The organism is Micromonospora sicca (assembly GCF_003172935.1).
GTDB classification, from domain to species: Bacteria; Actinomycetota; Actinomycetes; order Mycobacteriales; family Micromonosporaceae; genus Micromonospora; species Micromonospora sicca.
This window is the reverse complement of the sequence record NZ_QGKS01000254.1, coordinates 1-56077: the sequence shown is the minus strand read 5'-3', so window position 1 is coordinate 56077 and position 56077 is coordinate 1. Positions and strand designations below refer to the sequence as shown.

At 71.0% G+C, this 56077-nt stretch carries 53 protein-coding genes, 7 tRNA genes and 3 pseudogenes (1 of these 63 cut by a window edge); 33 read left to right on the top strand and 30 right to left on the bottom strand.

Annotation, left to right across the window (positions count from 1 at the left end; translation table 11 throughout):
- Positions 1–239, top strand: the final stretch of a protein-coding gene (locus DKT69_RS19300) for a M56 family metallopeptidase (protein WP_109802915.1). 679 nt of this gene lie to the left of the window's left edge; only the last 239 of its 918 coding nucleotides appear in the window; its start codon lies off the left edge, out of view; the stop codon is at positions 237–239.
- Here DKT69_RS19300 and DKT69_RS41130 read toward each other — a convergent pair.
- Positions 221–571 (bottom strand): DUF6058 family natural product biosynthesis protein, encoded by a 351-nt coding sequence (locus tag DKT69_RS41130; RefSeq protein WP_109802914.1) that lies wholly within the window; start codon positions 569–571, stop codon positions 221–223. The genes DKT69_RS19300 and DKT69_RS41130 overlap by 19 nt on opposite strands.
- On the opposite strand from DKT69_RS41130, the gene DKT69_RS38405 reads away from it, so the two are divergent.
- The 11 genes from DKT69_RS38405 (at position 454) to DKT69_RS19245 (ending at position 5439) form a co-directional block, all read left to right on the top strand.
- Positions 454–915, top strand: a complete 462-nt coding sequence (locus DKT69_RS38405) for a hypothetical protein (RefSeq protein ID WP_201749738.1) — start codon at positions 454–456, stop codon at positions 913–915. The two genes, DKT69_RS41130 and DKT69_RS38405, sit on opposite strands and share 118 nt — an antisense overlap.
- Positions 828–1865, top strand: coding sequence for a zinc ribbon domain-containing protein (locus DKT69_RS19290; RefSeq protein WP_161557888.1), 1038 nt, complete (start codon positions 828–830; stop codon positions 1863–1865). Before DKT69_RS38405 ends, DKT69_RS19290 begins: the two co-directional genes overlap by 88 nt.
- A 335-nt stretch (positions 1866–2200) precedes the next feature.
- Positions 2201–2277 (top strand) — tRNA-OTHER (locus tag DKT69_RS19285).
- Positions 2278–2412: 135 nt separating this feature from the next.
- A tRNA-Glu gene (locus DKT69_RS19280) sits at positions 2413–2485 on the top strand.
- A 25-nt stretch (positions 2486–2510) separates the two neighbouring features.
- Positions 2511–2584 (top strand) — tRNA-Gly (locus tag DKT69_RS19275).
- 29 nt (positions 2585–2613) lie between these two features.
- Positions 2614–3813 carry an RtcB family protein gene (locus DKT69_RS19270; RefSeq protein ID WP_109802929.1) on the top strand — a complete coding sequence of 400 codons (1200 nt, stop codon included), beginning with the start codon at positions 2614–2616 and terminating at the stop codon, positions 3811–3813.
- Between the two features lie 34 nt (positions 3814–3847).
- Positions 3848–3920: transfer RNA gene (locus DKT69_RS19265), tRNA-Arg, on the top strand.
- 33 nt (positions 3921–3953) lie between these two features.
- A tRNA-Gln gene (locus DKT69_RS19260) sits at positions 3954–4025 on the top strand.
- 5 nt (positions 4026–4030) lie between these two features.
- Positions 4031–4104 (top strand) — tRNA-Leu (locus DKT69_RS19255).
- A 14-nt stretch (positions 4105–4118) separates the two neighbouring features.
- Positions 4119–4193, top strand: a tRNA-Leu gene (locus DKT69_RS19250).
- A gap of 463 nt (positions 4194–4656) precedes the next feature.
- Positions 4657–5439 carry a glycoside hydrolase family 16 protein gene (locus DKT69_RS19245; RefSeq protein ID WP_161557887.1) on the top strand — a complete coding sequence of 261 codons (783 nt, stop codon included), beginning with the start codon at positions 4657–4659 and terminating at the stop codon, positions 5437–5439.
- Positions 5440–5484: 45 nt separating this feature from the next.
- Here DKT69_RS19245 and DKT69_RS19240 read toward each other — a convergent pair whose 3' ends face one another.
- The 11 genes from DKT69_RS19240 to DKT69_RS19190 are packed head-to-tail and all read right to left on the bottom strand — an operon-like array spanning position 5485 to position 19244.
- Positions 5485–5817, bottom strand: a complete 333-nt coding sequence (locus tag DKT69_RS19240; protein ID WP_109802911.1) for a hypothetical protein — start codon at positions 5815–5817, stop codon at positions 5485–5487.
- Between the two features lie 23 nt (positions 5818–5840).
- Entirely contained in the window at positions 5841–7673 is a 1833-nt protein-coding gene (locus DKT69_RS19235) for a hypothetical protein (RefSeq protein ID WP_109802910.1), read from the bottom strand.
- Between the two features lie 17 nt (positions 7674–7690).
- A complete protein-coding gene (locus DKT69_RS19230; protein ID WP_109802909.1) occupies positions 7691–9091 on the bottom strand; it encodes a lipopolysaccharide biosynthesis protein in 1401 nt (466 codons plus the stop codon).
- Entirely contained in the window at positions 9088–9951 is an 864-nt protein-coding gene (locus DKT69_RS19225) for a polysaccharide deacetylase family protein (protein WP_109802908.1), read from the bottom strand. The genes DKT69_RS19230 and DKT69_RS19225 overlap by 4 nt, the downstream gene beginning before the upstream one ends.
- Complete coding sequence (locus DKT69_RS19220) at positions 9948–12323, bottom strand: glycosyltransferase (protein WP_109802907.1); 2376 nt, start codon at positions 12321–12323, stop codon at positions 9948–9950. Before DKT69_RS19220 ends, DKT69_RS19225 begins: the two co-directional genes overlap by 4 nt.
- Positions 12268–13311 (bottom strand): aminoglycoside phosphotransferase family protein, encoded by a 1044-nt coding sequence (locus DKT69_RS19215; protein WP_109802906.1) that lies wholly within the window; start codon positions 13309–13311, stop codon positions 12268–12270. Before DKT69_RS19215 ends, DKT69_RS19220 begins: the two co-directional genes overlap by 56 nt.
- Complete coding sequence (locus DKT69_RS19210) at positions 13308–14609, bottom strand: nucleotidyltransferase family protein (protein WP_109802905.1); 1302 nt, start codon at positions 14607–14609, stop codon at positions 13308–13310. The genes DKT69_RS19215 and DKT69_RS19210 overlap by 4 nt, the downstream gene beginning before the upstream one ends.
- Positions 14606–15889: a GH39 family glycosyl hydrolase gene (locus DKT69_RS37825; protein ID WP_146231139.1), complete on the bottom strand. Its 1284-nt coding sequence runs from the start codon at positions 15887–15889 to the stop codon at positions 14606–14608. The genes DKT69_RS19210 and DKT69_RS37825 overlap by 4 nt, the downstream gene beginning before the upstream one ends.
- A gap of 3 nt (positions 15890–15892) precedes the next feature.
- Entirely contained in the window at positions 15893–17002 is a 1110-nt protein-coding gene (locus tag DKT69_RS19200; RefSeq protein ID WP_109802904.1) for a GNAT family N-acetyltransferase, read from the bottom strand.
- On the bottom strand, positions 16999–18318 hold the full coding sequence (locus DKT69_RS19195; RefSeq protein WP_146231138.1) for a hypothetical protein: 1320 nt from the start codon (positions 18316–18318) through the stop codon (positions 16999–17001). Before DKT69_RS19195 ends, DKT69_RS19200 begins: the two co-directional genes overlap by 4 nt.
- Entirely contained in the window at positions 18315–19244 is a 930-nt protein-coding gene (locus DKT69_RS19190; protein WP_201749737.1) for a glycosyltransferase family 2 protein, read from the bottom strand. Before DKT69_RS19190 ends, DKT69_RS19195 begins: the two co-directional genes overlap by 4 nt.
- Positions 19245–20010: 766 nt before the next feature.
- Between DKT69_RS19190 and DKT69_RS19185 the strand changes: the two genes are divergently transcribed.
- Both DKT69_RS19185 and DKT69_RS19180 read left to right on the top strand, forming a co-directional pair.
- A complete protein-coding gene (locus DKT69_RS19185) occupies positions 20011–20229 on the top strand; it encodes a DUF8847 domain-containing protein (protein ID WP_109802902.1) in 219 nt (72 codons plus the stop codon).
- A 15-nt stretch (positions 20230–20244) separates the two neighbouring features.
- A complete protein-coding gene (locus DKT69_RS19180; protein ID WP_109802901.1) occupies positions 20245–20994 on the top strand; it encodes a hypothetical protein in 750 nt (249 codons plus the stop codon).
- A gap of 16 nt (positions 20995–21010) precedes the next feature.
- Here the strand turns inward: DKT69_RS19180 and DKT69_RS19175 are convergent, their stop codons facing one another.
- The 4 genes from DKT69_RS19175 to DKT69_RS19160 form a co-directional block, all read right to left on the bottom strand.
- On the bottom strand, positions 21011–21910 hold the full coding sequence (locus DKT69_RS19175; RefSeq protein ID WP_236648058.1) for a Gmad2 immunoglobulin-like domain-containing protein: 900 nt from the start codon (positions 21908–21910) through the stop codon (positions 21011–21013).
- Positions 21907–23295, bottom strand: coding sequence for an ATP-binding protein (locus DKT69_RS40855; RefSeq protein ID WP_304598692.1), 1389 nt, complete (start codon positions 23293–23295; stop codon positions 21907–21909). Before DKT69_RS40855 ends, DKT69_RS19175 begins: the two co-directional genes overlap by 4 nt.
- Positions 23296–23299: 4 nt before the next feature.
- A complete protein-coding gene (locus DKT69_RS19165) occupies positions 23300–23980 on the bottom strand; it encodes a response regulator (protein ID WP_109802900.1) in 681 nt (226 codons plus the stop codon).
- A gap of 90 nt (positions 23981–24070) precedes the next feature.
- Positions 24071–24628 (bottom strand): AMIN-like domain-containing (lipo)protein, encoded by a 558-nt coding sequence (locus DKT69_RS19160; protein ID WP_109802899.1) that lies wholly within the window; start codon positions 24626–24628, stop codon positions 24071–24073.
- Positions 24629–24758: 130 nt separating this feature from the next.
- On the opposite strand from DKT69_RS19160, the gene DKT69_RS19155 reads away from it, so the two are divergent.
- Positions 24759–25187 carry an NUDIX domain-containing protein gene (locus DKT69_RS19155; RefSeq protein WP_109802898.1) on the top strand — a complete coding sequence of 143 codons (429 nt, stop codon included), beginning with the start codon at positions 24759–24761 and terminating at the stop codon, positions 25185–25187.
- A gap of 102 nt (positions 25188–25289) precedes the next feature.
- Here the strand turns inward: DKT69_RS19155 and DKT69_RS19150 are convergent, their stop codons facing one another.
- The gene (locus DKT69_RS19150; RefSeq protein WP_109802897.1) at positions 25290–26264 is read right to left on the bottom strand and encodes an AfsR/SARP family transcriptional regulator; all 975 of its coding nucleotides are present in this window, start codon (positions 26262–26264) and stop codon (positions 25290–25292) included.
- 226 nt (positions 26265–26490) lie between these two features.
- A pseudogene (locus DKT69_RS41125) lies at positions 26491–27021 on the bottom strand (thioesterase II family protein); the annotation flags it as partial.
- A gap of 336 nt (positions 27022–27357) precedes the next feature.
- On the opposite strand from DKT69_RS41125, the gene DKT69_RS19140 reads away from it, so the two are divergent.
- The 3 genes from DKT69_RS19140 (at position 27358) to DKT69_RS19130 (ending at position 31061) form a co-directional block, all read left to right on the top strand.
- Positions 27358–28260: a transposase gene (locus DKT69_RS19140; protein WP_109802896.1), complete on the top strand. Its 903-nt coding sequence runs from the start codon at positions 27358–27360 to the stop codon at positions 28258–28260.
- A gap of 638 nt (positions 28261–28898) precedes the next feature.
- The gene (ddaH, locus tag DKT69_RS19135; RefSeq protein WP_109802895.1) at positions 28899–29669 is read left to right on the top strand and encodes a dimethylargininase; all 771 of its coding nucleotides are present in this window, start codon (positions 28899–28901) and stop codon (positions 29667–29669) included.
- A 255-nt stretch (positions 29670–29924) separates the two neighbouring features.
- Entirely contained in the window at positions 29925–31061 is a 1137-nt protein-coding gene (locus tag DKT69_RS19130) for an IS110 family RNA-guided transposase (protein ID WP_236648056.1), read from the top strand.
- A 384-nt stretch (positions 31062–31445) separates the two neighbouring features.
- On the opposite strand, the gene DKT69_RS19125 is transcribed toward DKT69_RS19130, so the two are convergent.
- Positions 31446–31829, bottom strand: coding sequence for a UBP-type zinc finger domain-containing protein (locus DKT69_RS19125; protein WP_236648054.1), 384 nt, complete (start codon positions 31827–31829; stop codon positions 31446–31448).
- A 446-nt stretch (positions 31830–32275) separates the two neighbouring features.
- On the opposite strand from DKT69_RS19125, the pseudogene DKT69_RS19120 reads away from it, so the two are divergent.
- A pseudogene (locus DKT69_RS19120) lies at positions 32276–34111 on the top strand (glycoside hydrolase family 15 protein).
- Between the two features lie 154 nt (positions 34112–34265).
- Here the strand turns inward: DKT69_RS19120 and DKT69_RS19115 are convergent.
- Positions 34266–34709 carry an OsmC family protein gene (locus tag DKT69_RS19115; protein ID WP_109802894.1) on the bottom strand — a complete coding sequence of 148 codons (444 nt, stop codon included), beginning with the start codon at positions 34707–34709 and terminating at the stop codon, positions 34266–34268.
- A gap of 78 nt (positions 34710–34787) precedes the next feature.
- On the opposite strand from DKT69_RS19115, the gene DKT69_RS19110 reads away from it, so the two are divergent.
- Positions 34788–35753, top strand: a complete 966-nt coding sequence (locus tag DKT69_RS19110) for a methyltransferase domain-containing protein (RefSeq protein WP_236648048.1) — start codon at positions 34788–34790, stop codon at positions 35751–35753.
- Positions 35754–35893: 140 nt separating this feature from the next.
- On the opposite strand, the gene DKT69_RS19105 is transcribed toward DKT69_RS19110, so the two are convergent.
- A complete protein-coding gene (locus tag DKT69_RS19105) occupies positions 35894–36370 on the bottom strand; it encodes a DUF3383 domain-containing protein (protein ID WP_146231137.1) in 477 nt (158 codons plus the stop codon).
- Between the two features lie 210 nt (positions 36371–36580).
- On the opposite strand from DKT69_RS19105, the gene DKT69_RS19100 reads away from it, so the two are divergent.
- From DKT69_RS19100 to DKT69_RS19090, 3 genes are all read left to right on the top strand, one after another.
- A complete protein-coding gene (locus DKT69_RS19100) occupies positions 36581–37822 on the top strand; it encodes an SWIM zinc finger family protein (RefSeq protein WP_146231136.1) in 1242 nt (413 codons plus the stop codon).
- Positions 37823–38685: 863 nt separating this feature from the next.
- The gene (locus DKT69_RS19095; RefSeq protein ID WP_109802891.1) at positions 38686–39165 is read left to right on the top strand and encodes a hypothetical protein; all 480 of its coding nucleotides are present in this window, start codon (positions 38686–38688) and stop codon (positions 39163–39165) included.
- Positions 39125–40429 carry a hypothetical protein gene (locus tag DKT69_RS19090; protein WP_161557886.1) on the top strand — a complete coding sequence of 435 codons (1305 nt, stop codon included), beginning with the start codon at positions 39125–39127 and terminating at the stop codon, positions 40427–40429. The genes DKT69_RS19095 and DKT69_RS19090 overlap by 41 nt, the downstream gene beginning before the upstream one ends.
- Positions 40430–40551: 122 nt before the next feature.
- Here the strand turns inward: DKT69_RS19090 and DKT69_RS19085 are convergent, their stop codons facing one another.
- Positions 40552–41463, bottom strand: a complete 912-nt coding sequence (locus tag DKT69_RS19085) for an aminoglycoside phosphotransferase family protein (RefSeq protein ID WP_109802889.1) — start codon at positions 41461–41463, stop codon at positions 40552–40554.
- Positions 41464–41689: 226 nt separating this feature from the next.
- On the opposite strand from DKT69_RS19085, the gene DKT69_RS39055 reads away from it, so the two are divergent.
- Both DKT69_RS39055 and DKT69_RS19075 read left to right on the top strand, forming a co-directional pair.
- Complete coding sequence (locus tag DKT69_RS39055; RefSeq protein WP_201749736.1) at positions 41690–42112, top strand: hypothetical protein; 423 nt, start codon at positions 41690–41692, stop codon at positions 42110–42112.
- Positions 42113–42278: 166 nt separating this feature from the next.
- Positions 42279–42650, top strand: a complete 372-nt coding sequence (locus DKT69_RS19075; RefSeq protein ID WP_109802888.1) for an ArsR/SmtB family transcription factor — start codon at positions 42279–42281, stop codon at positions 42648–42650.
- A gap of 359 nt (positions 42651–43009) precedes the next feature.
- On the opposite strand, the gene DKT69_RS19070 is transcribed toward DKT69_RS19075, so the two are convergent.
- Positions 43010–43861, bottom strand: coding sequence for an SDR family NAD(P)-dependent oxidoreductase (locus tag DKT69_RS19070; protein WP_109802887.1), 852 nt, complete (start codon positions 43859–43861; stop codon positions 43010–43012).
- Positions 43862–44153: 292 nt separating this feature from the next.
- Positions 44154–44600 carry an MFS transporter gene (locus tag DKT69_RS19065; protein ID WP_146231135.1) on the bottom strand — a complete coding sequence of 149 codons (447 nt, stop codon included), beginning with the start codon at positions 44598–44600 and terminating at the stop codon, positions 44154–44156.
- A gap of 87 nt (positions 44601–44687) precedes the next feature.
- On the opposite strand from DKT69_RS19065, the gene DKT69_RS19060 reads away from it, so the two are divergent.
- Both DKT69_RS19060 and DKT69_RS19055 read left to right on the top strand, forming a co-directional pair.
- Entirely contained in the window at positions 44688–45161 is a 474-nt protein-coding gene (locus DKT69_RS19060; RefSeq protein ID WP_109802885.1) for a MarR family winged helix-turn-helix transcriptional regulator, read from the top strand.
- Positions 45162–45350: 189 nt separating this feature from the next.
- Positions 45351–46106, top strand: a complete 756-nt coding sequence (locus tag DKT69_RS19055; RefSeq protein ID WP_109802884.1) for a class I SAM-dependent DNA methyltransferase — start codon at positions 45351–45353, stop codon at positions 46104–46106.
- Positions 46107–46540: 434 nt separating this feature from the next.
- Here the strand turns inward: DKT69_RS19055 and DKT69_RS19050 are convergent, their stop codons facing one another.
- From DKT69_RS19050 to DKT69_RS19030, 5 genes are all read right to left on the bottom strand, one after another.
- Positions 46541–47020: a TMEM175 family protein gene (locus DKT69_RS19050; RefSeq protein ID WP_109802883.1), complete on the bottom strand. Its 480-nt coding sequence runs from the start codon at positions 47018–47020 to the stop codon at positions 46541–46543.
- Positions 47021–47181: 161 nt separating this feature from the next.
- Positions 47182–47616 (bottom strand): winged helix-turn-helix transcriptional regulator, encoded by a 435-nt coding sequence (locus tag DKT69_RS19045; protein ID WP_109802882.1) that lies wholly within the window; start codon positions 47614–47616, stop codon positions 47182–47184.
- A gap of 127 nt (positions 47617–47743) precedes the next feature.
- Complete coding sequence (locus DKT69_RS19040) at positions 47744–48397, bottom strand: response regulator (protein ID WP_109802881.1); 654 nt, start codon at positions 48395–48397, stop codon at positions 47744–47746.
- The gene (locus DKT69_RS19035; protein WP_109802880.1) at positions 48394–49536 is read right to left on the bottom strand and encodes a sensor histidine kinase; all 1143 of its coding nucleotides are present in this window, start codon (positions 49534–49536) and stop codon (positions 48394–48396) included. Before DKT69_RS19035 ends, DKT69_RS19040 begins: the two co-directional genes overlap by 4 nt.
- A 10-nt stretch (positions 49537–49546) precedes the next feature.
- Positions 49547–49924, bottom strand: a complete 378-nt coding sequence (locus DKT69_RS19030; protein ID WP_109802879.1) for a metal transporter — start codon at positions 49922–49924, stop codon at positions 49547–49549.
- A gap of 229 nt (positions 49925–50153) precedes the next feature.
- On the opposite strand from DKT69_RS19030, the gene DKT69_RS19025 reads away from it, so the two are divergent.
- The 6 genes and pseudogenes from DKT69_RS19025 (at position 50154) to DKT69_RS19000 (ending at position 55888) form a co-directional block, all read left to right on the top strand.
- Positions 50154–51041: an ABC transporter ATP-binding protein gene (locus DKT69_RS19025; protein ID WP_109802878.1), complete on the top strand. Its 888-nt coding sequence runs from the start codon at positions 50154–50156 to the stop codon at positions 51039–51041.
- Complete coding sequence (locus DKT69_RS19020) at positions 51038–52009, top strand: ABC-2 membrane transporter-related protein (RefSeq protein WP_109802877.1); 972 nt, start codon at positions 51038–51040, stop codon at positions 52007–52009. Before DKT69_RS19025 ends, DKT69_RS19020 begins: the two co-directional genes overlap by 4 nt.
- Positions 51925–52321 (top strand): annotated as a pseudogene (locus DKT69_RS19015) (helix-turn-helix domain-containing protein); the annotation flags it as partial. The gene DKT69_RS19020 and the pseudogene DKT69_RS19015, both read left to right, overlap by 85 nt.
- A gap of 294 nt (positions 52322–52615) precedes the next feature.
- The gene (locus tag DKT69_RS19010; RefSeq protein WP_146231134.1) at positions 52616–54502 is read left to right on the top strand and encodes a zinc ribbon domain-containing protein; all 1887 of its coding nucleotides are present in this window, start codon (positions 52616–52618) and stop codon (positions 54500–54502) included.
- A 73-nt stretch (positions 54503–54575) separates the two neighbouring features.
- The gene (locus DKT69_RS19005; RefSeq protein ID WP_201749739.1) at positions 54576–55220 is read left to right on the top strand and encodes a DNA alkylation repair protein; all 645 of its coding nucleotides are present in this window, start codon (positions 54576–54578) and stop codon (positions 55218–55220) included.
- Positions 55221–55507: 287 nt separating this feature from the next.
- The gene (locus tag DKT69_RS19000; RefSeq protein WP_109802874.1) at positions 55508–55888 is read left to right on the top strand and encodes a hypothetical protein; all 381 of its coding nucleotides are present in this window, start codon (positions 55508–55510) and stop codon (positions 55886–55888) included.
- Here the strand turns inward: DKT69_RS19000 and DKT69_RS38400 are convergent.
- Positions 55851–56077: IS30 family transposase (locus tag DKT69_RS38400; RefSeq protein WP_161557750.1), on the bottom strand; the 227-nt coding region annotated here is incomplete at its 5' end. The genes DKT69_RS19000 and DKT69_RS38400 overlap by 38 nt on opposite strands.

Genomic DNA, 56077 nt, shown 5'->3' with positions numbered 1-56077 from the left:
TGGCCCGGGCCGCCCTGGCCCGACGGCGCCACCCCGGCGACCTCCTGACCGCCGCGACCGGGGGCGACGTCCCGAATCGGGTACGGGCCCTGCTCGACCCGCCCACCCCGCGACGTGGCCCGGCCGTCGCCGTGCTCGCCCTGGTCCTCGCCGCGCTGACCCTGGGCGCCGCGACCGTCCAGCACCAGGGCGAACGCGTCTTCGAACGCGCGGAGCTCGCTCACTCGCAGCGCGGGTAGCGGGCCCGCACCGCGTCGACGCAGCTGTCCCGGGAGGTCGGTCCCCCGAAGCGGAGCCGGTCGTACCCGGTGAACGCCGGCTCCAGCGCGTCCAGCTCGTCGACCAGCGCGTGCAGCCGCGCCGACCGACCGCCGACCCGGCGTCCGGCTCGTCCGGTTCGACATGCATGGTCACCTGCCGGCGGACCTGTGTGAGTTGGAGGGTCCGCCGGCCGTGGCGCGGCAGGTGAGCCTGGCTGCGGCCGATCGGCAACAGGTCGTCGTCGACCGGGTCGACGGCCGTATGGTGCGGGTGTGGGCGCAGCTCCCGATGTGCCCGGCGCCGGCCGCATACCGCGACTGGGTGTGGCATGCCTTCGACGTGGTGCTGCCGGCGACCGTGCCCGCCGGGGTGAAAGTGTGCACGCCGACGCTGCGGCCCGGCGACGGCAAAGTTCGCGTTGACCTGCCCTGCCAGACCCCGCACACCCCGCCGCCGGTGGACGGCCACACGCGTGCCCTGGGTGTCGACTGGGGGGTGAACACCCTGCTGACCGCCACCGTGGCCGACCTCGACCGGGACGGCTCCGTTGTCGTGCAGGGCGCCCGTTGCGGTTCGACGCGACCGGTGTGTCGGCGAAACTGGTGCGGCTACGCCGCCACCGCGAACACCTCAAAACCAAAGCCGACCATCTGACGCGGCTGCGTGACGGCCGGCCCACCCACAACCCTGCCGCAGCGGCATTGAATGCGAAGCTTGCCCTCCTAGAGGCTGAGCATTCGGCGGTGTGCGCCCGAATCCGGCATCTCAACAACGCTCTTGCCTGGTCGGCGGCGCGGTGGCTCGTCGACCACGCCACCGCGGTCGGCGCCACCGCCATCTACATCGAGGACCTCGCCACACTCGAGGCGCATGGCCGGTCACGCAGCCTCAACCGGCGACTGTCTGGTGCGGTGCGCGGCACCGTGTTCACCGCCATCGCCCACCTTGCCGCGAAAGCAGGCATCGCCGTCGTCACTGTCCCGGCGCGTGGCACATCATCGGGCTGTCCCCGCTGCGGGGCTGTGGTCAAACACGTCAAAACACCGCAGGGGCGCGTGGCCGGGTACCGGTGGGCCACCTGCTCGTGTGGCCTGTCGATGGACCGTGACCACGCCGCGTCGCAGCGGATCGCCGCCCGGGGCCTCGCCAACCAGCCCAAAACCCGCCGCGGCCGTAACGGCAATACCGCGATCCGGACCGCCACCGACACACCGGTCCGTCACCGGACGCGTCGACCAACCCGAGCCGCCACGATCAGGCCGGTGCGGGACCGACGCAAGACGGTACCTACCCCGAGGCAGGTCCGACCTGCAGCGGTCAAGACTTCACGCCTGCTGCCCTTGCGACGGCAGGTTCCCGCCCCGGCAGAACCCCCACCGGGAACTGCCGGCAAGCGTCCGGCGGGACGGACACCCCAGGAGACCCAGCCGTCAGGGCGGGTTCGCCAGGTGCCGTACACGGTTCCCACCACCGCTCCGCGACACCCACACCGGGTTCGCGGGGCCGTCCTCGGCCGCGGCTTCCACCGCCACGTGCACGCCACCCCGATCATCAACCGGGACGGAAGTACCGGCAGGGAGTCTGGCTCGCTGAGGATCACATAGGAAACCAGAGACGCTACGGCCGCGATCCTTCGGCGCCTACCGAACCATCCGCACGAATATCCATTGCGGTGTCCCGAGGGGCCGCCTACCTTCATGGGGCAACGTCAACCGGATCAACCCAGGGAGTACGCCGTGACGCAGCATCTGCGCACCGAAGCCCCGCGGCCCATGCCGCGCGGTGGTGCCTCGCTGCCCACCGGCGAGCGAGGCCTGGGTCGCTGCCGGCAGCAGCGGTGGCAATCGGGGTGGCGGCGCTACTAGCGCCAGCGCGACACGCGCAGCCGCCCGCCCCCGCTCAGGGACCGGGCGGCTTTTTCGTCACCCCACTCCCGCCCAGGGGCGTAGCTCAACCCGGTAGAGCACCGGATTCCCAAAAATCCGACGGTTGCAGGTTCGAATCCTGTCGCCCCTGCTCGAATGTCCCGGCCCCGGCCGGCGACGTCGCTCCTTCTCAACTCCACAGTGGATGGCATGAGCACAACCCCGGCCGACGCCCCGACGCGTCGGCCGGGGCGACACATCCGGGGCGGGTTTCCTACCGTCCCACGGGCCGTTGGAGCAATTGGCAGCTCACCCGGTTCTCAGCCGGGCGGTTACGGGTTCGAGTCCCGTACGGCCTACGTCCGTCCCGCCCGGGACGACCACGCGGTTGTAGCGCAGTCAGGTAGCGCGTCACCTCGCCATGGTGAAGATCGCCGGTTCGAATCCGGCCAGCCGCTCGAACACCCCCCGACACGAGGAGACGACGATGGGTTTCACCCCGCTGGCCGGCACCCGGGCGCCGGTACGGGTCTGGACCGACCCGTACGGCATCGAGCCGCAGGCCGCGCAGCAGCTGCGCAACATCGGCGCACTGCCCTGGGTGCAGGGCGTCGCCGTCATGCCGGACGTGCACTTCGGCAAGGGCGCCACCGTCGGATCGGTCATCGCGATGCGGCAGGCCGTCTCGCCGGCCGCGGTCGGCGTCGACATCGGCTGCGGCATGTCCGCCGTGCGGACCTCGCTCACCGCGGCCGACCTGCCCGACGACCTCGCCCCGCTGCGTTCGGCCATCGAGGCGACCATCCCGGTCGGGTTCGCCAAGCGCGACGACCCGGTCGACCCGCGCCGGGTCCGGGGCCTGGCACACGCCGGCTGGGACGCGTTCTGGCGGCGCTTCGGTGAGCTGGACCGGAAGGTCGCGCAGCTGGAGCACCGGGCCCAGCACCAGCTGGGCACCCTCGGTGGCGGCAACCACTTCATCGAGGTCTGCGTCGAGCAGGGCGGCCCGGACGACGGGCAGGTCTGGCTGATGCTGCACTCCGGTTCCCGCAACATCGGCAAGGAGTTGGCCGAGCGGCACATGGCGGTGGCCCGCGGGCTGCCGCACAACGTCGACCTGCCCGACCGGGACCTCGCGGTGTTCCTCGCCGGCACGCCGGAGATGGACGCCTACCGCCGGGACCTCTTCTGGGCCCAGGAGTACGCCCGGCGCAACCGGGAGGTCATGCTCGCCCTGCTCTGCGGCGTGGTCCGGGACCAGTTCCCGCACGTCTCGTACGGCGAGCCGATCTCTTGTCACCACAACTATGTGGCCGAGGAGACGTACGACGGCGTGGACGTGCTGGTGACCCGGAAGGGCGCCATCCGCGCCGGCCGGGGGGACCTGGGCATCATCCCGGGGTCGATGGGCACCGGCTCGTACATCGTGCGCGGCAAGGGCAACCCGGACGCGTACTGCTCGGCCTCGCACGGGGCCGGGCGGCGGATGTCGCGGGGGCAGGCGAAGCGGACGTACAGCACCGCGGACCTGGTCCGGCAGACCGCCGGCGTCGAGTGCCGCAAGGACGCCGGGGTGGTCGACGAGATCCCCGGCGCGTACAAGGACATCACCAAGGTGATGGCGCAGCAGGACGACCTGGTCGAGGTGGTCGCGCACCTCAAGCAGGTGGTCTGCGTGAAGGGTTAGACCGACCGGCGCCCGAGGGGGGCGCCGGTCGTACGCCCCGGTGGCTCAGCGGAAAGAGCGCCGCTCTACGGAAGCGGAGAGCCCAGGTTCGAATCCTGGTCGGGGCACGGTCCGCATCCGCGACGGCGGAGCGGAACCTTTGCGAGCTGGTGCAGTCGGCAGCACACCCGTCTCTGGAACGGGAGAGGGAAGTTCGAGTCTTCCGCTCGCAGCACGAGCCCTCGTGGCCCAACTGGCAGAGGCGGCGGCATGAGGTGTCGCAGGTTGCGCGTTCGAATCGCGCCGAGGGTACGCAGTGTGTTCACCCCCGGGTAGCCCAACTGGCAGGAGGCACGGTTTTCAGGAAGCCGACAGTGTGCGTTCGAATCGCACCCCGGGTACGCGAATGGCGCGGTGGACGAAGTGGGAGAGTCGCCCGACGGCCGGGGGGGCCAGGGCCCGGGCGAGCCACGGGTCGAGTTGCGAGCCACGCGGCTCGCACCGTTGCGGCGGCGCGACGGGTCGCCCGGGCGACGTCAGCTCAGGTCGCGGAACCGCTGGAGGATGATGATGACGAACGCGACGAGCAGCGGCGCGGCGACCATGTCGAGGATCCGGAGCAGGGCCCAGACTCGGCGAGTTGAGATCGTGGATCCGCTGGAGAAGGATGATGGCGAACGCGAAGAGCAGCCGGTAACCGATAAGTGAACAGAAGGTCGGGCATGCCACGTTTATCCTGGCCAAGTGACGTCTTTCCGCAGGACCCGCGTAGCAGTCTGGCACAAGAGGCAGCCGCGTGATCACGAAGCGGTGAAGTCACCTCCTCCATTGCTGCGGTTTAGGCGCCGGTTTATCGCCATGGGAATGGCACTGTTCGTCGTCGCTGTCGGGTTGGGGCCACAGTCCTCCTGCGGTCCTGCCGAACCTATAGAGCAGAGCTCTAGTCAGCCGCTCGCCGACGGCTTCGAGGGTGAGTCGCTAGACTCCGACTCCTGGGGCACCTGCCACTGGTGGGGATGCACCATCGCCTCGAACAAAGAGCTTCAGTGGTACGAGCCGGCGCAGGTGACGGTGGCGGACGGGGTCCTGTACCTCACCGCGGAGGCGGTTCCCGTCGAAAGCCCCGACGGCGAACGGTTCCAGTACCGGTCCGGGATGATCAGCTCCGGTCCTTCGGAGCGGCGGGGCGAGCCGCGGTTCGCGTTCACCTACGGCGCGGTCGAGGCTCGACTTCGGGTGCCGGCCGGGAAGGGCCTCTGGTCCGCGCTCTGGATGCTCCCCGCCTTCCGTGACTCCCGACCCGAAATCGACATCGTCGAAGTGCTGGGCAGCAATACGCGGAAGAGCTATCAGTCACTCCACCGACGGGATCGGAAGAGCGAGCCCCTCGCACACACGGAGCGAAACGCCGACCTCGCGGACGGCTGGCATGTCTACCGGTTGGAGTGGCTGCCGGGGAAGCTGCGTTGGTATCTCGACGGAAAACTGATCTTCACGGTCAAGGGCGACGAGGTGCCCGACGAGCCTATGTACGTCGTGGCCAATCTGGCGGTGGGCGGTCGGTGGCCCGGCTCTCCGAACAACTCGACGCAATTCCCCGCGTCGCTAGCCATCGACTACATCCAGATCAGGCCAGCCCTTCGCTGATGGCTCTCTGCCGGCGCATGTGCTTGCTGGCGCCACGACCGCAGATCAGACCGACCTGGACGCGCCCGCGGGTGAGTTGTCGTTGCCCCTGCGGGGGAGTGTGACGCCGAGGACAGCGACAGCCGCCAGGACAAGGAATCCTCGCTCGACGGACCAGAGCCGCAGCAGGGCCATGCCCTCGCCGACGACGACCAGGAGACAGAGGCTGATTGTGATGGCGATCGACAAGGTATCTGCGGCGTCGGCGAGACGGAGCCGCGATGCCCAACCCAGTCCGGGCACCACCACGGCGAAGGCCAGCACCACCGGGAGTCGTGCCGGGCTGGTGGCTCCGAAGACCACGAACGCGGTCGTGAGCGCCGTCGCGACGACGACCACGAAAGACAGTGCTAGACGTCGCATCATCTGCCGTTCCCGTTCTCTGCCAGGGTGAAGACCACGGCGTCGCCCGTGTCTACGACGATCCGGAAGCGAGGTGACGCCCGGAGCGCCTGTTCGACCCGGTCAAGGGAGCCCGCCGGCATGGGCCCGATCAGGTCGTTGGCGACCTTCTGGCCCCTCGTTATCAGGATGTAGTTCGGCTTGTCGGATGTTCCGGCGGCAAGCCACCGGGACAGCCTCTCCGCCGGGTCGGCCAGCACCCGATCCCGGCTCTCCGGCGGCTCATTGGCTATCGAGAGATGGGTGAGCTTCTCGTAGTTCCGGAACCGCTGGGGAAAGTTGCGCGAACCGACGACGATGAGGGAGTTCGGTTCCGCGTTCTGGTACAACCACGCAGTCGTTCTCACCTCTGCCGGCGTGAAGTAGTTCTGCGTGTCCTTGCCGAAGTAGGCCAGCAGAAATCCGGGCAGCAATGCCACGGTGAGGAGACCGCCCAGCACCACCCGGCGAGTCCGCGCCCGGTCGGTTGCGTCGGGATAGACCGCCAGTGCGGCGAAGTAGGCCATGAACGGGCCGGTGAACAGGATGACCCGGAAGAGCACCTCACCGCCGTATTCGGTGACGGCGAGCAGCAGCATCGGACTGAGCAGCAGCAGCAGGGCGGCCGAGTCGAGCCGGCGCCGTCGCCTCGCCCGGTAGATGCCGATCGCGGCCACGGCCAGCCCCACCGCTGTGATGAAGCGCCCGGCGTAGCTCACCAGCACCTGGCCGTCACGGACGTCCGCCGACTTTTCGAGCGTGTCGACGCCGTTCTGCACCGGCTCGCCGATGTTCAGACCGCTGAGGTTGTCGATCGTGTAGCCGCGGGCCACGACAAGCGCCCACCCGACTGTCAGCCCCACGGCCAGCACGGGGACGTACCAGCCTCGCGCTCTGCGGAAACCGAAGACCGTGAGCAGCCCGAGCACCATCATGAGCGGGGTTATCTGATGGCTTGAGGCGATCACTCCCATGATGAGGACCATGACCGGCAGAGCCGCCCGCACTCTCATAGCGGCCGCGAGAGGTGCGACCACCTCCACTACGTCGGCTCGCCGGCGTCGGAAGGCACGCAGAACCAGCCCCATCAGGACCAGATAGAGCGGGAACGCCAGGCCCTGCGGCGAGAAGTAGTCCAGGCCCAACCAGGACGTCAGGAAGAACAGCCAGAGCCCCAGCCAGACCACCCGGCGATCGTCGGTCATCGAGCGCATCAGGAAGCGGGCCGCCAGCAGGTTGAACAGGTTGAACGCCAACTGCGTCCACGTCGCCAAGGGCAGTAGATATGACCGGTCCGCCATGTCCGTGAGCAGGGCGGTCCCGGCGAAGAATCCGGGCCAGCTGTGGTACACCGGCAGATTGGAGATCGTCGTGTCGACACTCCCCGTCCGCAGGATGTAGTCGATGATCCCGATGTGCTTCCACGCCCAGGCGTATCGAAGCGTCCCGAACAGAGCGGCCGGGGTCGCGTGGATGAAGCCGATGAACGCCACCAGGTGCACGGCGAGGAGCCACTCGGCGGCTGAACGTCGCAGCGCACGAAAGAACCCGACGGCGAGAACGACCAGGGCTGCGATCATCGGCACCGTGAAGAGCGAGACCAGACCGATGTCCGTCATGGCGCGGGGGTCGACGTTCCGGAGGCCGATGATCCACAGTGTTATGGCGAGAAGCACGGTGGCGAGGGCCTGGACGGCAAACCCCCATCGGGGGCCGATCCCCGTGCTGAAAGCCTGCCCGGCGGAGCCAACACCGGAGCCGGCGGACGACAGCTGACCGAGGTCCTCCAGCTCACCGCGTGGCTTTGTGGACACCAGGTTAGGAAACTTTGTCATCGACGCCTCCAGAGACCAGTCGTGACGTGGGCGCCGGCCTCTTCGACCCCGTCGCCCGCAACGCCCCGCAGCAGCCGCACCATCGACGGCAGAACGGCGGCCGCCACCACGAGCTGTCCGGCGAGGTACGCGACGCCGACCCCGGTCACCCCGATCTCGGCCATCGCGACCAGCGACAGCGATACGACCAGGGCGCTCGCGGACGCGTGCACCGCGATGATCCGACCGACCCTGCGCCGGACCCGGGACACCGCGACGAAGACGATCAGCAGAAGCTTGGGCAGCACCGCGACGGCGGAGAGCCGCAGGACGTCCGCGCCGCTCGACGCGTAGTCGCGGCCGAAGAGGGTCAGCAGCAGCGGCGCCGACACGCAGAGCAGGACGACCGCCGGTACGAGGAGGAGCAGCCCGCGCCGCAGCACCTGCCGCACGTACGCCGGAAGCCGCGACTCATCGGCGGAGGCCTCCACGGTCAGCGAGGTGCCGAAGTGGTACGCCACCATCTCCAGGGAGCCGCCCAGCAGCCAGGCGACGTAGAAGACGCCGTTGGCCTCGGCGCCCAGCCGCGCGGTCACGATCAGCGGGAGGGCGTTCGTGCCGGCCTGCAGGAAGAGGTACCCGACGTAGTCGAGCGCCACGAACCTGGCGAGCACCCCGCGATCCGGCAGCGCGACCGCCGTACCCCGCTCCCGCAGTCGGGGCAGCAGCCGGCGGAAGACCAGCACGTTGACGGGGATGAGCGCGACGACGACCGCCAGGTTCCAGGAAAGGAAGATGCCCAGGCTGGGCAGGGCGCCGGCGAGCAGCACCAGCAGCGCGATCTTGAGGATGCCGAAGGCGGTGTTCTCGACCGGGACCCACACCACACCGCGCAGGGCGGTGAGCACGCTGTCCTGCAGGGTGAAGATGCACCAGCCGGCTACGGAGAGGATGAACGCCACCGCGAGCAGGGGAGTGCGGTTCAGGAAGTCGAACCGGCCGGCAACCAGGGGAGCGAGCAGCAGGAAACCGGCACTGAGGGCGAGCGCCGCGAGGCAGCTGGCCCCGTACGCGTAGCCGACCAGCCGGCCGCCCCGCTCCGCCGCCCTCGGCAGGAAGCGGGCGAGCGCACCGTTCAGATTGAGCTGGGAGAGGTTGCTCAGGAACGACATCGTCGACACCATCGCCGCGCCGATGCCCAACTCGGCCGGGGAGTACAGGCGCGCCGCCAGAGCCCAGTACACGATGCCGAGCAGCGAGCTCACCGCCGTGTTGAGCATCAGCGCGTAGACGTTGCTGTTCAGCGGATCGCGCAGGTGTTGGCGCAGCCGTACGCCGATCGGCGCGGCGACCGTGCCGACGCCGGCAGCCGCCGGACCGACCGACGCGTTCGCGGTTCCGGCACGTGGGGCGCTCATCGGGTCACCTCTCCTTCCCGCCCGCGGTGCTTCCTCCCCGCCGTCCCGAGGTCGGCTGGCTCAGTCGCGGGCGCGCGGCGTGCAACCAGGTGTCGGGCCCGTCGGAACGCCCGCCAACCCCGGGTGCGCCACCGCTCGCCCCGCCAGGCCAGCGGCCAGCCGGTGCCGTCGAGCAGGGCCGTGATCCCGGCGATCCCGGTTTCCCGCTCGATCAGCACCCGGGCGATGGCGAAGACGTCATCGTCCGGGTGGCTCAGCGCGTTCTTGACTCCGCAGGCGGACGAGTAGCCGGCCGCGCGCACCGCGGTCCGCACGGCGATGCTGTGGTAGCCGTACGGATAGGCCAACGACCGGACCGACGTCCCCGTTCCGTCCTCCAGCACCTGTCGGCTCCCCACGACCTCCTGATGCAGCTCGGACGGGCGTAGACAGTCGAGCGCGCGGTGGCTCCGGCTGTGCGACCCGATCTCCACCCCGTGCGAGTGCAGCTCGCGGAGCTGGTCCCAGTCGAGCGACGGATCCCCGTCCGAGGGCGGTGCCACGCCCACCCGCGCGGCGATGACGTACGCGGTCGCCATGAGCCCGTGCCTGCGCAGCACCGGCAGCGCGACCTCGGCGAGGTCGGGGAAGCCGTCGTCGAAGGTGATCAGCACCGGTCGCGGCGGCAACGGGGCCAGCCCGCGCAGCACGGCCGCGTAGCCGCTCGCCGTCATCGGCGTGCGCCCGCGCTCCCGGATCAGCGCCATCTGCTCGTCGAAGTCGCCCGGCGACACCGCCCAGCGCAGCGTGCCGTCGCGGCGCACGTCGCCGACGCTGTGGTAGCAGAGGACGGGGACGACGGTCTTCGGTGCGCGGTTCATCTGCGGCTCCGTCCGGATCGGGCCGCGGCGGCGGCGTAGTAGGCCGGTCCGAGCGCCAGCCCGCAGAGCTCGAGGGCGGTCAGCGAGGCCGGGTAGCCCTCCTGCTTGCGGCCGTTCCTCGCCGACCCGGGCCGCAGTGCGTAGGCGACGCCGCCGGGCAGCCGACCGAGCAGCTCCCGTCGGGCGGTGGGATCGGCCGCCAGGCACTTCGTGATGACGGCGCCCAGCCCGACCCCGTACCGGAACATCGTCCGGCGCAGCGCCCGCAGCTCACGGCGGTGCGTGTGCCACACGACGGCCCCCGGCTCGTACGTCAACACGTGGCCGGCCAGTACCGTACGCAGCAGCACGTCGATGTCCTCCCCGGTGCGCAGCCGGGGATCGAACCCGCCCAGCCGGCGCAGGACGTCGGCGCGGAACGCCATGTTGGCGCCGGAGCCGTACGATCCGGGCAGGTACGGGTAGAGCGACGGCGGTGGCTGGTCCACGCGACGCGCGCCCCCCGCGTCGAGCGTTGCGGACCCGGCCCGGTCGAATCGCCGCCGCTGGCAGCCCTTGCCATAACCGCCGTACTGCTCCAGCCAGATCTGCGACGGCGTGTCGAGCTTTCGGGCGAGGACCTGACCGGTCACCCCGGCGACGTCGTCGCCGGTGAAGCCGTCGACGAGGCTGCGCAGCCACCCCCGGTCGAGGGTGACGTCATCGTCGGCGAAGGCCACGATCGCGCCCCGCGCCTCGGCCAGCCCTCGGTTGCGGGCGTGCGCGACGCCGGGTCGCGGTTCGCTGGTGTAGCGGAGCCGGGGATCGTCGGCGGCGCGCGCGGCGACGACCCGCGCGGTGGCGGCGACCTGCGGCGCGTTGTCGACGACGACGATCTCGTAGTGGGGGTAGTCGAGCGCGGCGAGCGAGTCGAGGGTGGACTCGAGGAGCGGCGTGCGTCCGCACGTGGGGACGACCACGCTGACGAACGGGGCGGGTTCCACGACCGCTGGGTGGCAGCGGCAGGAGGCGCCGGCGGCGACCAGGCCGGCCTCCCCGGCCGCGGCGGCATCCAGCGGGTCGAGCGTGGGCAGGCCGTCGTATAGCAGATGCTCGTCGATCGCCGCGGAGAGGCGGGCCCGGATGGCGGCGGAGAGCGCCGGCGCGGTCAGCCCGCCGGCCGGCAGTGCGACGTCGACCAGCCCGAGCGGCTGCCCGTGCAGCCGGACCAGGACCTGCGCCGCGCCGTACCGGGCGCCGTCCGGCCCGCCCGTGTCGGGCACGTCGGGCATTCCCTCGGAGAGCTCGACGGCGAGCACCCGGACCGGCGCCGGACCCGCCCGGCGCCGGGGGACCGGCGTGCCGACCGCCTGAGAGGCGCGCAGGGCCTGGGCCGAGACGTACCCGGCGGCGGTCACCAGCAGGCCGGCGACGATCGCGGCGGACCGCAGCAGTCCGGCGCGATCGCCGTCGCGGACCTGGCGCAGGCCGCGGCGCACCCCGGCCGGGAGGGTACGGCGGGTGTACGCGCGCTCGGTGGCGAGCCCGGCGTCCGCGCCGACCAGCCGGGCGACGACGGCCTTGGACCGCCCCTCGGAGAAGCAGCGCTGCCGAAAGTAGCGCCACGTTGCCCGGTCCACGGTGACCCGGTGCCGGACCCGGGCCGCGGGCTCGTGGAGCACCACGCCGTCCGGTTCGAGCTGCCGGATACGGATGCACAGCTCCGTTTCCTCGCAGCCGACCGGCGTGCGACCGACGCGGCCGAGCGCGGGGTCGAAGCCGGCGGTGCGGTCCAGGACCGACCGGCGGAAGGACATGTTGCAGCCGATGACGTTGCGCACGGGGGTGACCTCGGTGGGCTGGCCGGTGAAGCTGCACCCGACGACCCAGTCGAATTCGGGGGGCAGCCAGCGCGGCCGTTCCTCCTCCCAGGCCGGTACGGCGTGGCCGCCGACCGCGAGCACCCGCCCGTCCCGGTAGTGCGGCAGCAGCCGTGCCAGCCAGTCGGGCTCCGCCTCGGCGTCGTCGTCTAGGAAGGCGACGATCTCGCCGGTCGCCTGGGCCAGCCCGGTGTTGCGGGCCGCCGAGAGGCCGCGCGGGCCGGTGCTCGGCACGACGGTCAGCTCCGGGAAAGTGGCGCGCGCCCGCTCCAGCAGCGCCGGGTTGTGGTCGACGACCACGACGACCTGTGCTGCCGGTACGTCCTGCGCCAGCACGGAGCCGACCGCCCGGATGATCTGCGGCCACCGCTGCTCGGTGTAGACGCAGATGACCACGGTCACGGCCAGGGCCGGGCCGGGCCCCGCTGGCGCCTCCGGACCGAGGACGGCGACCACCTCAGATGTTGACGAGGACGCGCTCGACGTTGCCGCGGATCCAGCGTGGATCGTCATGGTCACCTTCCGAGTCGATGAACAGCAGGATGTGGCGCATCCAGTAGAGGAGCAGCGCCGGTCGTGGCGGGATGCCGTCCAGCCAGTCGGCCGCCTCGCCGGCGGGGACATCGAGCGTCCGGTCGAGGCCGTGCCGCAGCGCGTGGACGACGATCTCGCCGAGTTCGTCGCCGCGGGCGAGCCGGCGGGCGAGGACGTGCAGGTGTAGCAGGTCGTGCAGGGGGAGTTGGCGGGGTGCGGCCCGGTCCCAGTCGACGATCCCGGTCACCTGCCCAGCTGGGGAGGTGGCCAGCAGGTTGCCAGGCCAGAAGTCGCCGTGGATCCAGGAGGTGTGCACGGTGCGGCCGACGAGGGCGACGACGAGTTCCTCCCGCAGCCGCCAGACCGTGTCGAGGAGCCGGCCAGGTCGCGGGTGGGTGGCGACGAACTCCTCCAGCCGCCGGAGTGGGGCGTCCACCCACTCCGCCAGGGCGGCCCGGTCGAGCATGGTCCGTTCCCGGGTGGGCAGGTGGAGGTTGCGGATGACCCGGCTGGCGGACGCGAGCAGCGCGGCGCGCCGGGTACGCCTCAGCATCATCCCGTTCGCCGGAGCGCCGCGCAGCGCCTCCTCCACGCAGTAGTAACGTCCCTCGATCTCTCCCTGTGCCGCGCAGTACGGCAGGAGCTGGCGCAGGCCGGGCAGGCGCGGGTTCGTCCGCAGCACGTCGAGCACCTCGGCCTGGCGCCGCAGCCCGTCGACGGCCTGGTCGGTCCAGGGCACCTTGACCATGTAGCGTCCGTCGGCCCCGCGGCCCCGGACCGTGGCCACCGCGACGGACGTGCTGGTGAAGGCGACGGTCTCGGTCCGCCACCGGGTGTCGTCGGTGGCGGTCGCCCGGGCGACCAGGCGGGGGGCGACGGTGGCGGTCCAGTTTCGTTCGGGCCGGTGCAGCCAGCAGGCGAGTCGGTCCCGCAGGACCGGCTGCGCCCACTGCACCGCGACCTTCACCGGGCCGTCCGCTCGAGGTAGTGCCGCCAGATCCGGCCGAGCGCGTCGGCGAGCACCAGTTCCGGCGCGCGGTCGGCGTCCACGCGTTCCAGGTGGGGAATCCGCCGGCGCAACCGCCGGTACTGCTCTCGTTCCGCCTCGAGATGCTCGGGGTCGTATTCCCCGGAGCGGCGGTACATCACCGACCCAGGAACGTCCAGCAGCAGCACCACGTCGGGTGCCGGGCAGAGCCGGCTCAGCAGCTGGAAGTACGGCCGCTTGAGCCAGACCAGTGGCCCGCGCGGCGGCAGCAGGGCGTCGTAGACGTAGCGGTCGAAGACCACCATCCGGCCCAGCGCCCGGTGGCGCAGCGCCGCCAGGTAGCGGCGCCACACGGTGAACGGGCGCAACAGGATGCGGACGGCCTGCTCGGTGGTGCCGCGCGGCGCCTCGTTCGACTGCCAAAGCCCCATGTAGACGCGGCGCACCGGGAAGTAGAACGTCGACTCGATGCCCTCGGCCAGGGTGGACTTCCCCGATCCGTCGGGGCCGATCAGGGCGACGCTGACACCCCGACGGCTCCACGCCTGCAACGGCCGCTCGATCGCACGCAGGGCGGCCGAGCCGACCACCCGGCGGGCCGCGCTGGCCGGACGGGCCCGCCACCAGGCGGTGAGCAGGTGCCGACGGACGGCCCGCAGCGCCGCCGGGCGACCGGCCCGCCAGTACGCCAGCAGCATCCGGGCCGCCCGGTCCGGCAGCGCCCGGGCGAGTGGACCGTCGAGCGTGGCGTGGTCCTCCAGCTGTCGCAGCCGACGGAGGTGGTGGCCGGCGACGGTGCCCTTGTCGAGCACGCAATGCAGCAGCAGCGCCCAGAACTCGTCCCCGGGCGCGAGCACCCACACGTCGTCCTGACGTGCGCGGCGGCCCAGGCACCGGTCCGCGGCCAGGGTGCGCACCTCGAAGTGACGGCCGTAGGCGAGCTCGGTCACCAGGTCGAGTTCGACCCACGAGTTGGTGGCCGGGTCCAGGCCGAGGAAGAACCGGTGACTGCCCCGGCCGTGACCGGCCAGGCGGGTCAGGCCCTGGGCCTCGATGACGGCCACGGCCCGCGCGAGATCGGCCGGCGCGACCAGGAGGTCCAGGTCTCCGGGGGCGATGAGCGCCTCCGGACCACCGCGCAGCAGGCACCAGCGCACGCCGGCCCCGTCGAGGCCGGCCAGCACCGCCCGGGCGAGCCCGGGCGCGGCCGTTGCCGGTTCCGCCGGCCGTGGCGGTTCCCGGTGGCCCGCCACCACGGTCGTGCCGTCGCCGCTCATCGTGCCTCCGGAAGCGGCGTGGCCGCGGCGGCCGGGCGGAGGCACATGGCCCCCGGTACGGCGGGCGCCGACGACCCGGGGGCGACGGGGAACGTGAACTCGACCGGCGTGTCGGTCCGCAGCGGGACGTATCGCACCTCGTACGGCCCGAGGCGGAGCGGCCGGCCCTGCACCTCCAGGTCGATCCGGTCGTCCTCGGTGTGCACCAGGAGGACACCCTCCCGGCCCCGGACCAGGCCCAGCTCCGGCACCGGCCAGGAGACCGCGTCGGGCCCGGCGCGGTCCGCGAGCACCTGCTGCAACCGGGCGACCGCCTCCGCGTACGCGAGGGGACGGCCCCCGCCGTGGCCATCCGTCGCGCTCCAGAGCGCGGGTCCGTGCGTCTCGTCGGTGTCGCCCTGGGGTTCCCAGATCAACGCCGTCGTCGCCCCCTGGTCGGCCATGTGCAGCAGGGCGGCGAGACTCCGTTGGTCGACCACCCCGCAGGCGCCGGCGAGGGCGGACGGGTGACTGGCGGTGTTCGAGCTCGCCCAGATGTCGATGACGACGTACGGACCGCCGACGGCGAGGGTCGGACCGACCGCCTTGAGCGCGTCGTACACCGTGTTGTAAAGGTTGGTGTAGGCCTCGTAGTTCCGCCGGTTGCGGGTGGCGTCCCAGAATTCCTTCATCTCGTTCCAGACCTGGAAGTGCCGCACGTCGGGGTAGCGCCGGGCGACCGCCGTGGCGAGCGCGGCGAAGTCGGCGTAGTGCTCCGGCCGGGGCGCGACGTGCAGCCGGTCCCAGTTGGTCTCCCCGGGGCGGCCACCCTTCATCCAGTCCGGCGCGCAGCAGAGCGTGATGACCGGGGTGCCAGCGGTGGACCTGATCAGTGCCATCCGCCGGTCCAACGAGGACCAGTCGAACTTTCCCGGGCTTGGCTGCGGGTTCACCGTCCCCGAGCCGAAGATGTGCTGGTTCTGGTAGCTGGCGGTGGCGGTGAGGACGGCCTTGGCGGAGACGATGGCCGGTGCGCTGCCCCAGTCGTCGACCGAGTGCCGGGTATGGGTGACGCCCACGGAGAGGGTGCGCGGGTCGGGGCGGTGGCCGTGTGGCGCTGACCAGTCGTATCCGGCCGCGTCGGCGCCGATCGGTGTGGGACTGGCGCCGTGGGAAGCGTCCGGGGCGGGGCGGCTGGAGATCACGAGGAGGGTGATCGCGGTCAGGGCCGCGGGAAGGACCAGCCAGCGGAGGACGGCCGGTCGGAGCGGTCCCGGCCAGCGAGGCGGTGTACGGCTCATGCACTACTCCCGCACCGGCCGGAGCGCCAGGATCCGCCGTACGCCGCGGCGAGCGCGCTGAACCAGCGGGGTGATCGGCACCCGCTCGATCCGGTAGCTGGCGTAGTCCTGGCTGACGGCGCCGAAGCGGCTCTTGAACAGCTCCAAGGAGGAGACCCGGGCCGAGTCGCCCATGTTGTAGGCCGTGCATCCGGCCTCGATCGCGTCCGCGATCGCCGTCCTGTGCAGCAGGTAGTTGGCATAGACGGGGCCGGCGAGCTGTTCCAGCATCGCGCCGCGCCAGTACATCGCGGTGGTCGCGCCGCGCAGCACGACTATCGCGGCCACCGGGCGTCCCTCGTGGTACGCGGCGTAGATCCGGCACCGGGAGCCGAGCATGTCGGCGACGGTGCGCAGCTTCCGGTGCGGCTCCCGCCGGGCCGCCAGCTGCCGGGCGAGCGGAAGCGGGAGGCGGTCCCGCCGCGCCCAGCGGTCGACTGACTGGCCGTAGAGCTGGTGGAAGACGGAGACCAGGCGGCCGCTGTCGTCACACTCGACGACGACGCCGGCCCGCTCCGCCCGGCGGATCCGGTTGCGGGTGTCGCTGCGGAACCGCTTCCGCCAGACCTCGTCGAAGCCGCCGTCGAGGAAGAGGGTCTGCGCCATCCGCTCCTCGCGCAGCACGCTCGCCGGCACCACCGCGTCCCACGTCCCGGCCGTCGCCGGGTCGGGGCGGACCAGGGTGCTCAGCACGCGCCGCTGCGCCAGGTCGGTGACCACCAACCGGACGTCCTCCGGGCGGAGCTCACCGCCGTCGCAGACCAGCCCGCCCGGTCCCCACCCGGCCGGGAGCCCGAAGTCCGTCGCGAGGATCGCGCCGAGCCCCGGGCGTCGCACCAGCGGAAGGACGAGGCGCCTTCCGTCGACGGTCTCGTAGAGCCGCGAGACGTCCTCGTACCCTTCGACCGTGCACACGCAGCGGAGCCAGGTCGGCGTCTGGCTGGGCAGGGCGGTCGGCGCGGAGGCGAGCACCTGCTCCCACGCCTCGGCTGGGGCCGGACTCGTCACCCGCAGCGGTCGCGGGTCGCCGGGGGCCGGCCCGAGGCGGAGCTCGAGGCTGGTCCCCGCGCTCACGACGAGCCCAGCCGCAGGTCGGCGTGCCAGTAGCGCTGGGTGGAGTCGTTGCTGGCCATGACCACCATGCCGGTGGCGCTGGTGACGTCCTGCTTGGTGGTCGTCACATTGTTCATGTTGGGCGAGAGGGCGTCCCTGATGACCGGGGTGCCACGGCCTAGGGGAAAGGCGATGCTGCCCATGGGGGAGCTCTTCATGAAGATCGTTCCCGGGTAGCCTGAGTAGGGACACCCGCTGTCCGGCGCGGTCATGAAGACGTACAGCGTCTGATGTTCGGAGTCGAGCAGCAGGACCGGCCGGGTGTGACAGTCCCTGATCCGGCCGACCGGGTAGCTGGACCAGTCGCCGGTCGACGGGTCCCGGGCGAGGATCATGATCAACGGCGCCGCGGACGAGGCGCCGGCGTCGTCGAGCCCGGTCTTGACGGCCGCGAAGACCCGTCCGGAGGCGTCGGCCTGCAGCGCCTTGAGGTTGATGTGGTCGTCGGCGCTGTTCGGACCCTGGATCGCCGTACGCGTGACGTCCCAGCTGGAGCGCGGCGCGCCGTCGGTGTGCTCGGCGAAGTACATCGCGGACGTCGCCTGGTTGCTCCACATCACGCCGGTCCCGGTCCCGCCGAAGCTCACCACCGACGAGATGTCGTCGCTGGACAGGTTGGCCGCGGCGGCGACCGGGAGCACGAACGGCGTGCCCCAGACCGCGTCCCCGCCCGTCGTGTTGTTCACATAGACCTTCGAGCCCTGCGTCCAGGTCGCCCAGAGCAGGCCCGTCGAGTCCTTGTCGATGGTCAGGGTCTCGCTGGAGTAGTTGCTGATCTGCACCGGGAAGCCGCTGTCGCGGCTGTAGGTCCTCGTCGCGGCGTCGTAGCTGAAGCGGTAGAGCCGGGCCGGGTTTCCGGACGTCGCGCCGGTCGAGGAACTGGCCCGGACGTGCGAGGAGACATAGAGCCTGGTGCCGTCCCACAGCACGTCGGAGCGGGTCTTCGGTCGGTTGTCGACGATGGTCCCGGTGTCGACCCACTGCCCGGTGGAGCGGTCGAGCCGGAATATGTGGTGGGTCTGGCTGCCGGTATGGAACAGCACCGCCCACCAGGCGCCGTCGTTCCACCAGAGCTTGCTCTCCGGCTTCTCACCGGTTGCCGCCGAGCCGTCGCCGGACGTGGACGGACCGAGGAGGCCGACGTCGCCGGTTGCCGCCCCGGCCGGCGTGGCGAGCCCGGTGGGCACGGGGGTGGCGCCGAACAGCAGGCCCAGCAGCACGGCGAGCGCGTAGGAGCCGCGCACCACCGGAGCACGTCGCAGTGCACGCTTCCTCATCGGGTCACCTCGCTCAGCGCCGGGCTGGTCCGTGCGGCGACCGGGGGCTGCCACCGGTGCAGCACGCGGTGGTCGATCGGGTCCACCACCGGTCGAGGGCGCCGGACGACCCGCTCGCGGATCAGGGTTCGGAGCACCCGCTGACCGTCCCGGAAGGTGTGCAGGTTGGAGGTGCCGCAGCGGCGCGGGAGTTCGGTGCTCGGCACCTCGGCGATGCGGAGGTTCGCCTTCAGCGCGTGGACCACGAGTTCGGTCTCGATCTCGAAGCCGTGCGCGGTCAGAGCGAGCGCCTGCAGGCAGTCGCGACGGAACGAAAGGAAGCCGTAGCACAGGTCGGTGAAGCGGACGAGGAAGAAGCTGTTCGTCAGCCGCACCAGCATATGGTTCCCGGTGCGGCGCAGTGGAGTCAGGTCGGTCGATCCGCCGCCGGTCAGGAACCGGGAGCCCTTGACGAAGTCGTAGCCGTTCATGAGCGGGGTGACGAAGCGGTGGATCTCGGCGGGATCCATGCTGCCGTCGGCGTCGATCATGACGATCAGGTCGCCGGTGGCCGCGGCGAACGCCACCCGCGCCGCGTCACCCTTGCCCCGGCAGTTCTGCGTCAGCACCACGATGTCCGGCCGGATGGCGCGGGCGACCTCGACCGTCCGGTCCGACGAGTGCCCGTCGACGAGAACCACCTCGTTGACGATCGGCGGCATGCGCTCGAGCACCCAGGCGATGTTCTTCTCCTCGTTGAGCGTTGGGATGACCACGCTCACGGTCTCTCGCCCGGGACCACCGTTGACCACTCCGGCGTCGCCCTCGGGCCGTTCCCGCATCCGCAGGATGCTCAGTGGCCGGTCATCATGCTCCGACGGTGCCGTGCGTGGCGGCGCGGTCAGCAGGCTGGGGACGTGCGTGTCGATGTCCCGGTTCAGCGTCACCGGATCCCCTCTCCGCGGGGCGCCGTCAGACCTTTCCGCGATGCGAAGTCGGTCCCCCTTCTACCGCCGCCGGCGACATTCGTTGTACCTCTCATCAGCCCCTCTTCCCCCGTGATGCCCATGCGGCAGTGAGCCATTTCGCATGGAATGTCCGAATTGTTCGAATCGGCCTCTTTGGACCGGGATGAACAGGAGGCAAAGCTAACATCACGCAAAGGCGAACACGCCGGTTTTACGTGACAGATCGGGCCGATCCGGACGAAGCGTCGGGTGTGCTGGCCCGAGCGGGCTACCGGTCGGACCGCCGGCTGATGTCCCCGGTGGTGGTGGCCGCATCTCGGGCACGGGTTGATCGCCGTCGTGGACTGGAAGATGGCGACGGGCAGCGCTCGGGATGCGACGTCCAGGGAGGTGCCATCGATGCTGAGCCGGCGATGGGGGAGCGGCGTGTCGGCAGCGGTGTGCGCTGAACGGCAGGCGGGCCGCAAGCAACAGCGTCGAACGGCCTTTGAATGGGCCTTGACCTGCGGTTTTGCACTTCGCCGGGCGGAGACCCAGCAGGCGCGCCCCGAATCGCAACAAACTGCACCCAACGGCACTAACAGTAGTCGACGACACTCTATATTGCCTGGTGAAAGTATCCGCAGGGCTGTGCGTTAAGGATCAGTGGCTGTACGGACCTTGCCTGCTTCATCGCAGGTTCACCGGTCATGCCGAAGAACTCGTCTCGGCCACACCGGGCACCCGACTTCGCTACCGTCGGGGCGTGGTCGAGGTGAAGCTGTGCCTACGTGGCGGGCCGTACGACGGGCAGACCGTGGCCTGGGAGGTGCCGGACGCGGAGGATCCGCCGATGTCGTACGACCTGAAGCTCCATGGACCGCACGAGGCCGCGGAGACCTACCGGTACCGCCGGGCGGCGCGCGCGCCGGAGGACGCGGCCGAGGACTGGATCTACGAGGCGTCCGACGTCGGGCCGCGGTAGGAGAGCGGCCGTGACGTGAGCGAGGTGCTGGAGGACGGCGACATCTACTTCCTCTACCGGCCGCGGGTCGGCGAGCGGCACGTGGAGTCGCTGGACGAGGTGCAGCGGTTGCTGATCGTGTTGCACCCGTGGCACGGACGACGGCGTCTGCGGCTGCTCGTCGTGGGCCGCAAGCGCCTGCCCGAGATCGACGAGCATGACCGTTTCTGGGCGTTCGTCGACACCGTGGTGAGTCGGCCGGCGGAACTCTACGAGGCGCTCCGACCGCACCTGTACGGGACGAAGACCCGGGGTGAGCGGTTCCAGCCACCGGCCCGGCCGGTGGCCGAGGGCGCGTACTGCGTCACCCGGCACGACGACCACACGCATCTGGCGTATCAGCTCGAGCTGCCCCGCCGTCCCGGGCCGCCGCAGCACGAGCTCCGGATCGAACCGGAGGCGAGCTACGTCGTCACGGTGAAGAATCCGCAGGCGCCGTCGCCGCCCGGGGTCGGCCTGCGCGGTCCGGCTCGCGCGGAGCTCCCCGCCGACCTGCAGGAGCGCTTCGGCACCCGCCGGTTCGCGCCGCTCGACCCGCCCCGGTTCCTCGACCACGCGGGCGTGGAGATGGTGCTGGTCGGGGCGGCCCACGACGCGTCGACCGAGCTCGGGATCGATCTCGACGCCGAGGTCGAGCGGGCGGCCCGGAACACGATCTTCGAGGATCTGCGCATCGGACGCGCGGAGCGGCGGGAAGCTCCGTCGCTCACCGCCCGGTGGCAGTGACCGCCTCCCGCGACCCTCACCTGCCGGCGGCGACGAGGACGACTGGTACCGCCACCACGTTGACCCGGCTGCCGTCGCGCGGGGAGACCTCGTACACCTCGATGGTGCCGGGACCGGTGGCGGCCACCCGGTAGCGGACGGTGGCCCGGTAGTCGCCCCGGCAGCCGGAGCCGCAGGCGGCCGTGGTGAACGAGGTGCCGACCTCCCGAGCCGTCGCGTCCAGGACGCGGACGCTCACGGTCGCCTCGAAGACCTCCGCGCTCCCGGTCACGCTGACCGGGCTGGTGACCCGGTCACCGACCGACGGGCCGGTCACCACGATCGCCGACAGCAGGTCCGCGTAGTCGTCCCGCCCGACCGGCGCGGCGCCGGCGAACGCCACCCCGCGCACGGTGGGGAACTGGGTCAGCGTCCAGACCACCTGGGCCCGGCGCAGCCGGACGGCCGCCGCGCCACCGTCGGCGAAACCGGCTGGCGGGGCCAGCGTGGCCACCCCGTCGGCGATCCGGACCACCTGGACGCCGGTCGGCACCCGGGTGGTCAGGCCGGCCGCCGCCTCGGCGCGGGACGGTCCGGCGGCCAGTTCGGTGAGCGCCAGGCGGGACGTGGCGACGGTGGCCGGGAGCGTACGCCGGGTCGGCGCCAGCCTCCCGTCCCGGACGAACCAGAGCTGCACCACGATCGTCCCGCCCTCGCCCGACTCGTCGGGCGCCACCGGCACCGTCGTGGTGGGGGAGGCCGGTGGGGGACGACGGCTCGGCGTGGTGGTGGCCGGTGCGGGGGCGCGCGGCGTGGCGGTGGCGCCGGCGGTCGGTGACGCGCCGACCGGCGCCGGCCCGAGGGTGCCCGTCCGGGCCGGGGCGCAGCCGGCGGCGAGCAGGACGAACGCCGCGAGCGGAACGAGCAGCCGCCTCACGAGTCACCCCCCGGAACGTGAACGGGCAGGTCGAGCCGGAACCGGGTGCCCCGGCCGACCTCGCTGCGCACGCCCAGCCGTCCGCCGAGCAGCCGGGCGTTCTCCCGGGCGATGGCCAGGCCCAGCCCGCTGCCCGGGCCGGTGCGGGACGGGTCCGCCTTGTAGAACCGGTCGAACACGTACGGCAGGTGCGCGGCGGGGATGCCCGCCCCCTCGTCGCGGACCTCGACGGTGACCGACCCGTCGGTGCGCCACACCTCGGCCCGGATCGCGCCGCCGCCGTGCTCGACCGCGTTGGAGACCAGGTTCGCCAGCACCCGTTCCAGGTGGCGCGGGTCGGTGTCGACCGGCGTCGCGTCCCCGGCCACGGTCACCCGGTCGGTCCAGCCGCGGGCGTGGACGATGCCGCCCAGCAGCGCGACGACGTCGACCGGCCGCGCCGACACGGCCTCCCGCCCGGCGTCGAGCCGGGAGATCTCCATCAGCTCCTCGACCAGCCGCCGCAGCCGGACCACGTCGGTGACGAGCAGCTCGGCGGCCCGGCGGGCGTCGGCGGGCAGCGCGTCCAGCTGCTCGGCGAGCAGCGACGCCGCCGCCACCAGGGCGGTCACCGGCGTACGCAGCTCGTGCGCGACGTCGGCGGTGAATCGCCGCTCCCGGGCCTGGGCCCGGGACAACGCCTCGATCTTCGTCTCCAGCGCCTCGGCCATCTCGTTGAACGACGCGGCCCAGGCGCTGAACTCGTCCCGGCCCCGCACCGGCAGCCGGGTGTCCAGCAGGCCCTCGGCGACCGCCCGGGCGGCCCGGCTGGCCCGCCCCACCGGTTCCAGGGTGCGCCGAGCCAGGGCGTTGCCCACCCCCGCGGCGAGGAGCAGCACCGCCGCCCAGCCCACCACCAACGCCGTCCGGAGCTGGCCCAGGCCGTCGGCCAGGTCGTCCTCCACGGTCACCACGTACAGCTCCGCGGTGGAGCCGGGGATCCGGCCGCCCACCACGAGCAGGTGCGGCCGGGCGTCGGCGGGGGAGCGCTGGTAGCCGAGCTGCCCGGCGGCGACCGCGGCCCGCAGGTCCCGCCCGGGGGTCGGGGCGTACCGCGGGTTCGACGCGGCGGTGTCCCCGGCGACGAGCAGCACGTGCCGTCCGTTGCCCTCGAAGCTGGCCAGCAGGTCCGCCCGGCGGGCGTCGGTCAGCGGCAGGAACTGCCCGGCCAGCACCAGCTGGTAGCGGGCGTCGGCGGCCGCGCGTTGCAGCGAGCCGTCGAACCGGGCCTGCCGCAGCATCAGGTACGAGCCGCCGGCCAGCACCCCGGCGGAGACCCCGGCGACCAGTACGAACGCGACGACGAGCCGGCGCCGCAGACGCCCCGGGGGTACGCGGCCGGCCACGACGTCACCCCGTCGACAGCTTGTAGCCGGCGCCGCGGACCGTCCGGATCAGCGCCGGCTGGCCGGGGTCGTCCTCCACCTTGGCCCGCAGCCGCTGCACCGCCACGTCCACCAGCCGCGAGTCGCCGAGGTAGCTGTGCCCCCACACCCGGTCCAGCAGCAGCTCGCGGGTGAACACCTGACCGGGGCGGCGGGCCAGTTCCAGCAGCAATCGGAACTCGGTGGCGGTCAGGGTCAGCTCCCGTCCCGCCTTCCGGGCCACGAAGCGGGCCGGGTCGATCTCCAGCGGGCCGGCGGTCACCGTGGTCTCCTCGGCCGGGGCGACCGCCCGGCGCAGCACGGCGCGGACCCGGGCCACCAGCTCCGGCAGGTCGAACGGCTTGCGCAGGTAGTCGTCGGCGCCGCACTCCAGCCCGACCACCACGTCGATGGTGTCGGTGCGCGCGGTGAGCATCAGGATCGGCACCTGGCTGGTCCGGCGGATCTCCCGGCACACCTCGAAGCCGTCCAGGCCCGGCAGCATGACGTCGAGCACAATAAGGTCGGCCGGCCGGGCCCGCCAGCCGGCGAGGGCGGTCGGCCCGTCGACCGCGGTGTCGACCCGGAACCCGGCCCGGCGCAGACCGAGGGCGGTGACCTCCCGAATGGAGGCATCGTCCTCGACGACCAGCACGCGGCCCTCCATGACGACCTCAGGGTAGCTCCGGCGCGACGCGGCGGGACCCTGGCGCAACGGTCGGTGATGAGGGCCGACCGGCCCTCATCACCGGCATGGTCACTGCTGCCACTGGTGCGCCACGTCGAGCACGACCCGGCTGTGCGAGCCCGGACCGGTCAGCACGAACACCCGGTACGGCAACTGCGCCCGGACGCCCACGGCGAAGGTGGTGTACCCCTCGAAGCTGCCGCCGAAGACCACGTCCCGCAGCGTCCGATAGCCCAGCACGTTGATCGCGTGGTCACCGGTGCGGTACGGCACGGTGGCGACGTGGCTGTCGTCGTACGCCGGGGCCCGCAGCGAGACCCGCAGCAGCGCCCCGCCCGCCGTGTACGGCGACAGCGCCAGCCCCTGCCCCTCGGTCCACGTCTCGCCGTACGCGACGGAGAAACCGTTCGCCGGTCCGGCGAACTCGAACACCACCCGGTCCCAGCAGTCGTGCCGCCCGGCGCGAACCTCCGCGAGTGGGGCGCCGCTCAGCGCGCCGCCCGACTTGGCGGTGCTGCCCCAGGTGATCCCGCAGTACGGCGTGGTCGCCGCAGCGGCGCCCCCCGTCCCGGCGAGCAGCCCGCCGAGCACCACGGTCAGCGCTACCAGCGCTCTCCTCAGTTTCATCGTGCCCTCCCTGTCGATGTCGCGGGACCTGCTCCAGCGGTCCCGACTCGACGGTCGGCGCGCCGTGCCACAGCGGCTTCGCAGCCGGGTAACCGGCAGGTAACAGTCCGCGGTGGCGCAGAATGGCCGGATGTCCGACCGCTCCCCGCGTACCCCCTCGGTGTCCTGCGTCTTCGTCTGCCACGACGGTGCGGGCCGGTTGCTGCTCGCCCGGCGCGGCGCCGGTGCCCGCGACGAACCCGGCACCTGGGACACCGGCGCGGGCGCGCTGGAGTACGGGGAGACCTTCGAGGCCGCCGTCGCCCGCGAGGTCCGCGAGGAGTACGCGACCACGCCGCTGGAGATCAGCCTGCTCGGGGTCCGCAACGTGCTGCGTGACGACCCGCCGTCGCACTGGGTGGCGGTGGTGTTCGCGGTCCGGGTCGACCCGGCGACGGTCGCCATCGGCGAGCCGCACAAGTTCGACCGGCTCGGCTGGCACACCCGGGACGACCTGCCCACGCCGCTGCACTCGCAGCTACCGCCGACGCTGGCGCTGCTGCCGGACCAGCTGGGCTGACCGCGGCCTCTACGGTGGACCGATGCCGGTCACCCGACATCGACTCCTGCGGTCCCTCGGCGCCGCCGTCGGCGTGGCCACGGGCGCCGTCCTCGACGGAGGTCACGCCGGGTGGTCGATGAGGGACCGGCCGACGACGCCGCCCGTGCGGGGTGACGGGATCGCGGCCTGCCGGTGGGTCGGCCCGAACTCCGTCGACCAGGTCCGCGGCAGGTCGGTCGGCGCGCGCCGCAGCGCGCTGCGCGGTCCGAGCCCGGCCGACCGGTCGGGCCGGAGCCCACCGGCGGAGCCGCCCGGCCGGGCGACCGGGTTCACGGTCGCCGGTACCGCACCGCCGGCCGGGGTGATGCCCAACTCGCGCATCCGCTCGGCGTACGCCCGGTAGCGCCGCTGCGCCTCACCGTGCCGGCCCGCCGCGCGGAGCACCTGGACCAGCTCCAGGTGGGCGTCCTCGTCGTACGGGTCGCGGTGCACCAGCCGCATCAGGTAGACCAGCTTCTGGTCGGTGTCCGGGGCGTGCTGGGCGAGCGCGCGCAGCACGCTGGTGTGTGCCACCTGCGCCTCCTCCCGCAACGACTGCGCCCAGTCCTCGTACGGGTCGTCGGCGAGGAAATCCCCGCCGTACAGCTCGTCGGCCCGGGTCAGCAGCCGGGGCGCGTCCGGATGCCCGGTGCGCTGCGCGGCCTGCGCCTCCTCGACGGCGGTGAGGAACGCCTCCACGTCCACGTCGACCACGTCCAGGTCGATCGCCACGGAGCCCCGGTCGGCGAGCACCGGCCCGCGTCCGCTGGTGCGCTGCCGGGTGCCGAGCACCCGGCGCAGGGTGGACAGCAGCACCGAGAGCCGGTTCGCGGTGCGCGACGGCGACTCGTCGGGCCAGAGCAGCTCCATCAGCCGGGGGCGGGGCACCGCCCGTCCCCGGTGCGCGACGAGGATCTTCAGCAGGTCGCGCGCCTCCTTGGACTGCCATTCGCCGTACGGGACGACGGCGCCGGCCCGGAACACCCGGAAGTCGCCGAGGGTGTGGATGACGACGGCCGGGACGCGCAGCGTGATCGCGGTCAGCCCGTCGGCCACGCCGGGGTCGAGGCGTACCCCGCAGCGGCGCAGCTTCTGCTCGGCGCCCTCCGCGCCGCGGCGCGCCTGCCGCCCCTGCAGCCGGGCGGCGATCAGCTGGACCGTGGCCTCCTCGGCGCGGTCGCCGAGTTCCTGGCAGAGCGCGGCGGCGTCGTCGAGCAGCCCGGCGGCGGCCCGTGGGTCGGCCGCCGCCAGACGCCACCACCGACAGGTCGGCCCGCACGGTGGGCAGGATCAGCCCCAGCAGGGCGGGGTCGGCGAGCAGTTCGTCGGGTATCCCGCCGAGGCCGCGCAGCCAGGCGGTCAGGGTGCCGTCGTCGAGGGCCTGCGCCGGGCCGACGGACGCGGCGCGGTGCGGCGGGCGGGCCGCGGAGACCACCGGGCGGTGCGGTGCCGGGCCGCCCCGGGCGACCAGCCGGCGGGCCACCTCGTACCCGATCAGGCCGCCCATGCTGTGCCCGAAGAGCGCGTACGGCGCCGGCACCCGCTCGGCGATCGCCTCCACCAGCGGCGGCGCCAGCCCGTCCATCGTGGTCAGCGGCGGCTCGGCGAGTCGCCGCTCCCGGCCGGGCAGCTGCGCGGTCCACACCTCCACCTCGTCGCCGAGCAGCGCGGACCACGGCCGGTACGCGCCGGCCCCCGCACCCGCGTACGGCAGGCACACCAGCCGGAGCCGGGCGGCCGGGCGGGGCACGGCGCAGCTCAGCCAGGCGGCGGCCCCGGTCGGTCGGTCGGCGGTCGTCGGTGGCGGTGGCATGGGTACCCCGTTTCTGCTCAGCACGGCGACGAGGCGTGGTGCCGCCATGCCCGCACACGCTAGGAACGGCCCGTGACGGCGGTCTTAAGTGCCGGATGAGGGTTTGCTGCGGTGTCCGCTTCGGCCCGGCTTCGGGCCGCGCCCTGACCGACCGGCCCACCCGGCTCGGGCCGGACGCCCGATGGAGGCGGCTCTATCCCTTCTAGATCGTTAACCGGAAATTCGGTGCAGGTCAGGCCGGGGGGGTAACGGGCGACGCGCCGTGTAGATCCGTGACAGGTGGATGAAGGGTGTCCAAGATCGGCGTTTCCACACACGTCAGACTCTGGAGCCTTCGTGATCGCCGACCTGGACACCCTTCTCATCGCACTCTACGTGGAACTGGTTGACCGGATCATCCCCGCCACGTCGGCACGCCGCCGTGGTCCGGGCCGCCCACCGGCGGTGACCGACGCCGAACTGGTCTGCCTGGCCGTGGCGCAGGTGTTGCTGCGCTACAACGAAGAACACCACTGGCTACGAGCCGCGGCGTCACGGGTCGGGCACCTGTTCCCCCGCTTGCTGGGCCAAAGCGAGTACAACGAGCGGCTCAAGCAGGCAGCGCCGCTGATGGAGGCCGCGCTGCGGTGGCTGGCCGAGCACACGCCCGGCTCGGCCGAACCGCTGCGACTCATGGACGCCACCCCGATCGGCTGCGGCCAGTCCAAGACCACTGCCCAGCGCTCGGATCTGTTCGGCTGGGCCGGCTACGGCTACGAGTCCGCCCACAGCCGCTGGTACTGGGGCGTCAAGCTGCTGCTCATCACCACCGCCGACGGCACGGTCACCGGGTTCGGCCTGGCCAACCCCAAACTGTTCGGCGAACGCGAGCAGACCCGTCAGATCCTCACCCGCCAGATCGCCAACCAGCACGCCGCAGGCACCGCCGTGGTGACCGACAAGGGCCTGTCCGGCCAGGACACCGAACAGTTCTTCACCGACCTGGACCTCACCTTGATCCGCCCTGCCCGCCGCGACGAGCGCACACCCAGGCCCTTCCCCAACTGGCTGCGCCAACGCGTCGAGGCGATCATCTGGACGCTGAAGAACCAACTCGGCCTCGAACGCCACGGCGGGCGAGTCCCGCTGGGCCTGTGGACCCGCATCGTGCAGCGCCTGCTCGCCCTCAACGCCGCGATCTGGCACAACTGGACGATCGGCGCACCGATCAAGCGATCATTGATCGCCTACGATCACTAGCCCCTGCTGACCAGGAGCGAAATTCCGGTCAACGATCTAGGCCGGGGGCGTGCTGACCAGGGTCCCCCCTGGTGATCCCGTCGATGCCCGGCTCCGGCTTCTCCGGCAAGCCGAGTGCCCGGCTGGGGCCCCGAGGGCATCGCGAGGACCACATCCTCGAACAACTCGACCCGTGGCTCGCCCGAGCCCTCTCCCCCGGCCGACACACCGCCACCATCCAGGCACCGACGTCCGGCCTGGTGCTTCTCGATCGTCACTCAGTCAGCCGTCGAACCGCTCCCAGGCAAAGTTCGAATCGCGAAGCGGGCGGAGCGCCGACCGATGCGGCTCCCGGCGTACACCTCGACCGAGCCACCTCGGGGGCGGCGGTTGTGACGACCAAGCCGTTCCCGGTGGGATCCGAAGCCGGCGATGCTGTGTCTCCTACCGGGCGCTGTTCCGCGGGCGGCCCCTGCACGCATTCTGACGAGTGGAGACAGGACCCGAGCAGGAGGTAGGAGCGGTGCGTCGGACGCATCTGAACGTCGCGTCGTGCAGGGCGGCAACGAGCGGCAGTTCTGCATTCCTCAATCGGGCGCAGCGCGAGCTGCTGCCTGCCCTGCTTGAGCTTGGCTGACAGGCGCATGCAGACTGGTGGCATGACGCGAGGCATTGCCCTGGTCCGGCGACCCAGCGACCGGCTGGCCGAGGGGCTGGTCACCCACATCGAGCGCAGCGACGTGGACGTCGCGCAGGCCCGGCGTCAGCACGAGGCGTACCGGGCCGCGCTCGCCGAGGCCGGCTGGCAGGTGCGCGAGGTCGCCCCCGCCGATCACTGCCCCGACTCGGTGTTCGTCGAGGACACCGTCGTGGTCTGCGATGGCCTGGCGGTGATCACACGGCCGGGCGCGCCACAGCGCCGTCCGGAGATCCCCGGCACGGAGAAGGCGGTACGCGAGGCCGGGCTGGAGGTCGTACGCATCGAGGCTCCCGGGACGCTGGACGGCGGCGACGTGCTGCAAATCGGCACCACCGTGTACGTGGGCCGAGGCGGCCGCACCAACGGCGAGGGCCTCGCCCAGCTGCGCGCCCATCTGGCGACCCGCGGGCGCACGGTAATCCCGGTCCCGCTGCGCGACGTGCTGCACCTCAAGTCGGCCGTGACCGCGCTGCCCGACGGCACCCTGCTCGCGCTGCCGGAACTGCTCGACGCGACCGCGCTCCGGCAACCCATGCGCACGGTCGACGAGGAGGCCGGCTGCCACGTCGTACCACTCGGTGACGACCTCGTGCTGCTGGCCGCGTCGGCGCCACGCACCGCGGCGCTCGTGGCGGACCTCGGCTTCACGCCGGTCATCGTCGACATCGGCGAGTACGAGAAGCTCGAGGGCTGCGTCACCTGCCTGAGCGTGCTGATCCCCCGGGTCTGACCCACGCCCCCAGCCGGACCCGGTCGGCGGCTACTTATCTACTGGTGGTACGACCGCAGCCCGGCCAGGCTTGGTCGAGGTGACCGGTGGGGTCGCTCTTTCAGCGGCTGCCCACCGCGGTTTGGTGTGGCTCTCATCTGGCATGCGTCCTGCCGGTCACCGTGGCGCGGAGAGGCTCAAGAGAGGTCTGCCCAGCTCGAAGTAGCGCTGCCCTCCTCGCCGGATTCAGCCCCGGTCTGATTGAGGAGGACGAGCGTGGGACAGGTCATCATCGGTATGGATCCGCATAAGCGGTCCGCGACCATCGAGATCATCAACGACCGCGAGAAGGTCCTCGCGCAGGGCCGGTTCGGCACCGACCGCGACGGCTACCAGACGATGCTGAAGCTCGGCCGGCAGCACAAGGACCGGATCTGGGCGGTGGAGGGCTGCAACGGCATCGGCCGGCACATCGCTCAGCGCCTCGTCGCGGACGGCGAAACGGTGGTGGACGTGCCGGCGAAGCTGTCCGCCCGGGCCCGGGTGTTCGACACCGGCCAGGGCCGCAAAACCGACCCGGTCGACGCCCACAGCGTCGCCGTCGCAGCCCTACGCAGCAAGGGTCTACGGCAGGTCACCGTCGACGACACGACCGTTGCACTGCGGCTGCTCGTCGACCGCCGCGACGGTCTCGGCCACGCCCGCACCGACCTGCTCAACCGCATCCACAAGCTTCTGCTGGAACTGCTGCCCGGTGGGGCGAAGAAGTTCCTGTCCGCCCCGCAGGCCCGCGCCCTGCTCAACACGATCCGGCCGCGTGATCTGGTCGGGCGCACCCGCCGCCGGCTCGCCTCCGAGCTGATCACCGAACTGGTCCAGGTCGACAAGAAGATCAAGGCCGCGGACAAGGAACTGACCGAGCTCGTCGAGACCACCGGCAGCAGCCTGCAGGACCTCAACGGCACCGGCCCCTCCGGCGCCGCCCGCCTGATCGGCGACGTCGCGGACATCAGCCGCTTCGCCACCCGCGGGCACTTCGCGTCCTGGAACGGCACCGCACCCCTGGACGCCTCATCCGGCGACCAGCAACGCCACCGCCTGTCCCGGGCCGGGAACCGGCGCATCAACCGGGCCCTGCACATCATGGCCGTCGTCCAGTTACGCCACGACACCGAAGGCCGCGCCTACTACCGGCGCAAACTCGCCGCCGGCAAAACACCGATGGAGGCCATGCGCACTCAAGCGCCGGCTGTCCGACATCGTCTACAAGCAAATGATCAAAGACGCCAAGAAAGCCGGGACGGGCCCGGGAGGACACGTGGGGGCGACTCTTCAATCCAGCGCGGCCGACCCGATCCCCATGATCGACACTTCGGAACAGTCACTTCCCGGACCCGCCGAACCCCAGCCTAGAACACCACTCCTCGCCGCCTCTTGACACAGAGGGGTGCCAGATGAGCGGACCCGATCTCGCTCTCGCCCGAGCGCTCTGGGTCAAGGCTGGCTGGTTCAGGCGTTCGCCAGCGGCAGATCGCCTGCATGTGCCGACTTACCCAGAACTATCCGACCTCCGTAGGTCGCACGGGACGGACGGCGCGGCATCCGGCTGTGGCTGCTGTAACCGCAGATCGAGGCCGCGGAGATAATCACGCGCGATTAGCAAGAGATGCAGGCTGCGTTGATCTTGTCGTCGCGGGGGCGAGGCGACCGGGGCGCCGGTCGGGCGATGTACGGGCCGGAGGTCCGTGCCCGGACACCGTCGGGGTCCGGGGACTTGACCGGACCGGCAGGGCGCAGTCAGCGCAGCCGGGTCTTCCAGTCCTCCGGTACCCGCCCCCGGGGACCGGGGGCGGGCTGGTCGAGCGGGTGCGAGTGCGGCTCGGCCAGCTCCGGCCCGTCGCCGTAGAACTGGTCGTTGGAGTAGTCCCAGAACCACGACTCGCCGGGTTCGAAGCTTTGGATGACCGGGTGACCCGTCGCGGCTGCGTGAGCGGTCGCGTGCTGGCTCGGCGAAGAGTCGCAGCAGCCGACGTGGCCGCAGGCCGCACAGCGGCGCAGGTGGAACCACCACCCGCCGGAGGACTCGCACTCCACGCAGCCCGGGCCGCTCGGTGGCACGGCAGCGTCGATCGCCGCGGTCACGGCCTGCGGCTCCGGCTCGGGCTTGGTCTGGTCACCCACGATTGGTTCCCTCCCGGCTCACGGCCTCCGACGGTCGGACCGATCCGCACGTGTCCCGCCTGGTCGCCCCGGCCTCGCAGTCTGGCACCCGAAAGCGTCGGCCCCGCACCCCGACCCCGCCGGGTGTGCCGGCCGGCACTCAGCCGAGGGGTCTGAGGATCGGTGCGGTGTCGGGAGGTCCCGGCCGGGTCCGACGGCGTGGCGATAGCTCACCGGCCTGACCGACGGGACGGCCGGACTTCTGCCGTTGCTGGCGTACCCTGCCCGCCAGCTGGTGGCCGGCGGCGAGCCCGTCGGCTGGACCGGCCCGGCACGGCGCCCCGCCCGTCGCTGGGCCGCAGGACCGGTCCGGCGGCCAAAGCCAGGTGCGCTTTCACGCTTGGACTGCGGTTCGAGGGAGGCGTGACGTGGCGGTGTCACTGCGTTCCGCTCGGGTAGTCCGTTCCATGGGGTGCGGACGGATCGCGGAGCACGGCTTCTTGGCCGATGGTCGCAGCGCGGTGCTGGTGGACCGCACCGGGTCGGTGAACTGGTGGTGTCCTGCGCGCTTCGACGCTCCGTCGGTGTTCGCCCGCCTGCTTGATGATGATGCCGGGCACTGGGTGATCCGTCCCGCGGGTAGGTTCAGCACGGACCGGGCCTACCTGACCGATACGCTCGTGCTTCGTACCGTCTTCACCACCGCGACGGGCAGCGTGGCGGTGACCGACGCGCTGGCCCTCGAACCGGGTGCGCGGGGCCATGAGGTCGGTCTGCACTCGCCGAGGGTGCTGGCCCGGGTAGTGCGGTGACTCTCCGGCGAGGTCCCGCTGCGCTTGCACTACCGGCCACGGTTCGAGTACGGCCGGATGGTCCCCCAGCTGGTACGGCAGGACGACGCGTTGGTCGCCAGTGCCGCGTCGGCCCGGCTGGATCTGCGCGCGTCCATCCCACTGGTGTGCGAGGTCGGGGAGGCGTTCGGGTCGTTCACCGTACGAGCCGGCGAGACGCGTCACTTCACCCTGGGGTACGCGCCGGCGTACGACGCCGGCCCGCCAGCGGTGCTCGATGCCGAACAGGTGATCGACAATGCCGTCGCAGGCTGGCGCTCCTGGATGGGCCTGCACGACTACCGTGGTCTCTAGCCGGAGCAGGTGCGACGCAGCGCGCTGGTGGTGCAGGGCATGACCTACCGGCCCAGTGGTGCCGTGGTGGCCGCCCCGACGATGTCCCTGCCCGAGGAGTTGGGCGGCGAGCGCAACTACGACTACCGCTACGGCTGGGTACGCGACTTCAGCCTCACGCTGGAGGCGCTCTGGCGCGTGGCCTGCACCGACGAGCTCAACCTGCACGTCGGGTGGTTGACACGGTCGATGGGCATGAACGAGGGCATCGTGCCGATCATGTACGGGGTGGAGGGCGAACGGGACCTCACCGAACACCACCTCGAGCACCTGGCCGGCTTCTCCGGCAGCCGACCGGTACTGGTCGGCAACGACGCCTGGCGACAACGGCAGAACGACGTGCACGGTGAGCCGCTCAGCGCCGCCTGGCTGATGCGGGAGCACCTCGACCCGATGCCGCCGGACATCCGCCAACTGCTGCGCGCGATGACCGAGCGGGCCGCGCGGGACTGGCACCTGCCGGACGCCGGGATGTGGGAGGCACGCGACGCCGAACGCCACTACGTGTCGTCGAAGGTGCAGTGCTGGACGGCGTTGGACCGAGCCGTCCGCTTCGGGTCTCACCTGGGATCCGAGGCGGACGTCGCCAGGTGGGCAGCGGCACGGGACGAGGTACGACGAGCCGTGCTGACCCGGGGCTGGAGCGACCGGCAGGCGGCATTCACCGCGGCCTTCGACACCGATGAACTGGATGCGTCGGTGCTGCTGATGCCGATGGTCGGCTTCCTTCCCGCCGACGACGCGAGAATCCGTTCCACCATCCGGATGATCGAGGAGAGGTTGTCCCACGACGGCCTGCTGCGCCGCTGGCAGGGCGACCCCGCCGGCTTCGTGATCTGCTCCTTCTGGCTGGTCAGCTGCCTGGCGCTGGCCGGCGAGCGCGACCGGGCCGGGCAGCTTTTCGAGCGGCTCGCCGACCGGGTCAACGACCTGGGCCTGTTCGCCGAGCAGATCGACCCGTACAGCGGGGAAGCCCTGGGCAACTTTCCCCAGGCGTTCTCACACATCGGCCTCATCAACGCCGCCGGAGACCTCACCGACCTGGACGCCGGGCGCCACGACCTTCCGCCGGCACCAGAGCGGCTCATCCCCGCCAGCCAGAAGGCGGTCGGCCGGTGAACGACCACTGCCACAATTGGGCCGTCATAGTCCAGCCGAAGTCACCGCCAGGGCAGCCGCCGCGACCGGCGACGCAGCCGCGGACTGGGCGGGCACTCGCTCCATGAGATCGAACGCCGCGCCGCCCGCAAATCCCGGGTGACGCCCGGAGACCTCAGTCCCCGGTGGAACCGGCAGCCTCGACGATCGAGACGGGAGTGCCAAGTTCGACGGTACGGGAGACGGTGCAGAGCCGTTCGTGCGACTGCTGCAGCGACCGGGGCAGCGCCTCGCGCGCCCGGTCGCCGTCCGCGCCCACCGGGAACGTCACGGTGAACTCGACCCTGAGGTTCTGCATCCGGTTTCCCCCGACCTCGTCCCGGATTTTGTCGCCAGTGACTTCGACGGAGAACTGAGTCGGCTCGGCGCGGCGGCTGGTGATGTGGTCCACGTCTATCGCAGTGCAGCCGCCGATGGCAGCCAGCAGCAGTTCCACCGGCGTGAAGCTGGCGTCCTCGCCCGTGCCCATCGACAACGATCCGCCGCGGACATTCCGCGCGACGTACTTCCCCAGGCTGGTGCGCTCGATCTCCACCGAGCGGAAGGTGTCCTCACTCATGACGGGGAAACTACCTTCTGGTCCCCGAGCCACCGGCCTGACCGGCCGATCGGCCCATCCTCAACCGTCGAGACCGCCATGCTCGAGTCGAACGACTGGGGCGACGACGACTGGGGCGTCTGCAACGGCGTCGGCGCCAACCTGCTCGGTGTCCTGCTCATGGAGCGTCGCGGCGTCATCCAACCACTCGAACCTGAACCACGAGTCCGTGCCAACGTGGACATCAGCGAGAGGGATGATGCGGACGTGGCCAATGACAGCGGTTATCTGCTCGACAATCAGCAGGCGGAAGCGGGGACTCGCTTTGGCGCCCTGGCGGCGCTGTTCAACCCTTCCACGTTTCGGCACATCGACGCGCTCGGCATCGCGGGAGGCTGGCGGTGTTGGGAAGTCGGCGCCGGAGGCCCCAGCGCGCCGTCCTGGCTCGCCGCGCGCGTCGGCCCGGCGGGGCACGTGCTTGCCACCGACATCGACGTCTCGTGGATGACCGCTGCCGCCGACGCTGGCTACGAAATCCGCCGCCACGACGTCGGCGTCGAGCCGCCGCCAGGGGATGGATTCGACCTGGTGCACGCGCGCCTCGTCCTGGTGCACGTTCCACAGCGTGCCGCGGCGCTGGCCGCCATGATCTCGGCTCTGCGGCCCGGCGGCTGGTTGCTGGTGGAGGAGGCCGACCCGATGATGCAGCCGCTGGTCTGCCCGGACGAGTCGGGACCGGCCCAGCGGCTGGCCAACAAACTCAAGCGCGACTTCCGCACGCTGATGGCTCAGCGTGGTGTCGACCTGTCCTACGGGCGCACGTTGCCTCGGTTGTTGCGCGGCGCGGGACTCGTCGACGTCGAAGCCGACGCCTTCTTCCCGATGACCGGCGCTGGCTGCACCCTGCTGGAGCAGGCCACCGTGGCGCAGGTCCGCGACCGGCTGGTCGCCGCCGGCCTGGCTACCAACGAAGAAGTCGACCGGCATCTCGACAACGTCGCGGCGGGGCTTCTCGACCTCGCCACCTCGCCCATGATCTCGTCCTGGGGCCGGAAACCTGCTTGAATCGCTCGGAGATCCGTACGATTGTCCCGGCACTGCTACGGGTCCCGCCCCCAGATCCTCGTCTCGGCAGGACAGCGCACGGCGCCAGGCGCTACCAACGCGACGGACAGCGGCCATGAGCGGACGCTGACCAGCAGGTGTCAGTCACAGATCAACGCGTCGAACTCGGGCTCGCTGACCACTCTCGGCTCTGTGCCAGGCTCCCGCACGAGGATCTTCCCAACGGAAAGATGCTCCAGGTCGCTCAGCGTGAAGCGGACATACACGACGGACCAGGAGCTGTCGGTGGTCCAGCCGCGCAACGTGAAGGTCCGTTCCGGCGGCATCGCCTCAGGTGGCCGCTCCGCGGTAACGCCCGCTGCGGATGTTGCCCCCAACGGCCAGGTCAGCGCTTGGGTCACGGTCGAGTCGCTGAACTCCCATCTCCCCACAACGACGGCGTGCGGGTTGTCGGATCCCCGGGACTCATCCGACCACAGCGTCGCCCCGTCCAGTGGGTGCTTACAGGTGCGCAACACGCCGAGGGCGTTGCCGTGCTCGTCAAGTTTGACGCCCGCGAATCCGTCGGTCGGAACGGTGCAAGACGAAAGCAGCATCGCCAGTGTCACGAGCGCCATGGCGACGACCATGACCCGTTTCGGTCGCGATCCGCCCATAGCAGCAGTATCGCCACGCCGGAGACTCGTGCCAGTGGTCCTGCCCCTTCCAAGGCTGAACCGTTACGTCCGGTCGAGAGCGAGCCAGCGACGCCCTCATCTCGGCTACTTGCTGCGCCTGCGGCTCGAATACCATCTGCCCGCCGGCCCTATGTCACCACTCTTGCTCGTGTGTCCTCAGTGGCGGCGCGGCTACGCGCATCGCCGCGGGTGGTCGCTGGTGGCCTGCTGGCGCTGGCCGATATCGCGGGTACGGACTTTCGACAGGCCCGTACCGACATGGCGCGTGGCCGGGACCCGGTGGTCACCGGCGACAGCGAGCGGCTGCGGTTCGAGGCGCTGTCGACGTGCGGTGGTCTGTACGGACGGCTCGACCTCACCGCGGCCGAGCTTGATGGCACGACGGTCGGACGTGGCACCACCAACGTGGACATCAACCCTCCCTTGTATGAGTCGCTGACCCGGGTCGGCGGCGAAGATCCGTTGCGCATGTCGGTGGGCGAGGAGGGGCTCGCCGTGTCGACGCTTGACGGCAAGGTCGTCGAGAAGCGAGTGCCGCTGCCGGCGCGCTGGCTGCGCGGGCTGGCCGAGGTGGCGGCGCACGCTCTGCCGATGGATCCGCGGCTGGAGATCCGCGCCGGACGTGCCGTCGCGCTCCTGGCCGAGATGTCGGCGCGCACCGGCCGGCAGGCCCGCTGGCTGGTGCCGGCCGGATCCGGGTGGCGGGCCACCACTCGGCCGGTTCCCGGCGCCATCTGCGTGGCCGACGGATTCCGGCTGTCGGTGCTGCGGCCGCTCCTTCCCCTGGCGCAGACGTTGACTCTCTACGCACCGCCGGTCTCTGGCGCACCCACCCAGGTGAGCGGTTGGGTGCTGGACTTCGGCACGGCCCGGTTCACGCTGCTGCTGTCGACCGCCGCTAACCAGGGCTTCGCCGGCGACGGCCAGTTGCTGGCCGACCTCGGGTCCGAGTCCGCCGACGCCGACGCCGACGCACTGGATGCGCTCCTGGCCGTCGATCCGGTCATTGACCGCGCGTCGGTCGCCGCGCGTACCGGCTGGGGCTCCGCCCGGGCCACGTCCGCCCTGGCCGCGCTGGCCACGGCGGGCCAGGTCGGGTACGACGTCGCGGAGGCGTCGTCGTTCCACCGCCCGCTGCCGTACCGAGCCGACCTGGTCGCCGCGCTGCACCCCAGGCTTGCCGCAGCCCGGATCCTGACGACAACGGGCGGCATGGTGGTGACCGCAGCCGGCGTCGAGGTGACCTCCGGTGAATCCACGTACCTCGTGCATCGGCGCGGCGACGAGTACGCCCGCACCTGCGCCTGGTGGGCCGAACACCAAGGCCGGCGGGGGCCGTGCAAGCACGTCGTGGCGGCCATCATCGGACAGACGGGACAGCAGGGTGAATGACGTCTGGCGCGACGTGCGCGCGCGGATCGACGACGCCGATTTCGACGCGCTCGCCGACGTGCTTGCCGGTCTGGACGCCAACGGGCGGGCAGCGCTGCTGCCGATGCTGGAAGGGCACACCCCGACGCGCGCAGCGCCGGAGCCGGTCGTCCCGCCACCGCCGGAGCCCGAGCCCGAGCCTGAGCCCGAGCTGCCCACCAGGGGCGTCTTCGCGTTCGCGTTCCTAGTGTCCAAGGACGACAGCCCGCCGCCCCGCGACCTCGAAGGCCTCCGTGCGTACGCCGACCGCCAGCGGCTGCGCGAGCGCGAACGCCGGTGGGCCCGCGACAAGTGGCACCTGGAGCGGCAGGCGGCCCAGGCCGCCGCCCGGCTGACCGAGCGCCGCCACGCCGCCCTCGCGATGGCCGTCGTGGCGTGCGCGCCGACGGCCACAGAGGCGGTCAAACGCCTGCACCGCCCGTGGACCGCCGGCCCGTCGCTGCGGGTGGTGCCCGAGGTGGTGCCCGCCCTGCTCCGCGTGCGCGGTGCGGCATGGGGCGCTGCCCTGGCCCGCGGCATGGTGCGCCGTGCGGGATCCCGCAGCCGGACCACCCCGTGGCCGTTCACCGAAGCGCTCATGCGGGCCGTGGGAGCCGAGCCACCGGACACGCCCGGCGCTGTCGCACGGTACGTGGAGCTGTGGCGCCCTTCACTCGCCTCCTTCCTCGCCGCTGATCCATGGTTCGACCACGTACTGCCGTACCTTTTCGACGAGGACCGGGTGGCCGCGGTGTTCGTCACCGGCGTGGCCCGCCGTGACTGGCCGGCGGCGCTGTGGAGTTGGCGAGCAGCGGGCGCGTCGACCGCGAGGTGCTCATCGCGGGGTGCCTACGCCGCTGCGCGCTGGCGGACGCAAGGGACTGCTGCAGCCGTACCTCGACCTGCTGAAGCAGTTGACGCTGGGCATCGACGAGCTGGCCAGGCACCGGCAGGAGCTGACCGGCCTGCTGACGGCGCCGATGTCGACAGTCGCCGATTACGCGTACACGTCTCTGCAGACCTTGCACCGGACGTCCGAGCTGGACCGGGCGACCCTGGCCGAGATCACCCAGGGCATGCTGTCGCGCCCGGAGAAGAAGCTGGTCCGCGCGCATCTCGCTTGGCTGCGCAAGCTTCCGCTGGAGCACCTGGTGGACGGGCTGGTGGGCGGGCTGCACCATCCGGTGCCCGAGCTCGCCGAACGCACCGTGGACCTCATCGAAGCGCGGCTGCCAACCCTGTCCGAAGCGTCCCGCGAGCGGTTGAAGGCCGAAGTCCCCTCGCTTGACGGTGTCGCCGCGCAACGACTCGCCGCGCTGCGATGAGGTCCACGGTGCGTTCGGCGAGCTGGCGATCCTGCTGCGCGGGGGCGACGACGACCCGATCCGGCACGAGCTGGTGCTCGACGGGCTGGTGCGGGCGGCCGGCGGGGACCGGAACACCGCCGCTCGGGTGCTGGAGCCGTTGATCCCGCAATGGCCCGGGCTCTGGCCGGCCCTGGTCGCCGCCGCCATCGGACGCGACGCGCCACCCCACCCCGGGTACCACCCGCGGTACCACACCGAACGCCATCCGATGACGCTCTTCGTGGAACGCCGGGTCGCCGAACTCACCGCGCGGCTGGTCACTGCCCCGCCGGTGGCGCTGCTGGCCACGCCGGCCACGGTCGCCGGACATGTCGACCCGGCCCGGGTTCTCGGCCTCCTGCTGGAGGCAGAACGCGACGGCTGGCAACCTGGCGAAGCCGACCTGACGCAGGCCATCCTGCGCCTGCCTCGCGTGGTGGACCGCGCCGTCCGGGCGACCGCCGCGCGCCTGGTCTCGCCGGCCGGCCGCCGGTTCGCCGGCTGGCTGGCCACTCCCGCCGAACCGCGGACCTGGGTCGAGGAGGTCGGGCACCAACCGTATGTCTCCAGCCGGCGGATCGCGATGCTGGACCCGGCCGGCCTGCCGGCCGAACTCGCCGATCCGCGCAGCGCGGCCGAACGGGCCAGGTCCGCCCGGAACGCAACAGCCGTGGCCCTGTGGCCGATGATCGCACCGTCGCACCGCGAGGCAATGGCCGCGCACATCCAGCCGTTCGCCGCCGCCATCGTGGACCGCGGCAACCCCGGCACGGGTTTCCTCGCGGGGCTCGCGGCGGCCGACGGCCCGGTCGGCCCGGCGATGTCCCTGACCATGGCGTACGCGCTCGCCAACCACCGGCAAACCGCGCGGCTAGCGGCCGGCGACGCGCTCATCGAACTCGCCGCCCGCCCGGGCTGGGACAGCACGGGTATCGGGGCGAAGGTAGGGACACTCGCCACGGCAGACCGGATCGTGCTGCAGCGAATCGTCCAGCCCTTGGCCGAGGCGCTCAAGGCCGGCGCCCGCGACACGGTCTGGCAGGTGACGTCCGCGGCGCTGCCGGTCCTCCTGCCCGCCGGACCGCGCCCTGGTCTGGCCGACCTCGTCGACCTCGCCGCCAACGCCGCTCCTCGTGGCGGCCACTCCGCCGACCTGCCCGGCCTGGCCGCGCTCGCCGCCAAGCCTGGCCGCAACCGCCTCACCGAGGCCGCCCGTCGGCTCGCCGCGTTCATGCCGACCTGACCTCTTCCGGCCCGCCGAAGAGGTCACCGAGCAGAAAGCGCTGGTCAGCGCACTGTCGATGGGATCGGAGTCTCAGCTGTGGGGACACGCACAGCGCGTAGCCAGTCGGCTGGCCGTGGCACTCACGCCAGTTCGGCCATCACTGCGCGGACCATTCGGCGGCCGTGCTCGGCCATTCGCGGGAAGGTGTGCCGGTAGTAGTCGATGCCGGTCAGTGACGGTGCGAGGGCCCAGCCGCAGGCGCGGCGCCAGGTGGCGTCGTCGTACCCGACTGCCTCTCGGTAGGCTTTTCGGGCCGCGCCGGTGAAGGTCCATAGCGCCGGAGCCACGTCCGGCGCCGGATCGCCGACACCGAGTGCGCCGAAGTCGATGACCGCGGCCAGTCGGCCGCGGTCGGTGATCAGGTTGCCCGGCTGCAGATCACCGTGGATCCATACGGGGTCCCGGTCCCAGTCAGGAGCAGCCAGGCAGGCGTCCCAGGCCGCCTCGGCCGCGGTCACATCGAAGCCGTCGTCATGCTCGGCGAGCCGGGGCAGCACACGGCGGACGCCTTCATCGGCGTGGAGCAGGGCGGACCCGCGGGAACCCGGTGGCTTCAACGGACCTCCGGCCGGGTCCACCCCGTGCAGGGCGCGAACGAAGGCTGCCACATCGCGGGCCAGGAATACGTCGTCGCAGCCAAGCCTGGGAGGCGTGCTCCCCACGACCCACGGCACCACGGTCCACCGCCACGGATACCCCGCGCCCGGCTCGCCCACCTGAAGCGGAACTGGAATCCGCACGGGCAGGTGGGACACCAGCAAGGGCAGCCACCGCGCATCGGAATCGGCCTGGTCGACCGCCCAGGCAATCTTGGGCATACGGGCGACGAGTTCGTTGCCGATCCGAAAGAGTACGTGGTCGGTGCCCTCCAACTCGTCGGGTAGGGGTGTCACGGGAAGGTCGGCCCACTGCGGGCACTGGGCCGCCACCAGGCGGCGCACCTGCCCGACGGTGGCTCGGATCTCGTCATCATGGATGGGCACGGCTGGCACGGTAATGCGGTTAGGCGGTGAGGTGCCAACTGATTAGGTGTCCAGCACCGACGCACCCGAAGGACTACGGCGCCTGATCGAAGTAGGTGCTCTCCTAGCACGTCGCCCACCGGCTGGTGCATGACGGTGAGACGGCGCTCGACGTGCCGGCGAAGCTGTCGGCGCAGGTGCCGATGCTCGCCACCGGCAACGGCCGCAAGACCGACCCGGTGGATGCGCAGTCGCGATGGTCGCGCTGCGCACCCCGAATCTCGTGCCGGTTCAGGTCGATGCGGACCTGGTCGTGATGGGGATGCTGGTCGACCGCCGCGACGAGCTTGGCCGGGCACGGACGCAGACCATCAATCGGCTGCACCGGTTGTTGTTGGAGCTTTCCGCGTGGGGTTTGCGGCGGCGGCCGGTACAGCCGCAGATCGGCGGGGGAAGCTCCGCCTCGCCCGCGCCGGCCGCCTGGCGCACCGTCCGGTTCGCGTCGCCTGGTTCACATCCGGTGGTGCGCAGCAGCTCGCTGTTCGCCGTACGGAGATCGATCGTCACTCCGTCGCCGTACGAGCGGACGCCCTCGGCCCACGAGGTTGCCGCGACCCGTCCTCTATCAGTCCTCATCCCCGCTCGCACATCTGTTCCAACATCAGGGTGGCGGCGCTGACACGAACGTGTCACGCGGTCCCAGCGTGCATGACGCCTTGAGAATGGGCAGCGGCTGCTCGTAACCTCGCCGCCCCGGCCCCCAGCACTCCTCGCATCCGGCCTCGCGGTCGCCATCGGGGTACTGGTTCCGGTTCCACCGGCCCATCGATGGTGTTGGTGGAACGATGGAAGACGTGGGAACTACGAAAACGACTATGCCTGCTATCTCGCCGCTTGCCGGCGAGCCGATTAAGCGTGCCGATGCCGAGCGGCTCGCGGGAGTGCTGAAGGCATTCGCCGACCCGGCCCGGCTGCGACTGCTCAGTCTGATCCAGGCCGCTCCGGAGGGCGAGGCGTCCGTGAGTGACCTCACCGCGCCGCTTGGTCTCTCCCAGCCGACCGTGAGTCATCACCTTCGGATCCTCACCGAGGCCGGCCTGCTCGAGCGCGAGAAGCGGGGCGTCTGGGCGTACTACCGCATAGTGCCGTCCGCGATCGCGGCGGTCGCCGACCTGTTGACGCCGCCGCGCAAGCGGGCGACGAAGAAGGCCCGCTGAGCGGCACTCTCGAGGGCCGCACCGTCGTAGAGGGCTGGCAGGATGCTCCTTGAGCATCAGCCCTCGCCTCGTGGCGTCCTTCCGCGTGCCGGCGAACGCTCCTCGCGTACCGGGCGTCGCCCACACTGCGGACACGCCCGCCGTCCAGCGGTGGCCGCACCGCCGGCTCGTCGTGATCCGCCGGGACGACGAGCTGTCGGCGTACGAGCTCGACCTGCTCCTCGCCGGCGACGACGCTCCCGCCGCCCGGTTCCCGGCGCCCTGGCCCCGCATCGGGGATGACGACCGCTGCCTCATCGACGTCAACCCGTGCGGGACGCGGTTCCTCACGGTTGGGGCGCGCGCATCGCCGCCGAGGCCTACCTGGGTACGGGTTCGAGGAGTTGCTGGGTTTCGTACCAGAGTTGGGCCTGCGCGCTCGGGTCGTTCCCTGGTGGCGTGGGCTGAATCTGGCGGGTTCCGCGGACGGTGTAGTAGCCGCCAGTGCGTCCGGTGAAGCGGGAGTCGGTGGCGAGGGCGACGATGAGGCCGGTGCCGCGCGCGGGGTCGCCGATCCTGAGCCGGGTGAGGACCTTTCGGAGGATGCCAGCGAAGCGGAGCTCGCGGCCGAGGCCGGTGGTGTTGAAGCCGGGGTCGAGGCAGTTTGCGGTGATGGTGGTGCCGGCGAGACGGCGGGCGAGTTCCATCGTGAACATGATGTCGAGCAGTTTCGTCTTGCCGTAGTGCTCGGATGACCCGCGCGCGCCGAACGGGCTTGTGTCGGTGAGATCCTGCGGGATCCGGAGCGTTCCGTGACGGCGGGAAGCTTCGGACGCGACGTTGACGATCCTGGCGGCGGGGGCTCGCTGAAGTGCGGGCAGCAGTGTGTGGGTCAGTAGCCAGGGGGCGAGGTAGTTGACGGCCACCATTTCGGGGTAGCCGTCGGGGGTGGTGCGTGGCTGGAAGGCGTGGATGCCGGCGTTGTTGACGAGTACGTCGATGTGGTCGTAGCGGTCGGCGATCTCGTGGCCGATACGCCGGACGTCGTCGAGCCGGGTGAAGTCGCCGAGGAATGCGTCCACGCGGTCGGTGCCGATCTCCTGGCAGGTCTGCTCCGCCTTCTGCTGGCTGCGGGCGGTGATGATGATGCGGGTGCCCTGTTGGGCGAGCTTGATGGCGGCCAGGCGGCCGAGTCCGCTGGTGGCGCCGGTGATGACGATCGTGGGTTCCATGACTGTCCTGTTCCAAGGTTTGTCGGCGCTGGGTCATCCGGTGACGAAGGGGTGGTCGGCCTCGACGGCGTCGGCGGCCCGCTGATGGTGGGCGCGCCGGCGAACGGCCAGGGCTATGAGCATGCGGCAGCGGCTATATGACCGCGCCGACCAGCAGGGTCGTCTGCTTGCCGGCGAGGAACGACATGTTCGTGTAGTCGGTCAGGGTGGCCGCGAGGTGGGGTGTGGCTCCCTCGGGATTCGGCGCGACGCCGCCAGCGACGGCGGTGCCGAATCGCTTGAGCGGCCGGGGTCAGCGCGGTAGGCAGACCCGAGTGGTCAAGAAGATCGCTGAAGTGTGCGCTGGTGGCGACGGCCATGAACCCGCCGAGCACGGCGACTCCGAGGGTGGCCCAAGACGGCTGGCGGTTTGCTGGGCACCGGCCGCAGGACCGGCAAGGTTGACGGGCGCGTTGCCGACGGTCGCGTTGACGGTCGCGGTGAACAGCAGGCCAAGCCCGATGCCCATCAGTGTGAGGCCGACGGCGAGTTGCGGGTAACCGCTGTCGAGCCGGGCGAACGAACTGCGTACCAGGCCGGCTGCCACGAGTGGGCAGCCGATGACGAGTGCCCACCGGTCGCCGATGCGGGTGATGACACGGCCGGAGAGGATCGCTCCGACGAGCATGGCCAGGCCCAGCGGAAGCAGCCGCACACCGACCATGGTTGCTGACAGATGCTGGATCTGCAGCCGGAACAACGATACGACGAAGAGCCGTGGCCACGACCATCTCCGCTCGAAGTAGTTTGCCGATGCCCATTACCGTAGCCCTGATATGGTGGAGATATGCAAACTACCTCACCCGGGGACGAGAGCCGGCACAAGATCGAGCTGGCCCTCGGTGAGCGGATCAGCGCCCTCATCAGCGCGACCCGGGCGTTGAGCGAACGCAGCGCCGCGCACTTCCATCCGCACCTGCAACCGGCCGCGTTCCACATCGCGCGCTGGCTCTACGCCTTCGGGCCAGCACGGCCCAGCGAGGTCGCCGAGGCCGTCGGAATGGACCGCAGCTCCACCAGCAGCCTGATCGGCAAGATGCGATCACTCGGCTTGCTGGACAGCTCACCGGCCCTGGACGACCGGCGCAGCATTATCGTCCGACTCAGCCCAGAAGGTCGGCAACGGGTCGCGGCAACGCTCGAGGAGCGCGGCAAGGAGTTCTACACCCGCACGCAGGACTGGTCGACCGCCGACCTCACCCGACTCGTCGAACTCCTCGGGCGTCTCACGGCCGAGCGATCTTCCGAGACCGGGAGTTAGGTCCTGAGCTCGAGGGCCATGGGCCCCCAAAGCCACCCTTACATCGCCGCACTACGTCCGGCAAAGTCGCGCGGTCAGCGGCATGAACGAATGAGTTTGGATGGTGTGACCAAGCTTGCCCCGGTCGACGCACGCCGCCCCTTCGTAAATGGGTAGCGTGAGCGCAGGGAGGCAAGCAGGCTCGTGCCCGTGACGAGCAGCGACCTGTGGGACGAGGACACCGCGGAGCGGTACGACGACATCTCGGCCGAGATGTTCGCACCCCACGTGCTCGACCCCGCCGTGGACTTCCTCGCACCGCTGGCGGGTTCCGGCCCCGCGCTGGAACTCGCGATCGGCACGGGCCGGGTGGCGATCCCGCTCGCCGCCCGAGGCATCTCCGTGACCGGGATCGAGCTGTCGCAGCCGATGGCCGACCAGCTGCGGCGCAAGGTGCCCGCGGAGGACTTGCCGGTCGTCATCGGTGACATGGCCACGACGACCGTCCCCGGCCAGTTCTCGCTCGTGTACGTCGTGTGGAACAGCATCGGCAACCTGCGCACCCAGGACGAGCAGGTGCAGTGCTTCCGCAACGCCGCCCGGCACCTGTCGCCCGGGGGTCGCTTCGTCGTCGAGCTGTGGGTGCCGGGCATCCGGCGGTTCCCCCCTGGGCAGTCGGCGGTGCCGTTCGAGGTGACCGACCAGCACGTCGGCTTCGACACCTACGACATGGTCACGCAGCAGGGGACCTCCCACCACTACCGGCGGCTGGACGATGGGAGCACGCGCTACGGCTACAGCAACTTCCGCTACATCTGGCCCGCCGAGTGCGACCTCATGGCGCGGCTGGCCGGCTTGACGCTGGAGCAGCGTGTGGCGGACTGGGACGGGGCGCCCTTCACGTCCGACAGCGAAAGCCACGTGTCGGTCTGGCGCAAGCCACTCGACGCCTCTGATGAGGCCTAGCCGGGGTCATCGGCTTGTCCACCGGCCTAGCTCCACTGCGCCCAGGTACGGCGCGATGTGCTTGCCGAGCAGCCATCGGTAGAGCGCCGCAGTCCGGGGGCGCAGGCTCGGCTGCTGGGTGATCCACCGCTCCACATGGTCCCCAGCGTGATCCGCGCCCGCTCAAGGTCAATCCACTCACCGCGCATCATCTGCGCTTCGACCATTGACACGTACACAGCAACCCGTGATGGACGCTGCCTGTGCCGTCTCACTTGCCGGACCTGCCCAGAGCAAGATCTACGGCTGGAGTACTAGCGAGGGGTCGTGATGCCGGTGTAGAGGGGTACGGCGAGAAAGAGCGCAAACGCGATCCAAGGGGAGACGTACCCGAGTAGGCCCCCACCGAGAAAGAGCGCGGTGCCGATCAGTGCCTTGGTCCGCTCCTGCCGGAGCTACTTGCCGCCGCCCGCATGGATCAACTCGGGGTGCCGGACGGCGTACTGGTAGAAGATCCACGCGCTGATTAGCATCAGGGCGCCGACGAGGGCATAGAGGGCGATTGCGGTCCGGATGTCGCCCTGATTGCCCGCCTTCAGGAATCGGGCGACCACGGCGGTCGGAAAGGGTACCAGCGCTGAGCTGAACAATATGGCGAGGTTGGCCCAGTTCAGCGGCGGGCTGGTCGCCCGGATGCGCTCGAACACGTAGCGATGTGCCAGCCAGATCGCTGCCAGGTTGAGGAACGACGTGGCGTACGCCAGGTACGCCGGCCATTCTTCGAGCAGCCCCCGCAACAGGTGACCGGGTCTGATCTGGGGCGGCTTCAGGTCGAGCACGAGCAGGGTGATGATGATGGCGCGCACCGCGTCGCTGAACGTCTCTGTTCGCTCGACACTCCTGGCTGAACGCGCCTCGTCTTCTGCCGCACCCAATCCTGATCTCCCATCCCACCACCCGCCGACTGCTGTGGCCGGATTTCGCCACCTCGCTCAACGAGTGAGGCAGGTCCTGGACGTCGAGCCGTCGGGCTCGGCGCCGACGTCCAGACCGGATGGCAGTAGATCCGGCGCGCCCCTGTCCAGCGCTGGTCGCATCACTGGTCCGCCTTCATTCGAAAGCCTGGGCCAGGTGCGGCTTGGATGTCGTTCGCCTGGACGTGGTGATCGTGCTCGCATCGAACCTGCACGGAGAGTTGGGCGCCGCACCTGTCGTGGCGGGTGATGATGGCCGGGCCCGCCGAGTCGGCGCGGTATCGGTCGCCCCACTGCATCAGTCCTAGCACTGCCGGCGCCAGATCGGTCCCCTTGGGTGTGAACACGTACCGGAGTCGGCTGCGGGAGCCTGCCTCCTGGTATGGCTCGGTGGACAGGATGCCGTGCTCGACGAGCTTGCGGAGCCGCTCAGCGAGCAGATTGCGGGGACATCCCAAGATGCGTTCGAAGTCGCTGAAGCGGGCTGCGCCGTACCAGACCTCTCGAAGGATCAGCAGGGTCCACTTCTCGCCCAGCATGTCAACACCAGCGTCCATGCACCTACGTTGGGTGACGCGGTTGGCGGCAGATCCGGATACTGAGACGGGCACCAGGTCCGTTCCCGAGTGGAGGTCCGTCGGGCAGTTCCCATCCGTCCGCGCGATGCCGCTGCTTGTCTGCCGTTCAAGCGGCTTCGACGATCCGGTGCTCCCAGGCCCAGACGGCGATCTCGGTGCGGTTGCGTAGGCCGAGTTTCGTTTGGATGGTCGAGACGTGGCTTTTGACCGTACTCAGGGAGATGAACAGCTCGGCCCCGATCTCCAGGTTTGTGCGGCCGCGTGCGATCTCCCGGACCACCTCGATTTCGCGTTCCGACAACGACGGCAGCGACTTGTCGGGTTCTGGTTTCGGCGTGGTCAGGTGGCGTAGCAGCCGTACGGTGATCGACGGGGAGACGAGCGCATCGCCGTTGTGGGCGGCGCGTACCGCCTCGACGAGCAGGGCCGGTCCGGCGTCCTTGAGGATGAAGCCGGCCGCGCCGCCGCGTAGCGCGCCGTACACGTATTCGTCGAGGTCGAACGTGGTGACCACGATGACCCGCATCGGGTTGGGTACGCGGGGCCCGGCCAGTGCCCGGGTCACCTCGATGCCGTCGAGCCGGGGCATCCGGATGTCCACCAGGCAGACGTCGGGACGCAATTGGCGGGCCTGCGCGATCGCGTCGACACCGTCTGACGCCTCGGCGATGACGCTGATGTCCGGCTGGTCTTCGAGGATGAGCTTCAGGCCGCTACGGATCATCGCCTGGTCGTCGGCGAGCAGGACGCGGATCGTCATCGTGACAGTCCATCGTGGATAGGCAGGGTGGCCAGGACCGACCAGCCGGCGTCGGGGCGGGGACCGGTGTGCAGCGTACCGCCGAGGGTTTCGACGCGTTCGCGCATGCCGATGAGGCCGTACCCGCCGCGGGGAAAGGCGCGGGCGGGGCCCGGCGGCGCGTCGTCGACCACTTCGACCGTGACGCCAGCGGGGTTCTGGTCGACGGTGACGGTGACGCCGTGGGCGTGCGGCGCGTGGCGGGCCACGTTCGTCAGCGCCTCCCGGACGATCCGGTACACGGTGCTGGTCACCTCCGGCGGCCATGCCGCGCTCTCGTCGGGTACCCGTAGGCGCACCGGCGGGCCTTGCCGGTTGAAGCGCTCGACGAGTACGCCGAGCTGTTCCGGCCCGGCCGAGGCGGGCGGCGCGTCCTCAACGTCGCGTAGCAGCCCGACCACGCGGCGCATGGCGCGCAGCGCCTCGGTGCCGGCGGCCTCGATCCCGGTCAGCGACCCTGCCACCTGCCCCGGGTTCTTACGCGCGACGACGTGGGCGGCCTGCGCCTGGATCAGCATGCCGGTGATGTGATGGGCCACCACGTCGTGCAGTTCCCGGGCCAGCTCCAGCCGCTCGTCCCGGCGTACTTTCTCCGCGGTGGCCGCCGCCCGGTCGTCCAGCAGCCGCAGCGCCAGCCCGACCGCGACCGCGCCGAGCCAGGACGCGGCGTTCATCGCCACGACCCCCGAGGCGCCCGAGGACTGCGGCCGGGCGGCGAGATAGGCGCCGCCGACCACCGCGAGCCCTCCGGCGGCGAGCGCACCAGCAGGTACGGCAGGCAGCGCGCGCACCGCCGACCCGACGAGTACGGCGAGCGCCAGCGCCATGGCCGGTCCCGGCTCGGTCGGGAGGTGGAACACCCGGGCCGCCGCGATGGCCAGTCCAGCGATCCCGAGACCGGCGACAGCCGCCCACGCCCGCTGCCGCCGCCGTACCAGCGTCAACACACAGACCACGACGGCGGCCGCACCGCCCGCGAGCCAGTACCGGGTGCCCCACGTCTGCGCGATCGCAACGGCCTCAATGCCGATCGCGGCGAGGAAGACCACGGCGAGTCCCGCCGTGGCCGCGACCCCGAACAGCCGGTCCCAGATGCTCACCCTGGTCAAGCTACGAGGCCCGCCCGGCCGCACGCAGGGCGATCCCAAGCGCCACGGCAACCAACCAGGTGACCGTGTTCACGACGGTCACCACGGTGAAGCCCGCCGCGTCCGGAAGCGCGGTCAGCCAGGTGCCCACCACCACCGTGAACCCGCCCGCCGCAACGGCCGCGGCGCGCGGTCCCGGCAGCGTCCGGATCCCCGAGCCGACGAGTACGGCAAGCGCCAGCGCGGTGACCGGTCCAGGCTCCTGCGGCAGGTCGGCGACCCGGGCCACCACGATCGCCACCGCCGCGACCGCGAGTCCCCCCGCCACCGGCCAGGTCCGCTGCGGCCCGCGCAGCAGCGCGAGCAGCCCTGCCACCACCCCGGCCACGCAGTCGAACAACCAATTGAGCCCCGCCCCAACTGTCCGCGATCAGATACGCCGTGAGCCCGAGCCCGGTGACGAAGACCAGCCCCAGTACGGCGTTCATTGCCGTTCGGTGTGTCGTGTTCATGCCGAGGACGCTAGGAAATCGCCGGCTCGCGCGAACCGGTCAAAAGTAGGGTCGTCTGCGCACCAGCCCCTGCTTTGGACCGATGCCCGGCGCGCCCGCCGTTCGCAGGATGAGCCTATGGAAACACCACTCGTACTGCACGCCGAGCGGCTGACCAAACGGTACGGCCGCCGCACGGCATTGACTGACTGTGACCTGATGATCCCGCGCGGGCATGTCGTCGGGCTTGTCGGCCCGAACGGCGCCGGTAAGTCCACACTCCTTCAGCTAGCCTGCGGCCTGCTCGCACCGACTGCGGGTACGTTGTCCGTCCTCGGGTCCAGACCGGCAGCCAACGCGGCGCACCTGGCCCGGGTCGGCTTCGTCGCCCAGGACACTCCGGTGTACGCCTCGTTCAGCATCGCCGACCACCTGAGGATGGGTGCCTGGCTGAACCCGTCCTGGGACCCGGCGCTGGCCAAGCGGCGCATCGCCGAGGTCGGCCTCGACCCGGCGCAGAAGGCGGGCCGGCTGTCCGGCGGCCAGCGCGCGCAGCTCGCGTTGGCCATCGCCGCTGCGAAACGACCCGAGCTGCTCATTTTCGACGAACCGGCCGCCGCGCTGGATCCCCTGGCGCGCAAAGGCTTCATGCGCGGTCTCGTGGAGTTCGTGGGCGAACTCGGCGCCAGCGCCGTGCTCTCCTCGCACCTGTTGAGCGATGTCGAGCAGGTCTGTGACTACCTCGTCGTACTCTGCGACTCGCGCATCCAGATCGCCGGTCCGGTACGGGATTTGCTCGCCTCGCACCACAGGATCGCTGGCGATCCGGCCAGGATGGCCGCCGCGGTCGAGGTTATCTGGGCGGAGCGTGGCCGCGCCCTGGTCCGGGGCGATGCGGCGGCACGGGACGGTGCCGCGGCGCGGGACGCCGAGCCGGTCACGCTGGAGGAACTGGTCCTCGCCTACATGTCGCGGGCCGCCGGAGCGGGTGCCGTCCCCCGCGCGAGTGCGGCGGTGGCGCGATGATCAGGATGAGCTTGCGGCAGTTCCGTATCCAGGCGCTCGTCGGAGCGTTCCTGTTGGTCCTGGCCGCCATCTACCTGGTGCGCCTCGGCGGGGACATCCGTGCCGTGCGCGACACATCCCAGCTTCCGAGCCAGTACGGGCAGACGATGCTGTTCCTCGCCGCCGGTTTCGGTCTGGTACCCGCGCTCGTCGGTGCGTTCTGGGGCGCGCCGCTCATCGCTCGGGAACTGGAGACCGGTACCCATCGGCTGGTGTGGAACCAAAGTGTGCCCCGCCGCCGCTGGCTCGCGGTCAAGCTGACGGTCCTCGGCCTTGCCAGCATGGCCGTCGCCGGTACGCTCAGCGCGCTGTTGACGTGGGCAGCGGTTCCGGTCGACCAGGTGGCCGGCGACCGGTTCAGCGCGATCCTGTTCGGCGCGCGTGGTGTCGCGCCAATCGGGTACGCCGTCTTCGGCTTCACGCTCGGCGCCGTCACCGGGCTGCTGGTACGCCGCACCCTGCCGGCGATGGCGATGGTGTTCCTAGCCGTGATCGCGGTGCAGGTCGCCGTACCGAACCTGCTGCGACCGAACTACATGCCCGCCGAGCGGGTCACCGTATCGATGAGTGCCGACACCATCAACCAGGCCCGGGCGCTGGGCAGCATCACTGGCGGGCCGGTCGTCAAAGGGGTAGAGATACCGGACGCCTGGGTCACGAACACCAGTAGGCTCTTGACACCGGACGGCCGGCAGCTGTCCGACGCCGCCTTTAACGAGTGTTTCAACAACGCCCCGAAGACTGGTGCCACCGGCAGGTTCGGTGACACTGCGGTGTGTCTCGGCAAGCTCGACCTCCACGTCGACATGGCCTACCAGCCCAACGGGCGCTTCTGGCCCTTCCAATGGATCGAACTGGCGTTGCATCTCGGTATCAGCGCGCTGCTCGCGGCGGTCGGCCTGTGGCGCGTCCAGCGCCGGGTCAGCTAGCTCGCGCCGAGGGCACTACTTTCGGCAGATCCGGTACCGGCTACAAATGGCTGGCCCGCTGGCGGGCCGAGGGTGAGGCCGGTCTACGCGACCGGCCCAGCGTCGCCCGCCGGCTGCCCGGCAAGACCCCGGCAACGATTGAAGCGGCGATCTGCCAGCTGCGCCAGGACCGCAAGCTCGCCCCCGCGCCGCCTCGCCCCGCTGTTGGGCGTTCCCGCTCCGACCGTGCACGCCGTGCTTACCCGGCACGGCCGGCACCGCCTGGCCTGGCTGGACCGGCCCACCGGCCAGCCAGTTCGCCGCTACGAACGCGATCCCTTGACCATGCGCTTGCTGATCACCTGGTTCACCCGTGCTTTCCTCGTAGGGTGTGCCACTGCTGGCTGGTTGGCTAAGTGATCCTATGTGGTGTTTCGGTTCGCTGGTGGCCGTGTTCGCCGGCCGGATTTGCGGGATCCGGTCCCGTATGGTGGAGCGTCGACTGTTGGTAGCTGCGGGTAGGGGCGTGGGGTAGTGGCTGGTGCGTGGTTGACGTCGACCGCGACGTGCACCGCGTACCGGGCGTTGTGCGGTGGTAAGCCCGACGCACCCGGAGTTCAGAGGCCTGTGGCTGGACGGGTGTTCGCCGACCGGGTGGGGTGGCTGGCGGACCTGGTGCGGGGCATGGCCGACGGGGTGATCGTTGCGCACTGGTCGGATGCCGATCTTGCGGTGTTTGGTGGTGGCGTCGGGGCTGATGGGAGGCGTCTGCCGAGCAGCGGGTGGATGGCGTTGCGCCGGCTCGGCTGGGGTGCCGTGGCGCCGGCGGGTGTGGTGGTGTCAGACCGGGTTCGTCGGATCGCGGAGGAGGAAGCCGCCCGCGCTTTGCGTTTGGCGTGTCACCGCCGGCAGGTCGTTGCCGCGCTGCTCGCGACGTGGCCGGACGATCCGTTCGCCCGGACCGGTGAGGAATGGTCGGCGTTGCGTGCGCAGCTGTCCGAGGGCACCGACAACGCGACGATCCGCAACCGCACCCGGCAGATCGCCGGATACATGGACATGCATGGCCGCCTGCCGGCGGACCTGTGTGAGTTGGAGGGTCAGCCGGCCGTGGCGCGGCAGGTGAGCCTCGCGGCGGCCGATCGGCAACAGGTCGTCGTCGACCGGGTTGACGACCGCGTGGTGCGGCTGTGGTCGCAGCTTCCGGTATGCGCGGCGCCGGCCTCCTACCGCGACTGGGTGTGGCATGCCGTCGACGTGGTGCTGCCGGCACCCGTGCCCGCCGGAGTGAAGGTGTGCACGCCGACGCTGCGGCCCGGTGATGGCAAGGTTCGGGTCGACCTGCCCTGGCAGACCCCGCACACCCCGCCGCCGGTGGACGGGCACACGCGGGCGCTGGGTGTCGACTGGGGGGTGAACACCCTGCTGACCGCGACCGTGGCCGACCTCGACCAAGCTGGCTCGGTCCTGGTCGAGGGGCGCCCGTTGCGGTTCGACGCGACCGGTGTGTCGGCGAAGCTGGTACGGCTACGCCGCCACCGCGAACACCTCCACACCAAAGCCGATCATCTGTCGCGGCTGCGTGACGGCCGACCCGCCCACGCCCCGGCATTGAATGCGAAGCTTGTCGTCCTGGAGGCTGAGCATTCGGCGGTGTGCGCCCGGATCCGGCATCTCAACAAGGCTCTTGCCTGGTCGGCGGCGCGGTGGCTGGTCGACCACGCGACCGCGGTCGGCGCCACCGTCATCTACGTCGAGGACCTCGCCACCCTCGAGGCCGGTGGCGGGTCACGCAGCCTCAACCGGCGACTCTCTGGTGCGGTACGCGGCGCCGTGTTCACCGCCATCGCCCACCTCGCCGCGAAAGCCGGTATCGCCGTCGTCACTGTTCCCGTCCGTGGCACCTCGTCCGGCTGTCCCCGCTGCGGCCGCGCGGTCAAGCACGTCAGAACGCCGGAGCGCAGCGCCGCCGGGTACCGGTGGGCCACCTGCTCGTGTGGCCTGTCGATGGACCGTGACCACGCCGCGTCGCAACGGATCGCCGCCCGGGGCCTGGCCAACCAGACCAAAACCCTCCGCGACCGTAACGGCAACGCCGCGATCCGGACCGCCACCGACACACCGGTCCGTCACCGGGCCCGTCGACCTACCCGAGCCGCCACGATCAGGCCGGTGCGGGATCGACGTAAGACCGCACCTACCCGGAGGCAGGTCCGACCTGCAGCGGTCAAGGCTTCACGCCTGCTGCCCTTGCGACGGCAGGTTCCCGCCCCGGCAGGCTCCCCACCGGGAACTGCCGGCAAGCGTCCGGCGGGACGGACACCCCAGGAAACCCAGCCGTCAGGGCCGGTTCGCCAGGTGCCGCACACGGTTCCCACCACCGCCCCGCGACACCCACACCGGGTTCGCGGGGCAGTCCTCGGCCGCGGCTTCCACCGCCACGTGCACGCCACCCCGATCACCGACCGGGACGCTCGCACCGGCGAAACATCCGCCTCGCTGAGGATCACATAGGAAACCAGAGACGCTGAATCTCACACGTGATGGTCAGGAGGCTGAGGTGGGCGAGACGACGGTGGCCGAGGTGATGGCCGAGCTGGCCGAGCTCGAGGACCCGAAGACACGCGAGGTGAACGGGAAACACGGTGACGATCACGGTGTGAACCTCAGCAAACTGCGTGCGCTCGCGAAGCGGCTGAAGACGCAGCAGGAACTCGCGTGTCAGCTCTGGGAGACGGCTGACACCGCGGCGAGACTGCTGGCGATCCTGATCTGCCGTCCGAAGGCGTTCGAGCGTGACGAGTTGGACGTCATGTTGCGCGAGGCGCGCACCCCCAAGGTGCACGACTGGCTCGTGAACTACGTGGTGAAGAAGAACCCGCACTCCGAACAGCTGCGCCTGGCCTGGTCCGCCGATCCGGATCCAGTGGTCGCGAGTGCCGGCTGGGCGCTGACCACCGAACGCGTGGCCAAGAAGCCCGAGGGCCTCGACCTCGCAGGACTGCTCGACGTCATCGAGTCGGAGATGAAAGACGCCCCGGACCGCCTGCAGTGGGCGATGAACCACTGCCTGGCTCAGATCGGGATCGAGCACGCCGAGCACCGCGCCCGTGCAATCGACATCGGCGAGCGCCTGAAGGTGCTCGAGGACTACCCGACTCCCCCGAACTGCACGTCTCCGTTCGCGCCCATCTGGATCAGCGAGATGGTGCGCCGACAGCACGACAAGTAGGAAGGGTTCCTGCCCACGCTCGTGCCGCTCCCCGCAGAACGCGGCAACACGATCGACAGAAGCGGGCTATCGAGGCGAAGCGCAACGCACACGGAGACGCACCCTTGCAAACATCCACTTCTGCCGCTGCCAGAGGCGTTCGCGAGCGGCTTTCACGTGCGACCCCTCAACAGTGATCGTGGACTCTCGGAGCCATTGGGGAATTTCGTGAGCATTGCCACAAACTCCTTCTGTTCCCACAGGTCGAACTCGTTAGAGTCAGCCCCCTGAAGATCAGGAGGTGCACGATGTTGATGAAGCGAGGCAGGACCCGTCGTTCGGCCGAGATGGCCGCGGCGATGGCAGCGGTGCTGCTCACCGGGTCGGCCTGCGGCAGTGGCGGGCAGCAGGCGGATGCTGGGGTTACCTGGGAAGCGCCAACGTCGAGCGCGCCGCAAGTCAGCGCACCGGCTCGGCTCGCGGAGATCACCTCTGCTTGCAAGCTGCTGCCCGCCGAAGTAACCGTGAAGGTGCTCGGCGGATCCGCCGACACGAAGCTGAGCGCCGAGGAACAGCCGGTCGACGAGACCGATACAAGGCGCAGGTACTCCTGTGCCTACGGCCGCGACGGCCAGGAAGCACTCGGCGGGTTCAGCCAGTGGAAGCATTTGCCTCGACGAGTTCGGTGAATATCTCGGAGGGCTTCTTCCAGCCGTGGATCTTACGCGGTCGGTCATTGATCTCGGAAGCCACCATCGCGAGGTATTTCGGGTCGGAGGTGATGGGGACGCCCTTGGGGAAGTACTCGCGCAGGATCCGGTTGGCGTTCTCGTTGCTGCCACGTTGCCAGGGTGAGTGCGGGCGGGCGAAGTAGACCG

Excerpts from the sequence above, each read along its gene's own strand:
- DKT69_RS41130 (WP_109802914.1), bottom strand. The coding sequence starts at position 571 with ATGCGGCCGGCGCCGGGCACATCGGGAGCTGCGCCCACACCCGCACCA.
- DKT69_RS19270 (WP_109802929.1), top strand. The coding sequence starts at position 2,614 with ATGGGTTTCACCCCGCTGGCCGGCACCCGGGCGCCGGTACGGGTCTGG.
- DKT69_RS19245 (WP_161557887.1), top strand. The coding sequence starts at position 4,657 with ATGGCACTGTTCGTCGTCGCTGTCGGGTTGGGGCCACAGTCCTCCTGC.
- DKT69_RS19230 (WP_109802909.1), bottom strand. The coding sequence starts at position 9,091 with ATGAGCGCCCCACGTGCCGGAACCGCGAACGCGTCGGTCGGTCCGGCG.
- DKT69_RS19225 (WP_109802908.1), bottom strand. The coding sequence starts at position 9,951 with ATGAACCGCGCACCGAAGACCGTCGTCCCCGTCCTCTGCTACCACAGC.
- DKT69_RS19220 (WP_109802907.1), bottom strand. The coding sequence starts at position 12,323 with ATGACGATCCACGCTGGATCCGCGGCAACGTCGAGCGCGTCCTCGTCA.
- DKT69_RS19210 (WP_109802905.1), bottom strand. The coding sequence starts at position 14,609 with ATGAGCGGCGACGGCACGACCGTGGTGGCGGGCCACCGGGAACCGCCA.
- DKT69_RS37825 (WP_146231139.1), bottom strand. The coding sequence starts at position 15,889 with ATGAGCCGTACACCGCCTCGCTGGCCGGGACCGCTCCGACCGGCCGTC.
- DKT69_RS19195 (WP_146231138.1), bottom strand. The coding sequence starts at position 18,318 with ATGAGGAAGCGTGCACTGCGACGTGCTCCGGTGGTGCGCGGCTCCTAC.
- DKT69_RS19165 (WP_109802900.1), bottom strand. The coding sequence starts at position 23,980 with ATGGAGGGCCGCGTGCTGGTCGTCGAGGACGATGCCTCCATTCGGGAG.
- DKT69_RS19160 (WP_109802899.1), bottom strand. The coding sequence starts at position 24,628 with ATGAAACTGAGGAGAGCGCTGGTAGCGCTGACCGTGGTGCTCGGCGGG.
- DKT69_RS19155 (WP_109802898.1), top strand. The coding sequence starts at position 24,759 with ATGTCCGACCGCTCCCCGCGTACCCCCTCGGTGTCCTGCGTCTTCGTC.
- ddaH (WP_109802895.1), top strand. The coding sequence starts at position 28,899 with ATGACGCGAGGCATTGCCCTGGTCCGGCGACCCAGCGACCGGCTGGCC.
- DKT69_RS19115 (WP_109802894.1), bottom strand. The coding sequence starts at position 34,709 with ATGAGTGAGGACACCTTCCGCTCGGTGGAGATCGAGCGCACCAGCCTG.
- DKT69_RS19110 (WP_236648048.1), top strand. The coding sequence starts at position 34,788 with ATGCTCGAGTCGAACGACTGGGGCGACGACGACTGGGGCGTCTGCAAC.
- DKT69_RS19105 (WP_146231137.1), bottom strand. The coding sequence starts at position 36,370 with ATGGCGCTCGTGACACTGGCGATGCTGCTTTCGTCTTGCACCGTTCCG.
- DKT69_RS39055 (WP_201749736.1), top strand. The coding sequence starts at position 41,690 with ATGGTCGCGCTGCGCACCCCGAATCTCGTGCCGGTTCAGGTCGATGCG.
- DKT69_RS19075 (WP_109802888.1), top strand. The coding sequence starts at position 42,279 with ATGGAAGACGTGGGAACTACGAAAACGACTATGCCTGCTATCTCGCCG.
- DKT69_RS19070 (WP_109802887.1), bottom strand. The coding sequence starts at position 43,861 with ATGGAACCCACGATCGTCATCACCGGCGCCACCAGCGGACTCGGCCGC.
- DKT69_RS19060 (WP_109802885.1), top strand. The coding sequence starts at position 44,688 with ATGCAAACTACCTCACCCGGGGACGAGAGCCGGCACAAGATCGAGCTG.
- DKT69_RS19045 (WP_109802882.1), bottom strand. The coding sequence starts at position 47,616 with ATGGACGCTGGTGTTGACATGCTGGGCGAGAAGTGGACCCTGCTGATC.
- DKT69_RS19040 (WP_109802881.1), bottom strand. The coding sequence starts at position 48,397 with ATGACGATCCGCGTCCTGCTCGCCGACGACCAGGCGATGATCCGTAGC.
- DKT69_RS19025 (WP_109802878.1), top strand. The coding sequence starts at position 50,154 with ATGGAAACACCACTCGTACTGCACGCCGAGCGGCTGACCAAACGGTAC.
- DKT69_RS19020 (WP_109802877.1), top strand. The coding sequence starts at position 51,038 with ATGATCAGGATGAGCTTGCGGCAGTTCCGTATCCAGGCGCTCGTCGGA.
- DKT69_RS19005 (WP_201749739.1), top strand. The coding sequence starts at position 54,576 with ATGGCCGAGCTGGCCGAGCTCGAGGACCCGAAGACACGCGAGGTGAAC.
- DKT69_RS19000 (WP_109802874.1), top strand. The coding sequence starts at position 55,508 with ATGTTGATGAAGCGAGGCAGGACCCGTCGTTCGGCCGAGATGGCCGCG.